This is a genomic window from Maricaulis sp., from assembly GCF_048270095.1.
Lineage (GTDB): Bacteria > Pseudomonadota > Alphaproteobacteria > Caulobacterales > Maricaulaceae > Maricaulis.
Genome location: NZ_JBLWTL010000017.1, coordinates 1 through 55715, shown reverse-complemented (window position 1 = coordinate 55715; position 55715 = coordinate 1). Strand labels below are relative to the sequence as shown.

Genomic DNA, 55715 nt, shown 5'->3' with positions numbered 1-55715 from the left:
GTAATAGAGCCGGTATTACGGACGTATCACGGTGAACGCTGTTCAATTGTAGTGTGGCAATGCCTATATGGCTGCGACAAGAGTGGTGCTGGTCTCTGACGCGCGGCGCGTTATGATGGCGGCACCGAGGTGATATTGGCTTGTTGCCGGTAAAAGGATTTGCAGATGACGCGTTTGAAATTGTGGGCGATGGCGGCGACGGGTTGTGTATCGCTTCTGGCGATGGGCGCAGCGGCGCAGGCGCAGAGTCTCGAAGAGAGCCTGGCGCTGGCCTATAACTCCAATCCGACCTTGCAGGCCGAGCGCGCCCGATTGCGTGCCACCGATGAGGGGCGCATCCAGGCCCGGGCCGGCTATTTGCCCCAGGTCTCGGCGTCAGCTTCGATCAGCGCCCAGCACAGCGAGTCGGAAAGCGGTGCCGGGGCGCCTTTCCCCAGCAGTTCCGAGAGCGATTCGACCCCGAAGAATTATTCGCTGACGGCCAATCAATCGATTTATCGCGGTGGTTATAATGGCGGCGCGGTCGACCAGGCGACGGCGCTGGTCTATGCGGGCCGCGAATCCCTGCGCTCGGTGGAGCAAACTGTCCTGGTCGATGCGATTACCGCGTTCATGGATGTCCGTCGCGACGCCGAAGTGGTGAATATTCGCCGCAGCAATGCTGATGTTCTGGCGCAGCACCTTCAAGCCGCCCGGGATCGTTTCGAAGTCGGTGAGATCACGCGTACGGATGTCGCCCAGGCCGAGGCCCGGCTGTCGGGCGCCCAGGCTCAATTGTCCTCTGCCCAGTCCCAGCTGGCGACCAGCCGCGCGGCCTATGAGCGTGTGACAGGTCAGCCCCCGGCAACCCTGCAGGACCCGCCGGCACTGCCGGAATTGCCTGACAATCTCGCCGATGCCGCCGAGACCGCCTACCGCTTCAGCCCGCAATTGCTGGCCGCCCAGTATGGCGAGCAGGCCGCCAGTCATTCGATCCGGATGGCCCGTAGCTCGCTGCGGCCACAGGTGACGCTTTCGGCGTCGGCATCGGGCTCGCGGGATGCCTCCTATGCAGGCGATGAACGTGATTCGACCTCGATCGTCGGTCAGGTTTCGGTGCCGCTTTTCACCGGTGGGTTGAATCGGTCACGCGTACGTGCAGCCATCGCCCAGGAAGATCAGACCCGCCAGCAGACCTTGCTGGCGCGCCGTCAGGTCACCGAAGGTGTGACGAATACCTGGAATGCCTACATCACCTCCCAGGCCGTGATCGAGTCGAGCCGGCAGGCTGTCCGGGCCAATGAGATTGCTCTGGATGGTGTCGAGCAGGAAGCTTATGTCGGCTTGAGAACAACGCTTGATGTGCTTGATGCGGAACAGGAATTGCTGGCTTCGCGGCTGCTTCTGGTGACCGCGGAACGGGATTCCGACGTGGCCGGCTATCGCCTGCTCCAGGCCATGGGACTGCTGTCCGCCGACCGGATGGGCCTGAATGTTGAAATCTATGATGTGGCAGGCGAGCCGGTGGGGTCTGGCTTCCCTAACTTTGATTTAACACCCTGGAATTAGCCTGATTAGAGATTCTGGGGCTGGACAGGCAGGGCTGCGCCCGGTTTATTCGCCTGATACGAGAAACGACCGGTTAGGGACGTGCGCGACCATGGCAGAACAAGCCACCGACAACGAGCCATCAATGGAGGAGATCCTCTCCTCAATTCGACGGATCATCAATGAAGACGACGCCCCGGCCGAGGCCGAGGCCGAACCGGCTGCTGCGGCGCCGGAGCCCGAGTCAGACGGTAATGATCAGGGCGCGATCGACGATATCTTCGGCGATGCGGGCGATGATGATGCCGGTGATGTCCTCGAGCTGACCGACCGGATTGATGAGCCGGAGGGCGGCACCGATCCGATTGTCGGCGATGATGATCTGATGATTGTCGACCGCGAGGATGATTTTGAAATCGTCGCGGAGGAAATTGCGCCCGAGCCGGAGCCTGAACCCGAGCCGGCGATGGATTTCGATTCGGTCGAGACCGAAATCGAGGATGCGCTGATGAGCGAGCCTGCAGCCTCTGCTGCGATGGGCTCATTCCATTCCCTGGCCGATACAATCCGCATCTCGGACGAGGAAGGCCGTACGCTGGAAGGCGTGGTTCGCGCACTTCTGCGTCCGATGCTGAAGGAATGGCTCGACACCAACCTGCCGGGTATCGTCGATGAAAAGGTCCAGGCCGAGATCGACCGGGTCGCGCGCCGCCGCCGCTAACTGCTGCAATCAGCACTGAATTCATTAAAGGGCATCGACGGCATCGTCGGTGCCCTTTATTCATGCGCCCCATGATGGAAAAGACATTCGACCCCCGCGAAGCCGAAACCCGCCTCTACCAGGCCTGGGAATCATCCGGTGCCTTCAAACCGAAGGAGGATCCCGACGCGGATCCCTTCTGCATTGTCATTCCGCCACCGAATGTGACCGGCCGTCTGCATATCGGCCATGCGCTCAATAATACGCTGCAGGATGTGCTGATCCGCTATAAGCGCATGCTCGGCGACAGCGTGTTGTGGCAGCCGGGCACCGACCATGCCGGCATCGCGACGCAGATGGTGGTCGAGCGTCAGCTGGCCGCTGAAGGCAATCAATCGCGCCGTGATATGGGCCGCGACGCCTTCATCGAACGTGTCTGGGAATGGAAAGAGGAAAGCGGCGGCGAGATCATGGGGCAATTGCGCCGTCTCGGGGCGTCGTGTGACTGGAGCCGTGAGCGCTTCACCCTTGATGACGGGCTGTCCGCTGCCGTGCAGAAAGTCTTCGTCGAGCTGCATGAGCAGGGCCTGATCTATCGCGATAAGCGTCTGGTGAATTGGGATCCGCATTTCCAGACCGCGATTTCTGATCTCGAAGTCGAAAATCGCGAAGTCCAGGGCCATTTCTGGCATTTCGCCTATCCGCTGGCCGATGGCTCCGGCGAGCTCGTCGTCGCGACCACGCGCCCGGAAACCGTGCTCGGCGATGCCGCTGTCGCTGTGCACCCCGATGATGAGCGCTACCGGCATTTGATCGGCAAGATGATCCGTCTGCCGATCGCCGATGTCGAGATTCCGATCGTCGCCGACGAACATGCCGATCCGGAGCAGGGCACAGGCTGCGTCAAGATCACGCCGGCCCATGACTTCAACGATTTCGAAGTCGGCAAACGCCACGATTTGCCCAAGATCAACCTGCTCGACCGCGAAGCGCGCTTCCTGACCGAGGATGACGGTAGCGGCGGTCTGGATCGCATCCCCGCCGAATGGCGCGGTCTCGACCGGTTCGAAGTGCGCAAGCTGCTGGTCGCCCGCATGGACGAGCTCGGCCTGCTGCGCGAAGTCGAGGACAAGCTGGTGATGCAGCCCTTCGGCGACCGCTCCAATGTGGTGATCGAGCCCTGGCTGACCGACCAATGGTATGTCGATGCCGCGACCCTGGCGAAGGACGCCATCACGGCCGTCGAGGACGGTCGCACCACTTTCCATCCGAAGAATTGGGAAAAGACCTATTTCGAATGGATGCGCAATATCCAGCCCTGGTGCGTCTCGCGCCAGCTCTGGTGGGGCCACCGGATCCCGGCCTGGTATGATGCGGATGGCGGCGTCTATGTCGCGCAGGACGAAGCGTCAGCCTTGGCACAGGCGCGGGACAAGCATGGACGCGATGTCGCTCTGACCCAGGACGAAGACGTCCTCGACACCTGGTTCTCCTCTGCCCTGTGGCCGTTCTCGACCCTGGGCTGGCCTGAGAAGACGGCTGAAGTGGCGCGCTTCTACCCGACCTCGGTTTTGATCACCGCCTTCGACATCATCTTCTTCTGGGTTGCCCGCATGATGATGCAGGGATTGCATTTCATGGGCGAGGTGCCGTTCAAGGACATCTATATCCATGCGCTCGTGCGCGATGAGCACGGCCAGAAAATGTCGAAATCCAAGGGCAATGTCATCGATCCGCTTGAGTTGATCGAGGAATACGGCGCCGATGCCGTGCGCTTCACCCTGGCCGCCCAGGCCGGGCAGGGCCGCGATATCCGCATGTCCAAGGATCGCGTCGAAGGCTATCGCAATTTCACCACCAAGCTGTGGAATGCGGCGCGTTTTTGCGAAATGAATGAGTGCAAGCCGGATGCGGGCTTTGATCCGAAATCGGTTCAGCAGACCGTCAACCGCTGGATCCTGTCCGAGTGCGAGCAGACGGTGAAAGCCGTCAATGCCGGGCTGGATAATTTCCGCTTCAACGAGGCCGCCGCTGCGGCCTATCGCTTCGTGTGGAATGTGTTCTGCGACTGGCATCTGGAACTCGCCAAACCGCTCTTCATGGGTGATGACGAGACCGCCAAGGCCGAGACGCGGGCGACGACCGCCTTTGTGCTCGACCAGGCGCTCAAGATTCTCCACCCCTTCATGCCCTTCGTCACCGAAGAGCTGTGGGCCCAGACCGGCACGCGCGACACGCAATTGATTACTGCCGCCTGGCCCGAGCTGGACGGGTTGGTCGATAGCGACGCGCAGGCCGAGATGGACTGGCTGATCGGTCTGGTCACGGATGTCCGCCGTCTGCGCGCCGAGATGAATATCCCGCCGGGTGCCCAGCTCGATGTCGCCGTGGTCGGCGCGTCCGGCGACACCCTGGCACGACTGCAGCGCCAGGATGCTCTCATCAAGCGCATGGCGCGTCTGGCCAGTGTGACGCCGTCGGACACTGTACCCGAGGCCTCGGCCCAGACCGTAGTCGGCGAGGCGACCTATGCCCTGCTGCTCGCGGGGGTGATCGATTTTGACGCCGAGCGCGCCCGTATCGGCAAGGAGGTCGCCAAGCTCGATGGCGAGATCAAGCGGCTCGAGGGCAAGCTTGGCAATGAACGTTTCATCGCCAATGCGCCCGAAGCCCTTGTCGCCGAACAGCGTGAGAAGCTGGCTGACTACGCGACGCAACGTGTCAAAATGGTCGAGGCATTGGAGCGGCTGGCCGGGATGTAGCCTGGCCATGAATTTACCTGGGGGGGACGACATGAACGAGGCATTTCAGGGGCTTTGGCGCGAAACGCTGGAGCCGTGGCTGGCGTCACTGGAAGCGGAACGCAAGACCAGCGTCTCGCGATTCATCGCCTGGGCGGCGGGCATGGCCCTGCTCGGTCTCGCTATTGGCGGCTATTTTTTCAGCCGGCAAGGCGAATTCATGTTCCTGTTCGTCGCGGCCTTTTTCGGCCTTGTCGCGGGCATGATGATTGGCGGCCGGCGCATGGAGCGTCTGCGCAAATCGATCAAGGCCGAGCTCAACACCAAGATCGCCGAGGTCTGCCAGCTCGACTACGCCCTCGCGCCGGCCGAGCCGGCACGCTTCGCAACCTTTCGTGCCTATGGCCTGTTGCCCTCCTATACGCGCTGCCGTTTCGAGGATCATTTCTCGGGCGAGCGGCAGGGCTGCGATTTCGAACTCTATGAAGCCCATCTCGAGGAGCGCCGCCGTTCCGGCAAATCGACCCACTGGGTCACGGTTTTCCGCGGCGTCCTGATCCGGATCAATTTCCCGCGCAAGGTCGAGGGCGTCACTGTGATCACGCGCGACAAGGGCATCTTCAACGGGCTCGCGGCGCTGGGTCACTCCTTCGGCTCGAAAAAGCTGGAGCGCGTCGCCCTGGTCGATCCGGAATTTGAAAAGGCCTTCGAGGTCTATGGCACCGACCAGGTGCTGGCGCGCTACATGCTCGACCCGGCCTTCATGGAGCGGCTGGTCCGGCTTGAAAAGGCGCTGAAGGGCAAGAATGTCCGGGCCGCCTTTGACGAGCATAGCGGCGAAGGCGAATTGCTGATCGCGGCCGAGACCGGCAATCAGTTCGAGGCCGGCTCAATGTTCAAACCGCTCGCCGACGAGGCCCGTATCAGGACGATTATCGACGACCTGACACGCGTCATCGACATCATCGAAAACCTGGTCAAACCGCCCGAGCTGGGCGAGGGCGGCTGAGGGGCGGTGCGGCTTTCGGAGTGAGCGATGGATGCGCAGTTCGACGAGCTCTGGCGTGAAAGGCTGGAGCCTTGGCTGGCCTCACTCGAAGCCGAGCGCCAGCGGGGGGTAAAAGAGTTCTGGGCCTGGATGGCAGCAGCCTGTGTCGTCGGGCTTGTGACCGGTGCGATCCTTGCAGCCCGCAACGGCGACCTGTTATTCCTGCCGGCCTGCGTGTTTCTTGGTGTCCTGGTCAGCTGGTTCGCCGCGGGTGGGCGTCTCGACGCACTGCGGACCCGGGTCAAGTTCGGGCTCAATAGCTGCATCGCCGAGGCCTGCGGCCTGCACTACGCGTTCAAGCCCGCGGCGCCAGCGCGCTTCGAAGTGCTCAAGGAACTGGGCCTGTTGCCCGCCCATTCCCAGCGTCGCTTCGAGGACCATTTTTCCGGTGAGCGGCAGGGCTGCGGTTTCGATCTCTATGAAGCGCACCTAGAAAAGCGTCATGGTTCCGGCGCGTCGACACACTTCGCAACGGTGTTTCGTGGCGTGCTGATCCGGATCAGTTTTCCGCGCAGGGTCGAGGGTGTCACGGTCATCACCCGCGATATCGGCGTTCTGAACGATTGGGAAGCAATGGGCCGCGCCTTCGCGTCGCGGGAGCTGCAACGCATCCGCCTGGTCGATCCACAATTCGAGAGCATATTTGAAGTCTATGGCACCGATCAGGTGCTGGCACGCTACATGCTCGACCCGGCCTTCATGGAGCGCCTCCTCCGGCTGGAAGTGGCGTTGATGGGTCAGAATGTCCGGGCGGTGTTCGACGAGCATAGTGGCGAAGGCGAATTGCTGATCGCGGCCGAGACCGGCAATCAGTTCGAGGTTGGTTCCATGTTCGAGCCTCTGGCCGACCCGGAGCGCGTGAGGACCGTGGTCCATGAGCTGACACGGGTGACCGAGATCATCGAAGGCCTGGTCAAACCGCCGCAGCTGGGCGAGGGCGGCTGAGGGGCGGGCTGCCCCCGTCAGGCGGCCCGGACGGCCTGGACTTCATTCCGGATCGCGTCCCATCGCGCTTTTCCGATCGAGGCGAGGTCGTAATTATTCTGAAGGTTCATCCAGAATCCGACCGTGGTGCCGAAGGCGCAGGACAGACGCGATGCCATTTCCGGTGAAATGGCCTGCTTGCCGTTGATAATGCGCGACACATTGGCCGGTGCGGTGTTCAGGGCCAGGGCCAGTGCACTGGCTGACAGGCCGAGCGGCTTCATGAAGTCCTCGACCAGTATCTCGCCAGGATGGACCCGAAGTCCGAACATTGGTGGTTTTGGTGAGTGGGGCATCTCTATGCTCTTCATACTGTTCGTCCGTCCGCCTAAAGCGAAAACGTCCCCACGATCGGAATATGATCCGAGGCCTTCGGCTCGCCGCGGGTCTTCTTGTGGATCTCGATGCTTTCCAGATGGTCCGCCGCCTGCGGTGAGCACAGCAAATGGTCGATGCGGATGCCATGGCCCTTGTTCCAGCGGCCGGCCTGGTAATCATAGAATGTGTATTGGTGGGCGCGGCCGTCGAGCTGTTCGAAGGCTTCCGTCAGGCCGAGCCATTTGAGGCGCTCAAAGGCGGCGCGGCTCTGCGGCAGGGCCAGCGCGTCCATCTCCCACACTTCCGCATCCCAGCAATCGCTGTCGCGCGGGATGACATTGTAATCGCCGGCCAGGATGAGTGGCTCTTCCAGCTTCAACAGGCTCTCGGCATGGCGCGCCAGACGATCCATCCAGGCCAGCTTGTAATCATATTTCGGGCCGGGCGCCGGATTGCCATTGGGCAGATAGATCGAGGCGACGCGGACCGGGCCATCGGGCGCCGAGATCACCGCCTCGAGATAGCGCGCCTGCTCGTCTTCATCGTCGCCAGGCAGGCCGGGCAAGGATTCTTCGATCGGAAACTTAGACAGGATGGCGACGCCGTTATAGCTCTTCTGGCCATGGGTGATGACATTATAGCCCAGCCCTTCGATCTCCTGGCGCGGAAAGCCCTCATCGACCGTCTTGATCTCCTGCAGGCAGACAATGTCCGGCTTGGCCTCACGCAGCCAGTCGAGCGCATTGGGCAGGCGAGCCTTGATGGAATTGACGTTCCAGGATGCGAGGGTCAAGGTCATGTTGGATTGCTTCGCTGTGTCGGCAGAGGAAGCACCTTAGGCGATTTGCGGTCTGAGTGAAGCGGTCAGACCGCAGTATGAACAGGGAAGGGCAGGCAGGTGCAGGAAGAAAGCGGCGAATCCGGCACGGGCCCGGCGGCCGGACCGGGCCGGGCCTGGCTGATTTCCGCCAGCGTGGTGATTATCGCCTTCGGCTTTGCCTCTGCGGTGATGTGGGAGTCGGCCTGGCTGGTGTTTGCGGGCGGCGATGAACTGCCGCTGCCGGCTGCTGTCTTTGCGGCTTATTCGTCCTGCGGGCCGTTGGCAGCCTTGCTGGCGCTGGTGATCGGCTGGCTGCGTTTCAACGGCGGCCAGCGCGGCTCGGCGCTGAAATGGATGATCGCGATCCCGGTGGTCTGGCTGATCGGCCTGCTGGGATGGCTGGCGGCCTTGCAGGCCTTTTGCGGCGGCGCGCTGGTCTGCGCGGCCTAAAACCCCGCGAAGCTCGCAAATTCATCGACATCCGCCCGCTCGGTGCGAGTCTTGTTCACTGGCGCGTCCGGGTCGGCATGGCCCAGGGCGATGCCGCAAAACAGGGTGAAGTCGTCGGCAATGCCGGCCGCGGTCTTCACCGTCTTGGGATAGATCGACCAGGCCTCCTGGGCGCAGCTGCCAAGGCCCGCCTCGGTCGCGGCGAGCAGGAAGGACTGGATGAACATGCCCAGATCCGACCACTGGCCCGGCTGCATGTCCTTGTGGATCGAGACGAACAGCCCGACCGGCGCGCCGAAAAATTCGAAATTGCGCGCGACATGGGTGAGCCGCGCCATCTTGTCTTCGCGCGGAATATCCATCGAGGCATAAACGGCCTCGCCGCAGGCGAAACGCCGGGCGCGCCAGGGATCGATGATCGGCTTGGGGTAGATCTGGTATTCCAGCTCCGGCTCGCCGAACGGGTGTTCCGTCTGGACCATCTTGACCGCATCGATCACGCGCTGGCGCGCGGTGCCGGTGACGACATTGACCTGCCAGGGCTGCAAATTGCCGCCGGACGGCGCGCGGGCGGCGAGGTTGAGCAGCTCGCGCAGCTGTGCCTCGCTGACCGGGGTGTCGAGATAGGCGCGCGTCGAGATGCGCGCGGCCAGCGCCTCACGCACAGTCATCAGACCGAAAAACTCGTGCCGCAGCCACAGGCAGCGGTGGCATTGGGATTGCGGATCTGGAATGAGGCGCCGATCAGCTCATCGACATAATCAATCTCAGAGCCTTCCAGGAAGGGCAGGGAGGCTTCGTCGATCACGACTTTGGCCCCATCGCGCTCGAGCAGGAGATCGTCCGGCTGGACCTGGGTGTCGAGGTCGAATGTGTAGGAAAACCCGGAACAGCCGCCACCGACCACGCCGATGCGCAGCAGGTTTGCTGCCGCCTGGCTGGCGATGATGGTGTTGATCTGCCGGGCCGCATTGGCGGAGAGCGTCACAGGTGTCGTCATGATTGGGCCATATCCGGCGTTCAGTTTAAGGGTTTCATGCTCTATATGGACCCGCACTGGCGTTGATGAAAGAGCCGAACAGTATGAAGAAAGATCGGGCGACATGATGATAGCGGCCAATGATCGGTTTCGCGCGCCTTACGCCTGCCATCCGTCGCAATCGCGTGGACGGCTGTTTGCCCAGCCCGACAGTGCGATGCGCAATGCCTTCCAGCGCGATCGCGACCGCATTATCCATTCCGGCGCCTTCCGGCGCTTGAAGGAAAAGACCCAGGTCTTCGTCGCCCATGAAGGCGATCAGTACCGCACCCGGCTGACGCATTCGCTGGAAGTCTCGCAAATCGCGCGCACCCTGGCGCGGGCGCTGGGCGGCGATGAGGATCTCGCCGAGGCGCTGGCGCTGGCCCATGATCTGGGCCATCCGCCCTTCGGGCATTCCGGTGAGCGGGTGCTGGCCGAGAAGATGAAGGCGTTTGGCGGGTTTGATCACAACGCCCAGACCCTGCGCGTCGTCACCAAGCTGGAAGTGCGCTATCCGGAATTCGACGGGCTCAATCTGACCTGGGAAACCCTCGAGGGCGTGGTCAAGCATAATGGTCCGCTGATGCCGGCCGGCGGTGATGGTTCCGGCCTTGCCTGGGCCTTCACTGACTATGAGGACTGGCGTTCGCTCGAGCTGCACACCCATGCCGGGCTCGAGGCGCAGATCGCGGCCCTGTCGGATGATATCGCCTATAACAATCACGATCTTGATGATGGTTTGCGTTCCGGTCTGCTGGAGCTTGAACCGCTGCTTGAACTGCCGCTGCTGGGCGATATCTTCCGCCGGGTCGAGGCGCGCTGGCCCGATATCAAGCGCAATGTCATGATCCACGAAGCGGTGCGCGAACTGATCGGGCTGATGGTCGGCGATGTGCTTGAGGAGACCAAGCGGCGTCTGGCCGAAGCCCAGCCGGCCAGTGCCGATGCCCTGCGCCAGCTGGACCAGCCCATGGTGGCTTTCTCCGAGGACATGCTGGCGATCCTGGCGGCGCTGCGGCGGCATTTGTTCGCCAATATGTATCGCCATTACAAGGTCAATCGGATGATGAGCCAGGGCCAGCGGGTGATGGGCGATCTGTTCGATCTCTATCTCGCCGATCCCGGCGTGCTGCCGCCTGATGTGCAAAGGGATATGGGCGAGGCCGGTTCGGCGCAGACAGCACGGGCCGTTTGCGATTATATCGCCGGGATGACCGACCGCTTCGCGGTTGAGGAACATCGCCGGCTGTTTACCGTGCAGGGATATTTCTGATGCGCCTTGCCTCCCGGCCTGCCAGACCGGTAAGTGCATGGTACAGACAATGTTATTGTGATGGGGTGCCGTGCGATTCGCGCGGCGCAGGATCATTGCCAGACGCCGGGATAAGATGACGGATCACGACGACGACGCTCGCCTCGGGGCTTATGCACCACCGACTGACGAGTTCGCGACATTTGACGCGCGCGATGAAGATTCGCGGCGCGGCCCGCTTCTGCTGGCTGCCGCCTTTGCCGTCTTCGTGCTGTTTCTCGCCGTCGTCTGGAGCGCCTATAATCAGGGACTGCGCGAAAGCGGCCGCGATGGCGCGCCGCGGCTTCTCGCCAATACCGAACCCTATCGCGAACGTCCGCTCGATCCCGGCGGTGTGCAGACGCCCGATACCGATATGGAAGTCTATGACCGGCTGAGTGGGGAAGATCATACTGATGCGGCCGTCACGACGCGGCCCGGGCCGGAAGAGCCGCTCGAAGAGAGCCGCCCGGCCCTGCGGATCGAGACTGTGACAGCCGATCAGACGGGGGCTCAGCCAGAGCCTGACGCCGCGACCTCGACCCATGTGACACCGCGTCAGGCTCCGGACCGCCCCGAACCGGCCCGCCAGGAGCCCGAGCGCCCGGAACCTGCACAGCCGCAGCGCGTTGAGCCCGAACCGGCGGCCAATCCGCCGGCGCGTGAGCCTGAACCAGCCCCTGCGCCATCCGGCATTGCTGTCGATACCAGCGGCGACTGGGTGGTCCAGATCGCGTCCTTCCGCTCTCAAGCTGATGCCGAGGCCGCCTGGCTCGCCTTCCGCACCCGTTTCTCAAGCATTGCTGCCGGTGTGGCTCCCGATGTGGTCGAAGTCGATATTCCCAATCGCGGCGTTTATCACCGTCTGCGCATCGCCGCTTTCACCAGCCGCGATGCGGCCGTCGCCTATTGTGCGCGGCTGCAACAGGGTGGGCAGGACTGCCTGGTGGCGCGTCGATGAGCATCAGTGCTGCGATCTACGGACTGTCGGGGCCAAAGCTCACGACAGTCGAGACGGCGTTTTTCCGTGATGCCGATCCCTGGGGTTTCATCCTGTTCGCACGCAATATTGACGGTCCCAAACAGCTCTCCCGTCTGACGGGTAGCCTGCGCGATGCACTCGGCCGTGATGTGCCGATCCTGATTGATCAGGAGGGCGGACGCGTCGCCCGCCTCAAGCCACCGACCTGGCGCAAGGCGCCGCCGGCGCAGGTGTTTGGCGATCTGTTCGAGCGTGAGCCGGAAGCGGCGATCGCGGCGGTCCGGCTCAATCATCGTCTGCTCGCGCATGAACTGCGCGGCGTTGGCGTCGATGTTGATTGCGCGCCCGTGCTCGATCTGCGCATTCCCGGCGCTGACGACATTATCGGTGATCGCTCCTTCGGCGAGACGCCGGATATTGTCGCCCTGCTGGGCCAGGCGGCGATGGACGGGTTGATGGCGGGCGGCGTGGCCCCCGTGATCAAGCATATTCCCGGCCATGGCCGCGCCGATGCCGACAGCCATCTGGCGCTGCCGCGCGTCACCGAGGAGCACGGCCTGCTCTCGGAAACGGATTTTGCCGCTTTCCGCAAGCTCAACACCGCCGTGATGGCGATGACGGCGCATATTGTCTATGCCGATATCGATCCGGAAAACCCGGCAACCACGTCGCCGGATGTTGTCGGTAATGTGATCCGCGGCGAAATTGGTTTTGACGGTTTCCTGATGACCGACGACCTTTCCATGAAGGCGTTGTCGGGCACATTCCGCCAGCGCGGTGAGGCCTCGATCCGCGCGGGCTGCGATATTCTCCTGCACTGCAATGGTGATCGCGAGGAAATGCGCCAGGTCGCCGAGGCCGCGCCAAGGTTGGACGGCAAGGCGCTCGAACGGGCGCATCTGGCCGAACAGTCGCGCGAGGGAATCGAGGATTTCGACCCGGAAACCGGCGAATCAGAGCTCAATGAGCTGCTGGAGTTGGCCAGACGGTGAGGGCGGCGTGAACACTGAGTTCGAAGAAGAGCTGAAATTCGAGGCGGCCGAGGAGGCCGAGACGGATGCGCTCGTCGTCGATCTGGATGGTTTTGAAGGCCCGCTTCACCTCCTGCTCGCCCTGGCGCGCAAGAAAAAAATTGATCTCGCCCGTATCTCCATTCTGGAACTGGCCGAGCAATATCTGGGCTTCATGGCCGCCGCCAGCCGTAAGCGGCTTGATCTGGCGGCCGATTATCTGGTGATGGCGGCCTGGCTGGCCTTCCTCAAATCCAAGCTTCTCCTGCCCAAACCGCCCAAGGATGATGATGAACCGGTCGAGGTGCTGGCCCAGGCGCTGGCTTTCCGGCTGCGCCGGCTCGATGCGATGCGCGCTGCCGGTGAAGCCCTGCATGCCCGGCCGCTGGAGAACCGCGATGTCTTCACGCGCGGCGCACCCGAGGGTGTGCGCTCGACCCGTTCGGTGATTTATGAAGCTGATCTGCATGATCTCCTCTCGGCCTATGGCACGCGCCGTTCGGCCCGGATCCGCTCGGTCTACCGGCCACAGACGCCGCGCGTTTACGGTCTGGAAACTGCGCGTGAGCGGTTGGAAGCCGTGTTGCCACAGGTGAAAGACTGGCGCGAGTTTGATAGCTTGCTGCCGGGCGAAGCGGAGCTGGGCGCGAATCCGCCGCCGCGCATCTCTGTGCGGGCAAGCTCGGTACTGGCGGCGCTGGAAATCACCCGGGACGGGCATGCGCAGCTGCGGCAGCGCGAGCCCTATGCTCCGCTTTATGTGCGCACCTGCGACAGGGATGAGACGGTCAATGAGTGATGATGAGGAAACCCGGATTGCCGACCCGATCAGCGACGCGATTGCGAGCCTGCGCGCGCGCGCCGAGCATCAGGGGCCGAGCGGTGACCGCGAGGCTTCCGAGGCGCTCGGCCTGAGGCTGGCGGTGGATACCGAGCGGGAAAATCTTCGTCTGCTTGAAGCCCTGCTCTTCGCCGCTGCCGAACCGCTGGACGAGGAAACCCTGATTGGTCGCCTGCCGCTGGAAGCCAATATCCAGGCCCTGCTCGCCACCCTGGCCGGGGAATATGCCTCGCGCGGTGTGCGCCTGGTGGAAGTGGGTGGGCGCTGGCGTTTCGAGACCGCGCCGGATCTGGCCGAGGCCCTCAATGAAGTGCGCCAGGAGCCGCGCAAGCTCTCCCAGGCGGCGCTCGAAACCCTGTCGATCATCGGCTATCACCAGCCGGTGACGCGGGCCGAGATTGAGGAAATTCGCGGCGTCGCGGTGTCCAAGGGCACGCTGGACCTTCTGTTCGAGCTGCGCTGGATCCGTCCGCGTGGCCGTCGCCGCACGCCGGGCCGGCCTTTGACCTATGGCACCACGCCGCGCTTCCTGGAGTATTTCGGTCTGGCTTCGATCGGCGATCTGCCCGGTCAGGCTGACCTCAAGGCGGCCGGCCTGCTCGACGCGCGCATCCCGGCTGATTTCTTCATGCCCGATCCAGGCCGCACCGAGGGCGATGTCGATGGTGAGGATCCGCTCGATGAAGAGGATCAGCGCACATTCCACATCGACTTCATGGATGATGACGGCGATGCTGGCGGCGATGATATCTGAACCCCGCATTGGACGGGGCCGGGTAACTGGATTAGACCTTGTGATAATTGGTTAGACGGAGGGGCAAATGGCTCCCGGAATGTGGCAAATCCTTCTCGTCGTATTGCTCGCGGTGCTGCTGTTTGGCGGCCGCGGCAAGATTGCAGCCGTGATGGGCGATTTCGCCAAGGGCATCACCAGCTTCCGCAAGGGGCTGAAGGATGAGGAAGAGGATGGCGAAGGCGATGATGCCGCCGCGCCTGCTCCCGGCCTCGATGCCGCGGCGCGCGAAGACGAAAAAACCGGAGTTTAGCCGCTATGGCGCCCGGCATCGGAATGCCGGAAATGCTGGTGGTGCTGGTGCTGGCGCTGGTGGTGGTCGGGCCGCAGCAATTGCCGGTGCTGATGCGCCGTATCGGTCGCATGCTGGCCCAGGCGCGTGGCATGGCGCGGGAATTTCAGGCCAGTTTCGATGAGCTCGGCCGCGAATCGGAACTATCCGATTTGCGCAAGGAAATCGAAGCCTTGAAGCGCGGCAACCCGATCGAGGAAATCTCCGGTGAGCTCGACAAGGCAGCGCTTGAAGCCCAGAATGACAAAATCCGGCAATTGAAAATGGCGAGCGCCAACCGTATCGGCGATAGCGGGTTCGGCGCGCCGCAACCGCCTCGGCCGGTAGCCGAAAAGCCTGCGCCGTCGAAATCTGTGCCTGAAAAACCCGAGTCTTCCAGTCCTGAGCCGTCACGGCCAGACGCGTCCAGGGACACTGAATAGCCCCATGGCCGAAATCGAACATGACGAGGTCGAGTCGAGCCGCGCGCCGCTGATGGATCATCTGATCGAGCTGCGTCAGCGCCTGCTTGTGGTGATCGGATTTCTGACGGTTGGTTTTATCGGCTGTTTCCTGATTTCGGGCCTTCTGTATGAATGGCTGCTGGCGCCTTATAGCGATGCTGCCTCGCTGGTTCGCGGTGTGCCGGTCGAGGAACTCGACCTGACGGCGAATTTCTTTGCGCCGCTCGAATTCTTCTTCGTGAAACTCAAACTGGCCCTGGTCGGCGCCATCATGGTCGTCTTCCCGGTTATCGCCTGGCAGGTTTACGGCTTCGTCCAGCCGGGCCTGTACAAGAATGAGCGCGGGGCTTTTGCGCCCTTCCTGGCACTGTCGCCCGTCCTGTTCGCGGCCGGGGTGAGCTTTGTTTATTTCCTCGTCTTGCCAATGGTGATGCGCTTCTCGCTCGGCCAGGAACAGGCCAGCGCGGGGCCGGGGATCTCGATCGAGCTTCTGCTCAATGTCTCCGATTACATGAATTTGATCACGACGCTGATGCTGGTGTTCGGGATATCCTTCCAGATGCCGATCCTGATGATGCTGTTGGCCAAGGCCGGCATCATCAATTCGAAGCAGATGCTGGGCAGCTGGCGCTTCGCCGTGGTCGGGATTGCGCTATTCGCCGCCTTCGTGACGCCGCCCGACCCGATCAGTCAGCTGATGCTGGGCTCGGCCCTTCTCCTTCTGTATTTCATCTCCATCGTCCTGATGCGCTGGATGGAGCCGAAGACGACCGAGGTCGACGAGGCCTGATCGGCTTGCGCCGGCCCTGTTTACGCAAACGGCGGCTGGGGCTATAGCCCGCTGACAGATTGTTGAACCGGGATCACCGCCATGCACGATATCAAGCTCATTCGCGACGATGCCGCCGCTTTCGACGCCGGCCTCGCACGGCGTGGCCTGGAGCCGCAATCGCCAGCCCTGCTCAAGCTCGACACCCAGCGCCGCGAAGCGCTCGGCCGTCAGCAAGAGGCCGAAACCGAGCGCAATGCCCTGTCCAAACTGGTCGGGCGCGCCAAGGCGAGCGGCGATGAGGCCGAGTTCAATCGTCTGCGCGGCGAAGTCGACCGGCTCAAGACCGTGCTCGAGGAAAGCAGCGAGCAGGCGAAGCACTTTGACGAAGCGCTGAACCAGCATCTCGCAGCTCTGCCCAATCTGCCCGAAGCCGATGTGCCGATGGGCAAGGATGAGAGCGACAACCAGGAAATCCGCCGCTGGGGTGAGCCCAAGCCGCTGGGTTTCAAGGCGAAAGACCATGTCGATCTCGGCGAGGGCCTCGGCCAGATGGATTTCGAGGCGGCTGCCGCCCTGTCCGGCGCGCGCTTTGTGGCGCTCAAGGGCGGTCTGGCGCGGCTGGAGCGCGCCCTGGCGCAATTCATGCTCGATCTGCACACCGGCGAGCATGGCTATACCGAAGTCAGCCCGCCTTATCTGGTGCGCGATGAGGCCATGTTCGGCACCGGCCAATTGCCCAAATTCGCTGATGATCTCTTCCGCACGACCGATGGCCGCTGGCTGATCCCGACAGCGGAAGTGCCGCTGACCAATCTCGCCCGCGATGCCATCCATGGCGAAGACGCGCTGCCGATGCGGATGACGGCGTATACGCCCTGTTTCCGGGCCGAGGCCGGGTCGGCCGGGCGCGATACGCGCGGCATGATCCGCATGCACCAGTTCCAGAAAGTGGAGATGGTCTCGCTGGTAAAGCCCGAAGACAGCGCCGCCGAGCTCGACCGCATGACCGGATGTGCCGAAAAAGTCCTGCAATTGCTGGAGCTTCCCTATCGGGTCATGCTGCTCTGCAATGGCGATATGGGCTTCTCCGCCAAGCGTACTTACGACCTCGAAGTCTGGCTGCCGAGCCAGGACAATTATCGCGAGATTTCTTCCTGCTCGAATTGCGGTGAGTTCCAGGCCCGCCGGATGAATGCGCGTTTCCGCAAGGAGGGCGAGAAGAAACCGGCCTTCCTGCACACGCTCAACGGTTCGGGCGTCGCGGTCGGACGGGCCATGCTCGCCGTGATGGAAAACCACCAGAATGAGGATGGTTCCATCACCATCCCGGCCGTGCTGCGCCCCTATATGGGCGGGCTGGAGCGGTTGGTGGCGTAAGCTTGCCGTTCGTCTGCCGCTGATCATCGGCTGGTCTGCCACTGGCTGTGGGTGGGGTATCCGTTCGTGAGCCGTTGGTTTTGCCCGGCTTTGCTGATAAGTGCAATAAAAACAGATATATGTCTTATTGTTGCGCCGGTTTCGGGCTCATTCCCCCGATTTCCCGCCTGCCGCGCCACGTTTCGTCCCGGTCAGTATAGGGGCGCTGCGCGGCAGGCGGATAAGCGGGGGCGGGCGCATCGCACGGCTCCCGCCTTAAACCTCATGCCAGCACTTCGCCACCGGGGCTCAACGCCGTCAAGGCGCTTGCTCGCTTCGCGGCGCCGAAGGCGGCCTTGACGGCGTTGAGCCCCGGTGGGCCACTCGCAGGCAAGAGATCTATGGGGTGGTGTAGGCGGGATGCTTCCCTGATTGGGCCTCATAAGACGCGGGAGATGGGACAGGTATGAAACGGTTATTCTATCTGATCGTTGAAGCCGCACGATCACTCGCCTTGTTCTATGGTCTCGCATTTCTTGTGGCGCTTGTGCTCGGTGTCCTTTTTGGCAATCCGATCTCGATCATTGTCCTTGCTGGTGAAGCGCTTGTTGCGACAGTTATTTTTTGCGTTCTGACGCTCTACCTTCCACTCCAGTTCACTCTGCGGACTCTCGGCGTAACGTCGCGGGCTGTCTTGCTAATTCTGCCGCTCGGCTTGGTGGTCAGTCTTGTGGTGGGGCTCATTGGCTACGCTTGGATCACGCAGGTCCCAATCAACGCAGAAGCTTGGCATGCATATTTGCGTTGGACGACGACGGTGATCCTGTTTCTCCCTCTCAACTACCGGATTGTCCTGAACCGGACGGCTCGCGTCACGCCGAGCGACCGTCTGGACTAGGCGATTACCCCTGCACCTTCGCATTGGCCCGTAGCCAAGGCTCCAGCATCTCGAAATCAAACCGCCCTTCATCATAACGCGGCAGCACGAACGCCATCAGCGCGTCCGCTGAGGCAGTCAACTCCACCCCGTTGAGCTGGAGGAAGACGTGCATCGCGTCCAGGGCGGTGCGCTTGTTTCCGTCGATGAAGGGGTGGTTCTGCGACAGGCTTTCCCACAGGGCCGCGGCTTCCTCGATCACATCGCGGTAGTAGCCTGATTGCGGGCGATGGAGCGCCGAGTCGAGCTGGCCGGGGTCGCGCAGGCCGTGGGCACCGCCGAAGCGCTCGATCTGGGCGGCGTGCAGGGCCAGCACATCGGCGGCGTCGAGGTATTCGCGTTTCACTCCGCGAGCTTCTTGTAGACGGCTTCGTATTTGGCGACCGAAGCCTCATGCAATTCCATGATCTGGGCGCGCCGGTCACCAGACTTGCGCGCCGCGAGGAGGGCCGAGACGGCTTCTTCGATCAGCGACTGGATCTGGCGGCCCTCGGTCTTTGCCTGAAGGCGCAATTCCGCGAGGATGGCGGCGTCCATCTGGGTCGCGAATTTTTCGCGCGGCTGGTCCATCCGATGTTCCTTTGGGTTCATTGCTCCATCAAGATGTATCATGATAGGTCTGATTTGTGGAGGGCCTCCCAAGGAGGCGCATCGGTTGCGCTCCCCCCACCGCACTCCAGGGCTGGCACGCCGCAACAATTGGGCTAGAAGCGTGCGACCTGACCGCCGCCATGAAAGCCTTGCCCCATGATCCCCAAAACCAATCCGCGTATCCTGCTGACCAATGATGATGGCGTGCATGCGCGCGGGCTGAAGGTTCTCGAGGCGATTGCGCGGGAATTGTCGGATGATGTCTGGATCGTGGCGCCGGCGCTGGAACAGTCGGGGGCCGGGCGCTCGCTCTCCCTGCACGCGCCGCTGCGCATTCGCCAGTTTGACGAGACGCGTTTCTCCGTCTCCGGCACGCCAACCGATGCGGTGCTGATCGGGGTGCAGGACCTGGTCAAGGGCAAGAAGCCTGATCTGATCCTGTCGGGTGTCAATCGCGGCCAGAATATCGCCGAGGACGTCACGTTTTCCGGCACCGTTGCCGGTGCCATGCAGGGCATGCAGCTGGGCATTCCTTCGGTGGCCCTGTCGCAGGCCTATGGCTTCAAGAAGGATGACCCGATCGAGTGGGACACCGCGCAGACCTTCGGCGCGCCGATCCTGCGGCGGCTGTTTGATCTGAAATGGCCGGACGATGTGCTGATCAATATCAATTTCCCGGACTGCAAGGTCGAGGACGTCAAGGAAGTCGAGGTCACCCGCCAGGGCCGGCGCGACCAGCATATCCTGCACGGCGAACGCCGTGTCGATCCGCGCGGCGAGGATTATTACTGGCTGGCCTTCAAGGGCCTGCTCTCCAATCCGCCCGAAGGCGTTGATCTGCGTGCCATTTATGAGGGCAAGATCTCGGTCACGCCGCTGCATATGGACCTCACCCATGGTGAAACCCTGGGCAAGCTCAAGCGCATGCTGGGCGGCGTCCCGCCGCGGAGCTGACACCCATGGCCGACGCGATGAAAATGCCCGATCCGCGCATGATCCAGCTGGTGATGTCGCTGCGCGGCGGCGGCGTCACCGATGCGCGTGTGATGGCGGCGATCGAGCGGACGCCGCGCGATATCTTCGTGCCGGAACGCTTCAGCGACCAGGCCTTTGATGACAGGGCCTTGCCGATCGATTGCGGCCAGACGATTTCCCAGCCGCTGATCGTGGCCCTGATGACCCAGGCGCTCAAACTCGATGATCGCTGCAAAGTGCTCGAGATCGGCACCGGTTCCGGCTATCAGGCCGCGGTCCTGTCGCGGCTGGCGCGCCGGGTCTATTCGGTCGAGCGCTACCGCACCCTGTCGAGGGAAGCCGAGGCGCGTTTCGAACGGATGCGGCTGACCAATATCACCACCCGCGTCGGCGATGGCACGCTGGGCTGGCCGGAACAGGCGCCGTTCGACCGCATCATCCTGACCGCTTCGGCGCCGGTGCGCCCCGACGCGATCCTGGCTCAGCTCAAGGATGGCGGCATCGCCATCGCCCCGGTCGACCGCGGCACCAAACAGGTGCTGGTGCGATATCAGCGCGAGGGCGATGAGTTGACGACCAGCGATATCATGGATGTCCGCTTTGTGCCGCTGGTGAAGGGCGAAGCGAAATCGCTTTGACGCCGGCCCCTGGCCCGTTCGACAACTTTCGCATTTTCCCGTGCATGGCTAACTGCTGGTTAAGTCTTCTCTGGCTTGATATCGCCGGAATGAATAGCCGGAGGTCCGTGTCGGGACGATGCGCTGGAGTGTTTTGATCTGCGTGATGGCGGCCCTGGGAGCAGGGCTGGCGGGGTGTTCATCGACGCCGCGGGAGCCTGCGCGCGTCGATTATCGTTCCGGTTCAGCCTATTCCGGCCCATCAGGCCCGGCGAGCGTTGCCTCCTCGGGGAGTTGCGGTTCGGGCGGTTATACAGTGCGCTCCGGCGACACGCTCTCGGAGATCGCCGAGCGCTGCAATGTCGCGATGGCCTCGCTGGCCAGCGCCAATAATCTGAGCCGTCCCTACACGCTGCGTCCGGGGCAGACCCTGTCGATGCCGCACCCGCCTGTACATGTGGTGCAGCGCGGCGAGAATCTCTACCGGATCGGGCTCCGTTACGACATTCCATTCCCGCAACTGGCCAGCCATAACGGCATTCCCGCGCCTTATGAGCTGGAAGTCGGACAATCCATCCAGTTGCCCTCGGGCGCAACTGTCGCCACCGCAGCGACCCGCGCACCGGCGCGAACAACCCGGCCGCCGGCGCGGACCCAGACTCCGCCGCCGCAATCGACCCTGCCGGCCACGCAGCAAGTCGCCAATTCTGCCGTGAGCTTTGACTGGCCGATCCGCGGCTCAATCCTGTCGGAGTTTGGCCGCAAACCGGATGGCAGCCGCAATGACGGGATCAATATCGAGGCCCGCGCGGGGGCCGAGGTGCGTGCTGCAGCGCCCGGCCAGGTCGTCTATGCCGGCTCGGAACTGGCCGGTTATGGCCAGCTCATCCTGCTGCGCCATGAGGGCGGCTTCGTGACCGCCTATGCCCATAACAGCCGGTTGATGGTGCGCGAAGGCGACCAGGTAACGCGCGGTCAGGTGATCGCGGCGGCCGGATCAAGCGGCACGGTCGAGATCGCCCAGGTGCATTTCGAGATCCGCCGCGGCGTCAATCCGGAAGACCCGATGCGCTATCTACGCTGAGTGCAGCAAGATTTCCTGCAGTCAGTCTTGTTGCAACGCGCCGTCGCCCCGATATAGTCCGCCCAAACTGAATTATACCTGCCCTCTATCCGGCGGCAGGTTGCCGGCAAGCGGAGCCCAGCATGAATCTCCAGACCATTCTCGAATCGCCGATCCCGATGCTCGTCCTGATGGGGCTTGTCTTCTACTTCCTGCTGTTCCGGCCGCAACAACAGCGGGCCAAGGCACATCGTGAGATGATTGAAGCCCTGAAGCGCGGCGATGTTGTCGTCACCCAGGGCGGCCTGGTCGGCAAGGTGGTCAAGGTCGAGGAGACTGAAGCGGTCATCGAGCTGTCCAAGGGTGTCGACGTTCGCCTGATCAAGCACACCATCGCCGATGTCCGTAACCGGACCGAGCCGAAGCCGGCCAATGATGCGGCCAATACCTGAACGCTCCTGCTGAACAAGGTTCGCCGTCATGCTGCAATTCGGGCGCTGGAAGCTCATTTCCATCTTTGCCATTATTATCCTGGGCGTGTTGTACACGCTTCCGAACCTGGTTCCGGAAGCCGATCGATACAGCATTAACGAGATCGACAATTCACGCGAACCGCGTGGAATCTGGCGCTATATTCCCAGCAGTACGGTGAATCTCGGCCTCGACTTGCAGGGCGGTTCGCACATCGTCTTCGAAGTGAATATGGCTGAGGTGCGCGCCGGACAGCTGGAAACGCTGGCCGCAGATGCGCGTCAGACGCTGCGCGGCGAGACTCCGCCTCTGCTGGCGCGCAGTGTTGCCGTGATCGGCGAAGAAGTTGTGGTTCTGATGGCGCGCCCGGATGACCGCGATGCCGCGTTCGAGCGCCTCTCCGAGCTGTCGCAGCCCGTCACGACCGCGCTGGGCCAGCCGGGCCTGGCCCAGACGCTGACCGTTCGCCGTGATCCTGGCGACGCCAATGCAATCCGCATCGCCGTGACGCCGGAGCAGTTGCTGGCGATCCGCAACCGGACCGTCACCCAGTCGATCGAAGTGATCCGGCGCCGGCTCGACGGGCTCGGTACCACAGATCCGACGATTGCCCGCCAGGGCGATACGCGGGTCCTGGTCCAGGTTCCCGGCGCCAGCGATCCTGATGCCATTATCGCCATTGTCGGGGCCCAGGCGAGCATGAGCTTCCATCTGGTCGATGAAACGATCGATCCGGGCCCCAATGGCCAGGCGCGCGTGCCGCCCGGCCGCACCATCTATCCGATGACCGACACCAATCCGGTGCAGTATCTCGCCGTCGAGACCGCCTCGCGGCTGACCGGTGAAAACCTCACCCAGGCCAATGTCACGACGCACCCCAATTATGTGGGTCCGGTGGTCGGCTTCCGTTTTGACACCCAGGGCGCGCTCGTGTTCGGGGACATGACGCGGTCCAATCGCGGCAAGCGTTTTGCTATTCTGCTCGATGGCGAGATCATCACCGCCCCGACCATTAATGAGCCGATCCTGTCGGGTTCCGGCGTAATTGGTGGCAGCTATAATTACGAGACCGCGCAACAACTGGTCGTCCTGCTCAATGCCGGCGCCCTGCCGGCCTCGCTGACTCCGGTTGAACAGCGCACCGTGCTTGCCAGCCTTGGTCAGGACCAGATCCAGAGCGGCCAGACGGCCGTGATGATCGGTTTCCTCGCCGTGATTATCTTCATGATCGCCGCCTACGGCGTGTTCGGCGTGTTCGCGACACTGGCGCTGCTGGTCAATGTCATCCTGATCATGGGCGGACTGTCGGGCATTGGCGCGACTCTGACCTTGCCGGGCATTGCCGGTATCATCCTGACAATCGGTATGGCGGTCGATGCCAATGTGCTGATCTATGAGCGTATCCGCGAGGAGAGCAAGCTTGGACGAACGCCGGCCAATGCGCTGCAAGCGGGCTATGAACGCGCTTTCTCGGCGATCTTTGACGCCAATATCACCACCTTTATCGCTGCTGCGGTGCTCTATCTGCTCGGCGCCGGTCCGGTGCGCGGCTTCGCGATTACCCTGGGCATTGGTATCATCACCTCGGTGTTCACCGCCTTTGTCTTCTCCCGCCTGCTGGCGGTTATCTGGTTGCGGGCCCTAAAGCCCAAGACCATGCCGTTGTAGGAGAGGTATTTCCATGTCACTCGCACTGATCAGATTTCTGCCCACCACAGGCAATGTCCCCTTCATCCAGATCCGGACCTGGGCGATCGCGTTTTCCGCCTTTCTGGTACTCGGTTCGCTGTTCGAATTTGCCAATGTCGGGATTAATTTCGGCATTGATTTCCGCGGCGGCATCCAGACCGAGGTTCGCACCGAAGGTCCGGCTGATGTCGAGGCGATGCGGACCGTCGTTGGCGATCTCGATCTGGGCGAACCTCGCATCCAGCAAACCGGCGATCCGCGTGAAGTGCTGATCTCCCTGCCATTGCAGCCGGGTGAAGGCCTGGAGGGCGAGGAAGCCCAGCAGGACGCGCGGCGGGCCCTGGAAGCGGCCCTTGAGACGAATTTCCCCGGTATCGAGCTGCGCGGCACGGATGTGATCGGCGGCGCGGTCTCCGGCGAGCTGGTCGTGAAGGGCGTCATGGCGATCACACTCGCCCTCTTCCTGATGCTGATCTATATCTGGTTCCAGTTCGAGTGGCAGTTCTCGGTCGGCGCCATCCTGGCCCTGACCCATGATGTTATCGCCACGGTGGGGATGTTCTCGGTCACCCAGATGACCTTCGATCTCGCGACGGTCGCGGCGATCCTGACGATTGTCGGTTATTCGATGAATGACACCGTGATCGTGTATGACCGAATCCGGGAGAATCTTCGCAAGTACAAGAAGATGCCTCTTGGCGAACTGCTGAATATGTCGATCAATGAGACCCTGTCCCGTACGATCCTGACCTCGTCGACCACGCTGGTGGCGCTGGTTTCGCTGTACATGATCGGTGGCGAAGCCCTGAAGAGCTTCTCCTTCGCGATGATCTGGGGCGTGGTGATCGGGACCTATTCCTCGATCTTCGTGGCGGCACCGCTGCTGCTCCTCGTCGGCGTCAAGCGTGAGAGCAGCGAAGACTGAGCCATACCCGAGCCGATTAACCGGGCTATCGCCAGACGCGAATTGCTGTAAATTCCCCAACAGAGACAATCTGTCCTGTCCTGGGGAGGAACATCATGCCTGCAATTCTGAGCAATCTGCGAACGACCGTCCATGTGTCGTTGCTGCTGACGATCATCTATATCGGCGCCTATATTTTCAGCGGCGCTATCCCGGTGAATGACGCGCTCTGGATGGGCGTCGCGCGGTGGACCCATGTCGTGTCCGGCATCATGTGGATCGGGCTGTTGTGGTATTTCAACTTCGTCCAGATCCCGAACATGCCGAATATTCCCGATGAGCAGAAACCGGCGATCGGCAAGGTCATCGCACCGGCGGCGCTGTTCTGGTTCCGATGGGGCGCGCTGGCGACGGTCGTGACCGGTCTCGCGGTGGCGGGTCTGAGAGGCTATACCGTTGAGGTGTTGAGCTTCGGCTTGGCGGCGGAAAACTACACGCCGCAGTACAGCTTCATCGGGATCGGCATGTGGATGGCGATCATCATGGCCTATAATGTCTGGTTCATTATCTGGCCAAACCAGAAGATCGCGCTGGGCCTTGTCGAGGCCGATGCCGAAGCCAAGCCGAAGGCAGCGCGCACGGCGATGCTGTTCTCGCGCACCAATACATTGCTCTCATTTCCAATGCTGGTCGCGATGGCAATGGCCCAGACCGTGTTTGGCTAGCGCCAGGCGCGTATGCAGTCATGGAGAAGGCCCGCCGGTTGTTCCGGCGGGCCTTTTTCATGGCGGGAATGACCGTCCGGCTCAGTCGAAGGCGAAGCTGGCATAGACGAGTGGCCGGAACATCGTCGAACTGCGCGGTTCAGGCCGGTTGGGGCCGGGCTGGATCTGGGTCATCAGGACGGCGGCGACGCCGGTATTCGGGCTGATGAAGAAGTCCGTGTCGAACAGACCGCTCCAGGAATAATCCCCGGTCACGCCGACCGCACTCTGGTCCCCGGTCGGGGACAGGGCCACGGCACCGCCCAGGGCAAAGCCGCGTGCGCCCCATTCGCCGCCGAGCTGCTCGGCGGGGACTTGCGGCGCGGTCATTTCATGCACGCTTTCAGGCGACAGGATACGCACTTCGCCGAGGGCGCCGTCATTGGCGAGCATCATCGCAAAACGGATATAGTCTGACGCTGTCGAGACCAGCCCGCCGCCGCCGGAGGGCCAGTCCGGATTGGCCTGGTCGAAGGGCACCATCGCGCCGGTCTCGTCATGGACATAAAGCGGCGACATGTCGGCCTCGTCGAAATCGACATCCTCATAGAAAAACCCGGTCGAACTCATGCCGAGTGGTTCGAACAGGCGGGTCTCCATGAAGTCCTCGAACGGCATGTCCGAGACAATTTCCACGACACGGCCGAGCACATCGATCGAATAGGAATAGATCCAGCGCGTGCCCGGATCGGTGTAGAGCGGCAGGGCGGCAAGCTGCTGCATCCGCGCCTCCAGATCGCCGCTGCCCGAATAGAGCGAGTTTTCCAGATAGAGGCGTCCAAGGTCGGTTTCGCTCTCAAAGATATAGCCCAGCCCGGCCGTATGGGTGAGCAGGTGACGGATCGTGATCGGACGGAGCGGGGCGCGGGTCTCGATGACACCGTCGGCATTGGCCATCGGGCTGACAGCGACCCGGACATCGCCAAACTCGGGAATATAGTCGGAGACGGGATCGTCCAGCCCGAGCTGGCCGGCCTCGACCAGCATCATCACCGCCACCGCCGTTACCGGCTTGGACATGGAGGCGATGCGGACCGGGCTGTCGATGGTGAAGGCTTCGCCGGTTTCCAGGTTGATCTCGCCAGCTTGCGAGACGAAGGCGACCTGGCTGCCGCGGGCAATGATGGCGGCATAGCCGGGGCGGGCGCCGGCGGCCGCCAGCGCGTCGAGCTGTTGGTCCAGCGCGGCCAGACCGGCCGGGTCAAAGCCCAGCGCGGCCGGGTTGTCTACCGGGGTAAAATCCGGCGGGGTAAAATCCGGGGCCGCGATGGCCGCCGTTTCAAGCGCAACCGGCGCGTCACTGACGGGCTGTGCCGCTGGACCCGGACTGCAGGCCGCCAGGCCCGCCAGGGCGAGCCCGGCCAGGAAGTCACGCAATGCCATGGTATTCCCCTCGGTAATTTTATCGATCAACCGAGGGGAAGCCTAAGGCGGGAAAGTCCGCTTGGCGAGATGCCGTGCAGACTATTTCGCGGCGGCCAGATTGGCGGCGGCAAACTCCCAGTTCACCAGATCGCTGAGGAAGGTCGCGATATAGTCCGGACGACGATTGCGGAAATCGACATAATAGGCGTGTTCCCAGACATCCATCGTCAGGAGCGGCGTCACGCCGGCCTCGCTGACCGGGGTTTCCGCATTGCCGGTCTTGCGGATTTCCAGCTTGCCGTCTTTCAGCACAAGCCAGGCCCAGCCGGAGCCGAACTGGGTTGCGCCGGCATTGGCGAAGGCGGTCTTGAAAGCGTCGAACGAGCCGAAATCACGGTCGATCATCGTGGCCAGTTCGCCGGTCGGGGCGCCGCCGCCCTTGGGCGTCATCGACTGCCAGTAGAAGGTGTGGTTCCAGACCTGGGCGGCATTGTTGAAAATGCCGGCCTTGTCGGCCTGGCCAGCGGTCGCCTTGACGACGTCTTCCAGCGACTTTCCGGCCAGTTCATGGCCGTCGAGAAGCTTGTTGAGATTGGTGACATAGGCGGCGTGGTGTTTGCCATGGTGGATGTCGAGGGTTTCGGAGGAGATATGCGGTGCGAGGGCGTCCTTGGCATAGGGCAGGTCGGGAAGGGTGAAGCTCATGGGTCTATCTCCGTATAATCGAGTGTGACAAAACAGGTGCGGGCGGCGCAGGCGAATGCGCTGCTCAATGATATGAGTGCATATGGGCCTCTGGCCACCAATGTCCACCGGAGGAGCGCATGAGCGCTGAGGATTTATCGGAGCTTTTGCAGCGTGCCGGCCCGGACCGGCGCCTGGCAGCGCTGTTCGCGCCGGCCGAGGCGCGCGCGCGCCTGTTGGCGCTCTATGCGTTCAATCACGAGATCGCGCGCATTGCGGATGCCACCAGCGAGAGCCTGATTGGCGAGATGAAACTGACCTGGTGGCATGATGCGGTCAGCGACCTCTATGGCGCGACGCCCAAGGTTCGACGGCATGATGTTACCGAGGCGCTGGCACCGCTGACGGGCCTGCTGCCACAGGCCGAATTGCTCGATCTGATCGATGCCCGTTTCGATGACGTCACCGCCGCGCCGCATGCCGATCTCGACGCATTGCTCGATTATGTCGACCGCACCTCCGCGCGGCTGATCCGCCTGGGGCTGACCCTGACGGGCGGCGAATTGCCCGAGCCGCAAATCCGTGACGCCGGCCGGGCCTGGGGGCTGACCGGTCTGCTGCGCGCCTTTGCCTGGCGTGCCCGTATCGGCCGCGCCCCGGTGGCCGGCGATTATCTCACCGAACTGGGCGGCAGCCCCGCCATGCTCGCGCAGGGCCTCGGCTCCGACAAGGCGAAAGCCGCGATCCAGCCGGTGCGCGCGATTGCGGAAGACGCCGCGCGCGGTTTCCGCGCTGCCGGCCCGCTGCCGGTCGAGGCTGTGCCCGTGGTTGGCTATGTCGCGCTGGCGCAATCCTATCTCAAACGTCTGCCAGACAATCCGTTCGAGGCGCCGGCCGAGCGCTCCCTGCTGGCACGGCAGGCGAGGCTCAGCTGGTTGTCTTTGACGGGCCGCTAGTTCGCGCCGTCGCCGATATGCTCGCCCAGGAAGCGTTCCAGCTCGGTGAGGACCTGTGTCCGCATCTCGACATTGGTCAGCCAGTGATCGCCATCTCGCATTTCGATGTAGTCGAGATCGGCCCGGTTGCGACGCAAGGCATCCCGCATGTCCCGGCTCTGCTCGATCGGTACGACGCTGTCATCGCGGCCGTGCATCAGGAGGATTGGGATCTGGATCTGTTGCGCATGGTGGACGGGCGAGACCGCCCGCAGACGGGCGGCGCGACGCCCCTCATCGACGCCGTGCATGACCTCATCCCAATAGGCGACGGTCCAGTGCAGATTGCCGTGGCGGTCGCGATCATAGCGGATCAGGCCCTGGAGGTCGGTGACGGGGGCGATGGCCACCGCGCAGCGATAGAGGTCCGGTGTGAAGCTCGCGCCGGCCAGGGCCGCATAGCCGCCATAGCTTGAGCCAACAATGCAGATCCGGTCCGGATCGGCGATATCGGCCTGGATCAGGGCGAGGGCACCGTCGCTGACATCATGCTGCATCAGGCCGGTGCCCCACTCGCCATAGCCCGCCACTTCCCACTCCCGGCCATAGCCGTCCGAGCCGCGGAATTCCGGCTGCAGCACGGCATAGCCACGCGAGGCGAGAAAATGCGCCTGATAGTCGAACCCGCCCGTGTCGCGGCTGGCCGGACCGCCATGGGGCAGTATGACCGTCGGGAAGGGGCCGTCGCCGTCCGGTGTCGTCAAATAGCCCGGTATCTGCGTGCCGTCGCGCGCCGGATAGTGGATGTGCTGGCGCGGGCGCAAACCGCCCAGTGCCAGATTGCCATAGGCACTGCCGATCGCTGTGACATTGCGGCTGGCGACATCATAGAGGTAATAGACACGCGGCTGATCCGCAGCCTCGGCGGAGACCACGTAGCGGGCGCGGTTGCGCGACCAGCTCTCGATCCGCACTGATTTGCCGCCAAAGCCGGCGTCGAGCATGGCCTGCTGGGCCGCGAGTTCCTCATCGAACCAGACATGCTCGTCAAACACGTCGCTATAGGCGATGCCGACGACCAGATTGGTGTAAGGGTCGGTGAGGACGGCGCCGATATCGTAATTATCATCGCGAAACAGCTGCCGCGTGATCTCGCCGGTTTCGAGCGAGACGGCATAGAGCCCGCTCGTGGTCGCCTGGTCCTGGCGGTTATAGGTCACCCGGATCGCCAGCGAGCCGTCCTCGACGAGGCCCCAGGCGGAATAGACCGGACGATCGGCATCATCCTCTTCGAGGATGGCCGTCCAGCCGCTCTCACCGCGCACCATGATGCGCTGGGTGTTACGGGCATTGGAATACTCGACCCGTGCCACGGCTGCACCATTGCGGTCGATGATCCAGTCGCGGGTAATATTGCTGCCGCCGGCCTCGACCCGTGAGCCCCGCCGGGAGGGGTCTGCGGCCAGCAGGTCATAATTCCCGCCTTCATCCCAGGCGGGGATCAGCACATAGCCATCCTCGGCGCTAATGCCGAGCATGCGGCCGAGCCGGAAATTGACCCCGGTCCGGCGTGAGCCGCGCAGCAATTGGCGAAATTCAAGCCCGTCATCAATGTCGAAGGCGAGCACGGCGGAAACATCGACAACGCCGCGAACCCGCTGGGTATTGGTCGCTTCGCTGGCCGAGACCAGCAGGGTGTTGTCATTGGCCCAGAGCATGGATTCCGGCCGGATTTCGCTGACATTGGCGAGCAGGTCCTCGCCGCCCGCCAACGGACGCACGACGAGGATGCGGCGTCCCTCAAAATTGCCCAGAAAGGCGATCCGCTGGCCATCCGGTGACAGGGTCACCATGTCCATATTCGGCATTTGCGCGAACAGTTCGAGCGCGGGTGGCGTCCCGGCCTGGGCCGCGCTATCGCCACAGGCGAAGAGGGCGGCCGCAAGGCCAGCCAAAGCTGATCTGAACATGTGTCTCCCCCGATCTTGCCGGGAGTTCACACGCTTTGATCGGCTATTTCAAGTTGAAATGAGGGCGGTTATCCCAGCCACGCCGCCAGGTCATCCAGCGCCCGTGCCGACATCGCGGTCTTGCGCGCCGGCGTCTTGGCCTTGCCGCGAATGCGATTGCCGTCTGCGTCTTGTGTGGGCTGGGTGATGGGCGGGAAGAGGCCGAAATTGACATTCATCGGCTGGAAACTGCCCTTGCCGGCATCGAGATGGCCGCCGGTGATGTGGCGGATCAGCGCGCCCATGGCGGTGGTTTCAGGGGGCGGTGCCAGTGTCGTGCCGAGACGTTCGGCCGCCGCATAGCGCCCGGCGAGCAAGCCCATCGAGGCGCTTTCAACATAGCCTTCGACGCCGATCAATTGCCCGGCAAAGCGCAGGCGCGGCTGGGATTTCAGGCGTAGCTGATCATCGAGCAGGCGTGGCGAGTTGAGGAATGTATTGCGATGAATGCCGCCGAGACGGGCAAATTGCGCGTCCTCCAGGCCGGGAATGAGTCGGAAGATCTCGGTCTGGACGCCGTATTTCAGCTTGGTCTGGAAACCGACCATGTTGAACAAGGTGCCCAGCGCATTGTCCTGGCGCAATTGCACGATGGCATAGGCCTTGACGGTGGGATTGTGCGGATTGGTCAACCCGACCGGTTTCATCGGTCCATGACGCAAGGTCTCGCGGCCACGTTCGGCCATCACCTCGATCGGCAGGCAGCCTTCGAAATAGGGCGTGCCTTCCCATTCCTTGAATTCGGTCTTCTCGCCGGCGATCAGCGCGTCGATGAAGGCGTCATACTGGTCCTTGTCCATCGGACAATTGAGATAGGCGGTCTGGTCGGCCAGCGTCTCGCCCTTGTCATAGCGCGACTGGAACCAGGCCTTGTCCATATTGACGCTGTCACGATGGATCACCGGCGCGATGGCGTCGAAGAAGGCGAGCTCGTCTTCGCCGGTCTCTTTCAGGATGGCCTCGGACAGGCTTTGCGAGGTCAAGGGCCCGGTCGCGATGATGACGCTGTCCCAATCGGCCGGCGGCAGACCGGTGATCTCCTCGCGCGAAATCGTCACCAGCGGATGCTCGCTCAGGCGTTTGGTGACGGCAGCAGAAAAGGCGTCGCGGTCAACGGCGAGGGCGCCGCCGGCCGGCAGGCGATGATTATCGCCCTCGGCCAGGATGATGGAATTGCAGCGCCGCATCTCTTCGTGCAACAGGCCGACCGCATTGGTCTTGGCATCATCGGAGCGGAAGGAGTTGGAACACACCAGCTCGGCCAGCCCGTCCGTCTTGTGAGCCTCGGTCTCTTTGACGCCGCGCATCTCGTGGAGGATCACCGGCACGCCTTGCGAGACAAGTTGCCAGGCCGCTTCGGAGCCGGCCATGCCGCCGCCGATGATGTGAACAGGTTTGAGAGCGCTTTGAGTCATGCGCGGCATATCGAGCCGGGCGCGGGGCAAGTCAAGCGGTAGGGGGCAGTCTAACGCCAATCTCCGGACGCCTCGCTGCAGCGCAGAACTTGCCTTCACGCCCTGTCGCGTCCAGATCGGGGGCCTTGAACGCAAACCCCGTCTGCGGAGACCGGCATGAGCAATCCATCCAGCCCGACACCTTCTGCGGCGCCTGTCCCGATCCTGCGCAGCGTCATGGCCGCCTATGCCTTCCTGATCTCGCATTGGCAGCGTGCCCTTCTGGCGGCGGCGCCCTATACGCTGGCCTATGCGGCACAGCTCGTGCTGATGCAGTCGCTCGGCGGCCCGACAGGCAATCCGGTGCTGGCGATGGGGATGTTCCTGCTCTCCCTGGTGACGGTGGTCGCCAGCCTGGCGCTGTCGGCGGCCTGTCTGCGCATGGCGGTGCTGGGCGATTATAGCGGCTGGCATTCACTCAAGGCCGGCGCCGATGAGGGGCGAATTTTCATCGTCAGCCTTCTGGTCGCGGCCTTGACCCTGCTGGTCTTCATCATGGCCTTCATGTTCTGGGCCGTTGTGCTCGGTTCGATCGCCGCCGGGGCGATGAGCCGCGCCGGGATTGATCCGGAAGCGGAGGGGCTCGAGCTGGCCGATGCCATGGCTTATCTCGGTACCGCTGACTGGGTTGTCGCCGGCGTGGTCGGACTGGCGGCCGCAGCGCTGTTGATCTGGCTGTCGGCGCGCCTGGCGCTGGCGCTTCCGGCGACGATCGCGAATCGCAAGATCATGGTTTTGAGCGCCTGGTCGTTGAGCAATGGCAATGCCGCGCGGATCGCTGCGGCCCTGCTTTTGACCGGTCTGCCGCTTCTGGTGCTGGAATTGGGCCTGTATGAGCTGATCTGCGCCATTCTCGGTTCGCGGCCACTCTATCTGGCCGTGCCGGTCGGTGCCGAGCAGATCAATGCGCCCGCCCTGGCCGCCGCCGAGGAATATTTGCGCTGGAACGGCTTGATGGCCTTCATCAATGTGCCTGTTTTCTCAGGGCTTTACGCCTATATCTACCGTAATCGAACCGCCGCTGCCGCGACAGGGGACCGCTCCGGCTAGCATCCCTCTGGCATTCGGTCGCCAATCCGTCATGATGAACGGATAAAGCAGCACAGGCTGTAAAAAAGGGGATCGATATGACTGGCAAGGCTTTCGATATCGGGGACGGTATCTTCTTCTTCTTCAAGCGCTTTGGCGCAAATCCGCTGGGCGTGATCTGGATTGCGGTCTGTCAGGCCCTGGTGGTCGGCGCGCTTGCCGCATTGGCGATCATGCTGCTCGGCCCCTTCTATCTAGGCCTGTTCGACCTGGTGGCGCAGGAGGCCGGCGGCACTCTGTCGGAATCGCAGATGGAGCGCGAAGTGCTGACCCTGATCGGTCCCTTCCTCGCTTCCATGCCCCTGATTGCGCTGCTGGGCATTGTCTCGGCGCTGATGTTCCAGGCGGCCTGGCTGCGCTTTTTGACCCGCGGCGAGATCGCGGCGGTCATTCCGTTCCGCTTCGGCGGCGATGAATTGCGCCTGCTGGGCGTCAATCTCCTCTATTTCGTCGTCGGTATTGCGGCCTATCTCGGCATCGCCCTGGCCGCCGGCGTGGTTGCGCTTCTGGCCGCCGGCGTCTTCGCCGGCAGTGACGGCTCGATGGCGGGCGGGCTGGCGACCGGTCTGATCGTCTTCCTCGGCGTGCTGGTGATTGCCATCATGGTCATTGTCTTCTGTATCCGTCTGGCTTCGGCTCCAGCGCTGACCCTGGTCGATCGCCGTGTCCGCTTCTTCGAAAGCTGGACCGCCAGCAAGGGTGTGTTCTGGCCGATGGCGCTGAGCTATCTGGTGGTGGTCGGGCTGATCCTCGTGCTCTCGACCATTCTGGGCGGCTTGATCCAGCTGGTCTTTTTCGGCGCCCTCCTGCCGGTTTTCATGGAGTTCGCGATGATGGCCGAGGGCAATGGGGATGTCTCACCAGACGAGGTGATCGCTATGCTGCAGGGCATGCTGGGTAATCCGGCGGTCATGACGGGGCTCATCACCGGAGCGGTGCTGGGCTATGCGATGCAGATCACCTTTGAGGGCATGTGGCACGGTGTCGGCGCCTATAATGCCGTGCGCTACCGCGCCGATGGCGGAGCGGAGGAGACCGACTCGCCGGTCCTCACCGCCGATCATCCGGCCGGTGCCTCGCCCAGCGAAGGCTGACCCCGGACGGCAGGTGCAACAGGCAGGCGGCCCGTCGGATTTCCGGCGGGCCGCTTTGCTTTGTCGCGCCCGGGCGGCAACGGGCAGTCGCTGGCGCCTGGGCGGCGCGTATGGGGCCAGCATCCAGCCCGGTCTGAACAGCGGTGGAGGTGATCGTCGGCCGGGTGGTTATGCTGTTGACGCAGTTGATGGTGCTGAGTCCCGCCGCCTATACCGCGCGGCGGCATGCCGGGCTGAGCCAGCCCATCGACTGGCGACTAAACCGCCGCCGCCTTGCGCCGCGCTTTTTCCTTCTCCAGCATCGGCGCCAGATAGCGGCCGGTCCAGCTGGCCTCGACTTTCGCTACCGTTTCAGGCGTGCCGACCGCGACGATCTCGCCGCCGCCATCGCCGCCTTCGGGGCCAAGGTCAATCAGCCAGTCGGCGGTCTTGATGACGTCGAGATTATGCTCGATCACCACGACCGTATTGCCGGTCTCGACCAGCTCGTGCAGCACTTCGAGCAGTTTGCGGATATCCTCGAAATGCAGGCCGGTGGTCGGCTCGTCGAGGATGTAGAGCGTCTTGCCGGTGGCGCGCTTGGCCAGCTCCTTGGAGAGCTTGACGCGCTGGGCTTCGCCGCCGGAGAGCTGGGTCGCCGGCTGGCCGATCTTGATATAGCCGAGGCCGACGCGCTTGAGCGTTTCCATCTTGTCGCGCACGGCGGGCACGGCCTTGAAGAAATCGGCACCTTCCTCGACCGTCATGTCGAGCACGTCGGCGATGGATTTGCCCTTGAACTTGACCTCCAGCGTCTCGCGATTGAAGCGGGCGCCATGGCAGACATCGCAGGGCACATAGACGTCGGGCAGGAAGTGCATCTCGATCTTCACCACACCATCGCCCTGGCAGGCCTCGCAGCGCCCGCCCTTGACGTTGAAGGAGAAACGGCCGGGCTTGTAGCCGCGGGTTTTCGAGTCCGGGAGCTGGGCAAACCATTCGCGGATCGGGGTGAAGGCGCCGGTATAGGTGGCCGGATTGGAGCGCGGCGTGCGCCCGATCGGCGACTGGTCGATATCGATAATCTTGTCGAGCTGATCCAGCCCCTCAACGCGCTCATGCGGGCCCGGCACGGTCTGGGCCTTGTTGAGCTTGCGGGCGGCGGCCTTGTAGAGCGTCTCGATGGTCAGGGTCGACTTGCCGCCGCCGGACACGCCGGTGATGCAGGTCATCACGCCGAGCGGGAAATCGGCGGTGACTTTCTTGAGATTATTGCCGGTGGCGTCGACGACGCGGATGGTGCGTTTCCTGTCGATCTTGCGTCGCTTGACCGGGATCTCGATCCGGCGCGTACCGCGTAGATACTGGCCGGTCAGGCTGGCCTCGCTGGCGAGAATATCGGCGGGTGTGCCCTCGGCGATGATCTCGCCGCCATGAACGCCGGCCGCCGGCCCTAGATCGACGACGTGATCGGCGGTCAGGATGGCTTCCTCGTCATGCTCGACGATGATCACCGTATTGCCCAGATCACGCAGGCCGCGCAGGCTTTCCAACAGGCGGGTATTGTCGCGCTGGTGCAGGCCGATGGAGGGCTCGTCGAGCACATAGAGCACGCCGGTCAGGCCGGAGCCGATCTGGCTGGCCAGGCGGATACGCTGGCTCTCGCCGCCGGACAAAGTGCCGGAGGCGCGGTCGAGGGTGAGATAATCGAGCCCGACATCGACGAGGAATTTCAGCCGCTCGCGGATCTCTTTCAGGATACGCTCCGCGATCTGCTGGTCCTTGGCCGACAGGGTTTTCTCGATGGCACCAAACCAGTCACGCGCGACGCGGATCGGCATGGTGCCGGTCTGGGCGATGTCATGGTCGGCGATCTTGACGCACAGCGCTTCCGGCTTCAGGCGGCGGCCATGGCAGGTCTCGCAGGGCTGGGAGGACTGGAAGCGCCCGAGATCCTCGCGCACCCAGCTTGAATCGGTCTCGCGCCAGCGCCGCTCCAGATTGGGGATGACGCCCTCGAAGGGCTTCTTTGTCTCGAACTTCCTGAGACCATCCTCATAGACGAATGCGATATCGTCCCTGGTGCCGTAGAGGATGACCTTGCGGAAATCCTCCGGCAGTTCGCGCCAGGGTTTGAACATGTCGCCGCCGAAATGTGTCGCCAACGCCTGCAGGGTCTGCTGGTAAAGCTTTGAGGTGGCACGGCTCCAGGGCGCGATGGCGCCGTCAGTCAGAGACTTGTCACGGTCAGGGGCGACGAGATCCTCGTCAAATTTGAGCGACTGGCCCAGCCCGTCACAGGCCGGGCAGGCCCCGAAGGGATTATTGAAGGAAAACAGGCGCGGCTCGATCTCGGCAATGGTGAAGCCGGAAACGGGGCAGGCGAATTTTTGCGAGAAGATCAGCCGTTCCGCTTCGCCTGTCTCTTCATTGATATCGGCAAATTCGGCAATCGCCAGACCGTCGGCCAGGCGCAGCGCCGTTTCCAGACTGTCGGCGAGGCGGTCTTGCAAGCCCGGCTTGATCACCAGACGGTCGACCACGACATCGATATCGTGCTTGAACTTCTTGTCGAGGGTTGGCGCTTCTTCCAGCGTATAGAACTCGCCATTCACCTTGACGCGCTGGAAACCGGCCTTCAGCCATTCGGCGAATTCCTTGCGGTATTCACCCTTGCGTCCGCGCACAACGGGCGCCAGCAGATAGAGCCGCGCGCCATCCTCCAGCGCCATCAGCTTGTCGACCATCTGGCTGACCGTCTGACTGCGGATCGGCAGGCCGGTGGCCGGCGAATAGGGCACGCCGACGCGGGCCCAGAGCAGCCGCATATAATCATAGATTTCGGTGACGGTGCCGACCGTGGAACGCGGATTTTTCGAGGTCGTCTTCTGCTCGATCGAAATCGCCGGTGACAGGCCCTCGATCGAATCCATGTCCGGCTTCGACATCAGCTCGAGGAATTGGCGCGCATAGGCTGACAGGCTCTCGACATAGCGCCGCTGGCCCTCGGCATAGATGGTGTCAAACGCCAAAGACGACTTGCCCGAGCCTGACAGGCCGGTGAAGACGATCAGCTTGTCGCGCGGCAGATCCACCGAGACATTCTTGAGATTATGTTCGCGCGCACCGCGCACGCGGATCGTATCGAGGGCCATGAAATGTCTTTCGTCTGCCAAATCGCGGGTAGAACTGGTCGCCGGCGGGACCGGTCAAGGCTGGAATCGTGCTGAACATTTAGAGAACAAGCCGCGCGGCGTCCAGCAGCGCGATGCAAGTCTGCTGACACCATGTAGGCAGGAAGTCGGTGTGGGCAAGCGCTGCCGGTCCTGGAACGCAGCGTCGGTCCGCTGTCAGGCCGGGCCGGGGTGGCGCGTCATTGGCGGCTGACTCAGACGGGTTCGGCTTCGCGACTGGTGCAGGTACCGAGATGAGCGATGTAGTCGGCGATGGCAAGCTGGATGGCATAGGTCGAGGCGAAGCGGATTGCCGCCTGTTCGCCATGGGGGGCAACGCCTTCGCCGCGCGCGAGGCCGAGATCGGCATTGATCGCAGCATTGTTCTGGCTGGCATTGACGAATTGATCGACCATGAAAATCGAGGCGTCGACACCGACAAAAGCGAGGCCGATGCCGGCGATGATGCCAACCGCGCGTTGGCCGCCGCCCGAATGGACAGGGGTCAGCGCGTGGAATTGCGCATTGGATGTGTGGGCGGCGCATTGCAGCGCCGGGTCAGCCTCGATGGGCCGGAAACCGAGCGAGACATGCGCCGTAATCGCTTCGTCCGATTGATGGATCTCGATCTCTGACAGCCGGACTTCCAGGTTGACCCCTTCATCCGCCTCGCTGCCGGCATAGCCGTAATTCTCGAGTGACTTGCCGATCGCTGTACTGATGGTCTGGTCGAACGCGATCACCTCATAATCGAAGGCCGCCAAACCGTGCGACAATTCGATATCGGACACCCGCATCCGTCCGGCGAAGGGCGCGGCATTGGCGTGGGGCAGGGCGTAACGGCCACTGACCGTGAAGGAATCCGGATTGAGTGGCGCCGACGGTGTCGCAGCGCAAGCCGCGACACCCGCCAGTGCCAAGCCGAGAGCGAGACGTTTCACGCGTCTAGTCCCGGTCAAACCGACGCCGCAAATCCGCGACGAAAGAATTGCTCATAATGCCGACAATGTCGGGCTGGGTCGCGGCCTGGGCGATCGCGCCGATAATGCCCGCGCCGCTGGCGTGATAACCGGTGACATCCTCATAGACCCCCAGGACGTTGCCATCCTCATCGATCACGGACACGTCGGCGACGACCATATTGCTGCCGCCGATGATATTGCCAGTCAGCGCGTTGACGCGATTATAGCGCTCGATATTGATCGAGAAGCTGACGGGCTGTGAGCCGGCAGGCGAATGGGCAAATTCGGTTTCGACAGCGGCTTCCAGCCGGACCAGCAAGTCGTCACGCCCGGCGGCGTAATTGCCATTGTCATCCTGCTCGTCGGCATCGTCGACGGACCAGACCAGGTCGGCGCCGGTGACATAGGTGCCGGACCGGGTTTCGGCGGCAATTGGATTGGGTGTCGACGCGCAGGCCGCCATTCCCGCAGCGCAGAGCGCCACGATCATGAATTTGTACATGGTGATTCCCCTCTATAAAACGCCGCAAGCTAGACCGCTGGTATTGGGGACTACAAGTTGTTTTTACCCTTCAGCCGGGCAGGGGCATCCGGGGGAGGATATAGCGGTCTGTGTTCCGTCCACACCCCGCCGCGCGGCTCACTGGACTCTGTGCCGCCACTCCGTTCAAATCCCTGCGACTCGCGGGCGCGATTGACCCGTGGAACAGAATGTGAACAAATTGGCGCGGCGCACAAGCCGTGCAACACAAGAACATGGAGAATGGGCGATGGCGGGATCTGTAAACAAGGTCATTCTGGTGGGCAATCTGGGCAAGGATCCGGAGACCCGGCGTCTGCCGAATGGCGATCCGGTGTGCAATCTGCGCATCGCGACCTCGGAAAGCTGGCGCGACAAGACCTCCGGCGAGCGCCGCGAGAAGACCGAATGGCACAGCGTTGTGATCTTCAATGACCAGCTCGCCAAGGTCGCCGACAACTATCTCAAGAAGGGCGCCAAGGTGTATATCGAAGGCGCGCTGCAGACCCGCAAATGGACCGACCAGAACGGCGTCGACAAATACAATACCGAGATCGTGCTGCAGAAATACCGCGGCGAGTTGCAAATGCTCGACAGCAAGGGCGAGGGCGGCGGCTCATATGGCGGCGGTGGCGGCGGAAGTTTCGAGTCCAGCGAGCGCTCGCCACAGCGCGCGGTTGACGGGCCGAAGGAAGATTTCCGTAGCGCCGACATGGATGATGAAATCCCGTTCTAGTCCACACGGGACTGAATGGGGGGCGAGGAGCCGGAATGCGTAGAACGATCTTGATTTTGGCCTGCCTCATGCTGGCCGCGCCCGCTTGGTCCCAGACCGCCGATGCCAATCTGCGCCGACCGGGGATCATGTCGATCGGTGGCGAGGGGGCTGAATCCCAGTTCGTCGTCGGCGATGCAGCCTGGGGCGATGTCCTCGTGACCCTGTCGGCCCTGCGCAATACGGACGCGGCGCAATCCCCGGCTATTGCCCGCCAGTTATGGGAGCGGCGCGATATCAATCCGCCAATCTTCCTGTTCGAGGTCGCCCGGCTGACGGTCGCCACTGACCCTGACCGGGCCCTGCAGGCCTATTTTCTCGGCCGCGCCCGCACGATTTACGACGCCTCGCGCTGTATCGACTCGTCAGCCTTGAACGTCGTCGGCGGGGCATCGGAATATGCCGGGCCCGCGGTCACCGAATTGATGAATTCCGATCCCGCGCGGCTCGAGGCGGCACTCGCCGCCACCATCGCATCGGGTGAGGTCTTTACCAGTCAGGCCTCACCCTGGTGGGCCTGTTCTTACGGGACAACGGCTTACTTCGCTGCCGTGAACCAGGTCGAGATGCCCGGTTCCGAATGGCTCAAGGTCGAAGCCGTCTGGCCCGCGCTGCGCACGGCGATCAGCAATAATCTGGATGCCAATCTGGCCATGATGCGCGAAGGCCAGGCGGCGTCTGCGCCATAGCTGGCGCGATCGGGTCCAGACCAGACCGAATAGCGAGTGCCGGGGGGCGAGCGGTCATGAATATCCTTATCGCCGGGGCGTCCGGTTTCATCGGATCGCATCTCGCGGCCCATCTGCACAGCCAGGGCCATCGCGTCATCGCCGCCGGCCGGCAGATCAACGCGGCGCGGCGCCTTGCCCCCGATCTCGACTGGATCGCCTGCGACTTCCGGCATGACAACGCCGCCGACTGGCGGCCACGGCTGGCCGGGGTCGATGCGGTGATCAATTGCGTCGGCGTACTGCAGGACGGGCTCGGCGATCATAGCCGTGCGGCCCATGTCGATGGCGCCACCGCGCTGTTTGCCGCTTGCGCCGAGGCGGGTGTGCGCCGGGTGATCCATATTTCCGCCGTCGGCGCCGATGCGGCCTCCGGCTCGGCCTATGCGCGCGACAAGCTCGATGGTGAGGCGGCGCTCAAGGCGCTCGATCTCGACTGGGCCATCCTGCGCCCCTCACTGGTGATTGCCCGCAATGTCTATGGCGGCACCGCCCTGGTGCGGGCCCTGTGCGGCATGCCCTGGATCACGCCGCTGGTCGGCGGCGAGCAGGTTTTCCGTCCGATCAGTGCGGAAGATCTGAGCGCGGCGGTGGGCGATCTGCTGGAACCCGGTGCGCCATCGCATTTCAGCTGGGACATTGCCGGCCCGCAGGCGGTCTCGATGGACCAATTGCTGCGCGGTTATCGCCGCTGGCTCGGCTTTGGCCGGACGCGGATCTGGCACGTCCCGCGCTGGCTTGCGGCGCCGGCCTTTCGCATCGGCGATCTGCTCGGCTGGGTCGGCGTGCGCACCTCAATGCGCACCACGGCGCTGAAACAGCTCGACTTCGATGTCGAGGGCGATCCGGCTGAATGGCTCGCCGCGACCGGCGCGGCGCCGCGCGGCTTTGACGCCTACCTCGCCAGCGCTCCGGCCGGTGTGCAGGACCGCTGGCATGCCCGGCTCGGCTTTGCCCGCCCGGTCGCGCGCTGGGTGCTGGGACTTTACTGGCTGGCGACCGGCATCATTTCGCTGACGATCGCGCGCGGTGATGCCTATGACGTGCTGCAGGCGGCCGGATATACGCCGGCGATGCAGACTTTTCTGCTCTGGTTCGGGTCCGCCTTCGATCTCGCCCTGGGCGCGGCGATGCTGGCGAAATGGCGGGTGCGGCTGGTCAGCGCGATCATGATCGCCGGCACATTCGCCTATATCCTCGCGCTCAGCCTGACGCTGCCCGGCCTGTGGGCCGACGCGCTGGGACCAATCCTGAAAGTCTTCCCGATGATGGCGCTGGCGCTGATGATTGCCGCGACAGAGGATGAGCGCTGATGGAGCTGTATTGGACCGTCAAGACGCTGCATATCATGTCGGCATCTGTGCTGTTCGGGTCCGGCGCGGCGATTGCCTTTTTCATGCTGATGGCCTGGCGCTCCGGCGATGCCCCCGGCTTCGCGCTGGCGGCCAAGCATGTCGTGCTCGCCGACTGGGTCTTCACCACCACCGCCGTCATCGCCCAGCCTTTGACCGGCGTCGCCCTGGCGTATCTGGCGGGCTGGCCACTCACCGCGCCCTGGCTGCTGGTGAGCTATGGGCTCTATATTTTCATCGGCGCCTGCTGGCTGCCCGTGGTGTGGATCCAGCTTGAGGTGCGGCGTTTGATGGCCGAGGCCGTCGCGGCCGGGGAGGCTGTCCCCGACCGCGTTCACCGTCTGATGCGGATCTGGTTTGCGCTCGGCTGGCCGGCCTTTGCTGCGCTGATCGCGATCTTTGGGCTGATGGTGGCGCGACCGGCCCTGGCCTAGCCGATCATCAGGCCCGTCACCTGGCCATCGGCATCGTATTCAATCATCACCGGGATCGTCTCGCCCGAATGCGGATCGCGCACCGAGAGGGTAATCGTGGTTTCGTTCTCGAAGACGGCGACGACATCGCTTTGGCCGACATCACGGTGCAGCTGCCGCATCATCCTCAAATGTCCGTCCATCGGCGCGACCGCGCGCATCTCATCGCTCATCCGGGTCAGGACATAATCCCGCCAGACGGCCTCATCATCGCTGGCGATCATGGCGAGGAATTCAGCCGCGGTGCGTCCCCCGGCCGTATCGGGCAGGGCCACCGGGTCGACACTGGCCTGGCGCGGATGCTGCACCTCGAATTCCTGGCCCATCAAGGCCGCGACCAGGGCCTCAATGGCCGTGTCGGCCGAGATGCCGCGCTGATTGGTGGTTGCGAACAGCTCATAGCCCTGATCCGCCAGAACCCGCCAGTGTGAGTTGAAGGAGGGATTGCCGCCATTATGCCAATAGATGCGGCCAAGCTCGGCATCATCCTCGACCACCAGGCCATAGCCATAGAAGGAGGGTGCCCCGTCACCCTCGCGCACCAGCGGTGCATGCGCCAGGTCGCGGGCCTGCGGGGAGACAATCGTGCCGTTCCGGTAGGCCGCCTGCCAGGCGAGCATGTCGCGCGGTGTCGAGACCAGCCCGCCATTGCCCATCAGATTCCAGTTCGGCGCATGACCGCCCCAGGACGCGTCGATCACGGCTTCGCCGTGGCGGTTGCGCGCCGCGAGGGCGTCGTCATAGACGGCCATATAGCCGGTATGCTCAATCCCGGCGGGCACGAGGATCTCCTCGACCAGATAGTCTTCATAGGTTTGACCGGTCACTATTTCGATGATCGCGGCCAGGACGGTGAAGCCGACATTGGAATAGCGATAGGCCGATCCGGGCGCGTGGTGAAGCTCTGCGGCGAAGGCCTTGTCGCGGACGCTGGCCCAACCCTCGTCGGAGAAATCATCGCCGACGGCATCGGGCAGGCCGGCCGTGTGGGTGAGCAATTGATGCACAGTGATGGTCGCCTTGTCGGCGGGCACGTCCGGGAAGAAATCGGCCAGGGTCGCATCGGGCGCGAGGCGTCCGGCATCGACCAGCGCGGCGATGGCCATGCCGGTGAAACTCTTGGTGATCGAACCGATATCGAACTGGGTATCGAGGGTGAAGGGGCGCCCGGTGGCCGGGTCGGCGAGGCCGGCGCCACGGGCAAGGATGATCTCGCCATCATGGGCAATCGCGGCAAAGCCGGTGAAACCCGCCTCGGCGAGTTCGTCGAAGCGGGCCTCGATCCGTGCCTGCTGGGCGGGGTCGGTCTGGGCGCCCGCGAACGGTGCGATCAGTGGCGAGGCGAGGGTCACCGCCAGGGCGAGCCGCGCAATCGCGAGGGGAGATGAAAAAGCTTTCATGGGCAGGGCCTTCCTGTTCTGTGTTAGGAGGGGAGGCGTAGGAAAATGCCACCACACTGTCCTGACGAAAACATTTCCGAAAGATGATGATGAATATTGCCAGCCCTGTCTCTACCCGTCGCTCTCCCTCGGCCTCGATTGTGCAGATCGGCGATGCGGTCTGCGATCTGCGCAATTGTGTGCTGGAAATCGGCGGCCGCAGCCACCGGCTCGAACCGCGCCTGGCCGGCGTGCTCGACCTGTTGGTGCGGCGCGGTGGGGCGCCGGTGACGCGCGATGAATTTCTCGAGAGCGTCTGGGATGAAGACGGTTCGGACGAAGCGCTGAACCAGGCGATTTCGCGCCTGCGCCGTCTGCTGGGCCGCTCGGATTTGATTCTGACCCTGCCGCGCGTCGGCTATCGGCTGGCGATTGATGCGCCGCCGGCGGCGCTGGCCGGACTGCCGGCGCGCGACCGGCCCCGCGTCTCGATCGGAGACCTCATCGCCAGCCTCGACCGCAGCAGTTTCATCGCCGGCTTCCTCGTGGCGGCGTTGATGGCCGCTATCCTCTATACGGCCTTCGGCACGCGGATCGTCGAGCGTGAATTCGAGATTCGGAACCTCGACTCTCCGGCCTCGCGCGAGGGCGCGGGCCTGGTGCCCCTTGGGGCGGACGGCGCTTGAGGGCCGAAACCCGCATCGTCGAAATTGTCATCGAGGCGGACATTCCAGCTTTGTGATGGCGCTTCAGAGCAATGGCCAACCCGGGCGTCCCACTCGGTCGGGAAGCCGGGTTGCAGGTAGGTGATGTCTACGCGGCCTCGTTCAGGGCGTCGTGATCACCGCACAGGCAATGCGCGCGCCGGCACCGCCGATCGGCTGGCTGGTCTGGTCATCGCTGCCGGCATGGATCACCAGGGCTGAACCGTCGGCGTCGAGCAGGGCGGGCAGGGTGTCAGAGCCCTCCAGGCTGACGCGGGTTGTGTAGACCTCGGCGCGGATCGCGCCATCGCCGTCGACCCAGAGATTGGGCAGATCGGCATTGTCGGGGCCTTCTGGGTTGAGCAGGCCGTGCTGGCGCCCTGACGGGTTGATATGGCCGGCCGAGGAGGTGAAGTCCTCTGACGAGCAATCGCCAATGCTATGCAGATGGACGCCATGCCATTGATTGCGCGCATCCGCTGGCAGGCCGTCAGCCTCGATCCGGATGACCACGCCTTCGGGGCCCTGGTGCAGGCTCACCGAGCCGGCGGGGCTACGGTCACGGATGATCAGCTCGCCGCTGGCGGTTGTGGTCGTGTGCGGCGGGACGGCCGCTTCATCCTGGGCGCAGGCTGCGACGGGTAGCAGAAAGGCTGTGGTGACGAGAAGGGTGCGGGACAACATCGGGCATTCTCCTGTTCGGTTTCCAGCCTGTCTACGCGCTTGGGTCGGCGGGGGCCAGCGCCCTGGGTCAATCGGCCGCCGGGCACCGCCCGCCGGTAATGCGCGCCACCTCGGCCGGATCGCCATCAGTCTGCACCGGTTCCAGTCCGAGCGCGCAGGCGATCATCAGATAGACATTGACGTTCTCGAACGCTTCCGGCCGCGTGCCCGGCGGGAAAATCGGACCGGCCCCGATGAAGGTCGCGCCCATGGTCTCGTCGCGACTATCATAGCCGTGCGTGCCATGCATGCCCGCTGGCCACGGGCCGGAGAGGTCGGCATCGCTGCGCGTCAGCAGCCAGCCCGGCTCGGCCAGAATGAAGAGGTCAGGGCCGCGGTCGGGATGGTCGAAATGCCAGGTGCCGGGCATCGCGCCGCGGCGATAGACGGAGACATGTGGGTCGGCACCATCGAGCGCGGCATAGGCGCGGTCGACCGCTTCGCTGTCGCCATAGGCCATCACATAGGGTTCGAGCCCGGGACCATAGCGGCCGGAGAATTCCGGGATGAAGAGCCCGTCCAGATCCGCCAGCGTGTCGATGGCGACGGAGCGTTCCATCTCAACCGGCACCATGCCGTGATCGGACACGATGATGATATTGGTGCGATCAATGAGGCCGCGCGCGGTGAGGCCCTCGACCAGCTCGCCGACCAGGGCATCGACGCGGGCGACCGCTTCGCCCTCTTCGGGCGTAAAGGGGCCGGTGCCATGGGTGATGGTGTCGACATGGTCGAAATACACGGCGGCCAGGCGCGGCTGTTCGGCGGCCGGTGCATCAAACCATGACAACACTTCGGCAACACGGTCTTCATAGGGCATTTCATGGACATAGGGATGCCAGACCGTGGGACGCACGCCGTCATGCTCTACTTCCGAGCCGAGCCAGAACATGATGCCCGAGCGGACGTCCTGTCTTTCGGCCGTGATCCAGATCGGCTCTCCCGCCCACCAGCGCGGATCCTGCGGTCCGCCGCCCCTGTTGGAGAAGATTTCATCGAACACCCGGTCATAGGGCGCATTGGAGATCATGCCATGATGCTCGGGATAAAGCCCGGTCGCCAGGGAATAGAAATTGGTGAAGGTTTTCGACGGCATCACCGGATACATGCTTTGCGGGCGCACACCGCGCGCCGCCAGCGCGCTCAGATTGGGCGCATCCCAGCGGTCGATCGCGTCATAGCGCAGTCCGTCGAGACCGATCATCAGCACGATGGGCTCTTCATTGGCAGCGGGCGGTGCCGGCGTGTGGCCGCAGGCGGTGAGGGCGAGCAGCGCGAAGCCGGTGATTGCCCGAAGCAGAAGGCGAGGCTTGGTCATGGTCATCATCCCGTCTGGCCTGGCGAATTCCGCCGGCTGATGCGTTTGAGCGGCAGGTTTCGACACAGCGCCGGTTTTGGCAAGCGCCCCCCGATTAGCACCCTTGAGAGACAGTTTCTTGTCAGCCTCAGGAGCGGTCCCCCTCGGGCGACTCTACCGCCGAGCGCATTTGCCCTACGGGCCTGTGATTGTTAAGTGTTGGTGACAGGAAAGCCGCCTGATTCACGCACCGATTCTGTGCGCTCGATACAAGGCGGCATTTTGCTTTGCGCAGCGGGGTTTTGGGCCCGGCAGCGACGCGAATGAGAGAGGGCCGCCTTGAGCGATCACGATGATGTTCTGACCCCGCCGCCCGGTCTTCCGGAAGGCGTTGGCAATATTGCCATCGAAGACGAGATGCGCACCTCCTATCTCGATTACGCGATGAGCGTGATCGTGAGCCGTGCCATTCCGGATTCGCGTGACGGTCTCAAGCCGGTGCACCGCCGGATTCTGTGGTCGATGCATGAAAACGGCTATACGCCGGACAAGCCCTACCGCAAGTCGGCCCGGGTCGTCGGTGATGTGATCGGTAAATACCACCCGCATGGCGATCAGGCCGTTTATGACTCGCTGGTCCGCATGGCCCAGCCCTGGTCGATGCGTCTGCCCCTGCTCGACGGGCAGGGCAATTTCGGCTCGGTCGATGGCGATCCGCCGGCTGCCATGCGTTATACCGAAGTGCGCATGGACAAGCCCGCCAGCGCGCTACTGGCCGATATCGACAAGTCGACCGTCGATTTCCGCGAAAACTATGACGGCCAGGAAAGCGAACCGACGGTTCTTCCCGCGCGCTTCCCCAATCTTCTCGTCAATGGTGCGGGCGGTATCGCCGTCGGCATGGCGACCAATATCCCGCCGCATAATCTGGCCGAAGTGATCAATGGCACCCTGGCCCTGCTCGACAATCCGCTGATGGGCGAAGAGGAATTGCTGGAGCATATTCCCGGTCCCGATTTCCCGACCGGCGCCCAGATCCTGGGCCGCTCCGGTGCGCGCAGCTCGGTGGCGACCGGGCGTGGCTCGATCATCATGCGCTCGCTGACCACGGTCGAGGAAGTGCGCAAGGATCGCATGGCGATCATCGTTCACGAGATCCCCTTCCAGGTGAACAAGGCGACGATGATCGAGAAGATCGCGGACCTTGTGCGCGACAAGAAGATCGAAGGCATTGCCGATTTGCGCGACGAATCCGATCGCACCGGCATGCGCGTCGTGATCGAACTCAAGCGCGATGCCAATGCCGATGTCATCCTCAATCAGCTCTATCGCTGGTCGCCGATGCAGACGAGCTTTGGCGCCAATATGTTGTCGCTGGTCCGTGGCCGTCCGCAATTGCTCGGCGTTATGGATATCCTCAAGGAATTCCTGCGCTTCCGCGAAGAAGTTGTCGCGCGCCGGGCCAAGCATGATCTCGCCAAGGCGCGTGATCGTGCGCATGTGATCGTGGGTCTGGCGCTGGCCGTGGCCAATATCGACGAAGTCATCGCGCTGATCCGCGCTGCGCCCAATCCGGCGGCTGCCCGCGAAGGTCTGATGGCCCGCGCCTGGCCGGCCCATGATGTGGCACCGCTGGTTTCCCTGGTCGCGGATCCGCGCTCGGTGCTGCAGGCCGATGGCACGCTGAAACTGACCGAGGAACAGGCCCGCGCCATTCTCGAACTCCGCCTCAACCGCCTGACCGGTCTGGGCCGTGACGAGCTCGGCAATGAGGCCGCAACGCTGGCCGAACAGATCGCTGATCTGCTCGATATCCTGCGTTCGCGGGAGCGGGTGATCGAGATCATCCGCGACGAACTCACCGATGTGCGGGAAAACTTCGGAACCCCGCGCCGCTCCATCTTCATCGATGGCGAGTTCGATTTCGAGGACGAGGATCTCATCCCGCGCGAAGAAATGGTCGTTACCGTCACCCATGGCGGCTATGCCAAGCGCACGGCGCTGTCCGACTACCGGGCCCAGCGCCGCGGCGGCAAGGGCCGTTCGGGCATGGCGACCAAGGACGAGGATTTCATCACCACCCTGTTCGTGGCCTCGACCCATGCGCCGCTGCTCTTCTTCTCCAATCGCGGCATGGTCTACAAGACCAAGGCCTGGCGCCTGCCACTGGGTGCGCCGAACACGCGCGGCAAGGCGATGATCAATCTCCTGCCGCTCGACCAGGGTGAGACCATCACCTCGATCATGGCGCTGCCGGAGGACGAGGACAGCTGGAGCGAATTGAATGTGATGTTTGCGACGGGGCGCGGCACGGTTCGCCGCAACCGCCTGTCCGACTTCGTCCAGGTCAATCGCAATGGCAAGATCGCGATGAAGCTGGAAGAGGATGACAGCATCGTCGCCGTGCGCCTGTGCACCGAGGCCAATGATGTCTTCCTGGTCTCCGACAAAGGCCGTGCCATCCGCTTCCCGGTCGGTGATGTCCGCATCTTTGCCGGCCGGTCCTCGGTCGGTGTGCGCGGTATCCGCATGGCGGCGGGCGACAGCCTGATCTCTATGGCGATCCTCAACCATGTTGATGTCACCTCGCCGGAAGCCCGCGCCTATCTCAAACACGCCACCGCCATGCGCCTGGCGCTCGGCGATGAGAGCGATGACCAGGCGTCGGCCGACGCCGCGGGAACGGATTCTGGCGATGGCGATGATGAGGGCGAGATTGCCGCCCTGTCGCCGGACCGGATTGCCGAGCTTGGCGCCGCAGAGGAATTTCTCCTCACCGTCGGTGTCGATGGCATGGGCAAGCGCTCCAGCGCCTATGATTACCGTGTCATGGGACGCGGCAATCAGGGCGTCGCGGCGACCGATCTCAAGCGCGGGGTCGAACTGGCGGCCAGCTTCGCCGTCGACGATAGCGATCAGATCATGGCCGTCACCGATGGTGGTCAATTGATCCGCTTCCCGGTCGACACTGTTCGCATTGCGGGCCGTTCAACCCGCGGCGTGCGCCTGATCCGCCTCAATGAGAAAGAGAATGTCGTCGCCGTCGTGCGCATCCAGGATGCGGGCGATGAGGACGATGCGGAGCATGACGGCATAGATGGCGGGCCTGATGGCAACCCAGCCGCCAGCGCCTCCGATGCCGGCGAAGCGTCCGAAGACTAGTCAATGCGAGGGTGAGCCTGCCGGATTTGGCGGGCTCACCGATCGCCCTGATAGGCGGCCCGGAAAACCTCCATCTGCTGGCGATAATGCCGGGCGCTGCCGATGGAACCGGCGTGCAGGGCTTGCCGGACCTGTGCCCGCGACGCTGTCGTCACGGCCCGCCGGGTGTGATGAAACGCCTCGAGACCGGGATGCGGATCGAGTTTGCAATGGGCGAGCATGCGCGCGATCTGGGCGGCGGGCTCGGCGACCAGGACCTCATATTCCACCGTCAAAATGGCCTCGCGATGCAGGTCCGCCCAGTGATGATAAAGTCGGTCCTCGGCGCGAAACTTCGCCGCGATATCAGTCAGTGACCAGGTCCACTCCATGCCCTGGCTGAACCAGGTCCGAAAGCAGGAAAGGGCCGCGTCCTCCGGCGTGCGCCGGATCCAGATGATCGGCGCATCGGGCAGGACGTGGCGAATCAATCCCGTCATCGGTGCCGTGTTCAGGCTCTTGTCGACAATCCGCCCTTCAGGGCCAAAGCGTGCGGTGAGCATGTCCAGATAGGTCTTGCCGATCCCGGTCCAGCCGCCCCGGTCCGCCACTTCGAAGCGGCGCGCTGCGGCCATCGAGAGCTGGCCAACTGGCGCGAGTGCGGCCGAAAGCAGGTTGAGCTCTCCGCCACCGCTGATGGCGGGATGTGATGTCAGGATCTGTTCGACCAGTGTGGTCCCCGAGCGCGGCAAGCCGGTGACGAGGATCGGGCGAGCGGACCGGCATTGACTCGGCCTCAGCCCCGGTTCGGCGCGGTCAAACTCATGCATCACCTGACGCGCGAGCGCCGATGCCGCCCCGCTCCGGCAGGGCCGCAAGGTCCGCATGATCGCTGCACCCGCTTCATAATCGCGAAATGCGTCGCCATGGGCGCCGATATCATGCTGGCATTTGGCGAGCGCGAAGAGCAGGCTGGCGTGAGCCTCCGGCGGCTGGCCGGCGAAGTCTGGACGCAGCGCTTCCAGTCGCTGGTAGTCGGCATCATCGGAGGTGACGGGTTTTGCCGAGACCAGGATGATCCAGCTGGCACCGCTCAGCGGCGCCCGCTCGAGCGCCGCCCGCAGCGCCTCGATCGCGGCATCACTATCGCCCATCTGTGCCGCCAGGACCCCGATGAGGTGGTTGAGCGATGGCTGGTCGCCATGCGCCGGCCGGAGCGCCCTTGCGCGGGCGAGGGCGGGCTCGACCTGGCCGCATTTCGCCATCAGGGCGAGATGGCCAAGGTGGTCGGTGAGTTGCCCCGGGCCCTGCGCCAGCGCCCGGGCGGACAGCGTCTGGGCGAGGTCGCAGGCATTGAGCGCATCGGCCATCCGCGCCAGCCCCTGCCAGGGCAGGGCGGTATCCGCTTCCTGCGCGCTCAACCGGGTGAGCGCCGCGAGACAGGCCGGCCGGTCGCGGGCCTTCAGGGCGGCGATGGCCTGGTTGCGTAATTCACCCGGCGTGGCCATCGGATCCTCCGGACTGACAAGGCAGACGGCACCATGTTGACCCGCGCCTATCGCGGTTTCAATCCATGTCGGGCCGCTTGTGCGACGAAGGCGGTGCGCGCCGGCGCCGGTCGCATCCAGCTGTCATTCGTCGCGCCGATCCGACCCGCCTGCCCGGACACGGGCTGGATTTTTCGACAGACGCAGGCGCGCTTTGTGGCTGGCTTGCAGTTTCAGGCGTTTAAAACCCGGGCCAAACACGCTAATAGGCGATGAGTTGGTGAATGCTGCGGGCAGATTGCCGTTGCCGGGAGAGTTGATTTTCATGACCCGAACCGCGCTGTATCCAGGCACGTTCGATCCGCTCACCAATGGCCATCTCGATATTATCGGGCGGGCGGTGAAGCTGGTCGATCGCCTGATCATCGGCGTCGCGATCAATGCCGCCAAACAGCCTCTCTTTACGCTCGACGAGCGGGTTGAAATGGTGCGCTCCCAAGCGGCGCAGTTCTCGGATCATGCCGTGATCGAGGTCATGCCCTTTGAGGGCCTGTTGATGCATTTCGCCGAACAGGTCGGGGCACAGTCGATTGTGCGCGGCCTGCGCGCCGTGTCCGATTTCGAATATGAATTCCAGATGGTGGCGATGAATCAGCAGCTCAATGATGATATCGAGACCGTCTTCCTGATGGCGGACCCGCGCCACCAGGCCATTTCATCCCGCCTCGTGAAGGAAATTGCTTCGCTGGGCGGGGAAGTCTCGGCTTTTGTGCCTGCGGCCATCAAGGCCAGTTTGAAGGAGCGTCTCGCGTGATCAAACATCTCTCACTCTCCCTTGTTCTGGCTGCGGGGCTGACAACCGCTGCCTGCGCGCGTGAAGCCGATACACCGCAGACATCCGATCCGGACATCACCACACTGGTCCAGGACGTGACCATGGGTGCGGGCGCGACGGCCTATGACTTCCCCGATGACGCCTGGCGTGATCTCGACCCCGAAGACACGCTCTATATCGAGACGCCGCACGGCCGCATTGTCGTTGAGCTGGCGCCGGAATTCGCGCCGACCCATGTCGAGCGCATGAAGACGCTGGCGCGGGCGCAATTCTATGATTTCCTCGTCTGGCACCGCGTGCTCGAGGGTTTCATGGCCCAGGGTGGCGGCTCGCGCGGCAATCCCAATCACCGCACTGAATTGCCCTCGATGAGTTCGGAATTCACGGTCCGCCGCGGCGCAGAATTGCCGGTCAGCGAGTTGCAGGACCGGGTGATCAATCCGTCCGACAATCCGCGATCGGCGCGGGCCGGATTCTGGAACGGCTTCCCGGCCGGCACCCAGACGCTCGCAGTCGCGGCCCTGACCGGTGACGGACAGGTTGAAAGCTGGCTGCTGCATTGCACCGGTGCCGCCGCCATGGCGCGCACCAATGATCCAAACAGCGCCGGCAGCCAGTTCTACATCACGCGCGGCAATGCCGAGCACCTCAATGCGATCTACACCGTCTGGGGCCGCGTGCGCGCGGGTCAGGACGCGGTCAACGCCCTGCGCCTCGGTACGCTGGGCCAGGATCCGCGCTTCGTGCCCGACACGATTGATTCCATGCGCGTCGCCGCCGATCTGCCCGAGGCCGAGCGCACCCGTATTCAGGTGGTCGACACCGAGAGTGCCGCCTTCACCGCCTATCTCGATTCACTGCGCAATGCCGCCGGCGCCCTGCCGGATGTTTGCGAAATTCCCGTGCCGACACGAATTCTGGAGTAAATTCAATGGCTGAAGAACAACTCGTATTCACCCTTGAGGGTGGCGATGTGACGATCAAACTGCGTCCGGACCTGGCGCCCAAACATGTTGCCCGCATCACCGAACTGGTGAAGTCCGGCTTTTATGATGGTCTCAACTTCCACCGCGTGATCGACGGTTTCGTCGCCCAGGGCGGTTGCCCCGACGGCAATGGCATGGGCGGATCGGGCACCAAGATCCCGGCCGAATTCAATGCCGAGAAACATGTCCGCGGCACGATGTCGATGGCGCGCTCGTCTGATCCAAACAGCGGCGACAGCCAGTTCTTCATCTGCCTGGACGCTGTGCCCTATCTCGACAATCAGTACACAGTCTGGGGCGAAGTGATTGACGGCATGGACCATGTCGACGCCATCCCCAAGGGCGAGCCACCGGCAAAGCCCGGCAAGATCATCAAGGCGAGCATCGTCGAGGTTTAAGGCCCGGCGTATGCGCTAAACTGAAGAGCCGCGATGCCCTGAGGGTGTCGCGGCTTTTTTTGTGTCAGCGCGCTGCGTCTTGCAGGCTGAGTGTGATCTGGACCGGCCGGTGATCCGATCCTGTATCGGCCAGAACGCTCACGCTCTGCGTCTGCCACGCGGTGCCGGCATAGACATGGTCGATCCCGGCCAGCATTGACGGGACGGGCAGGCGGGGCAGGCCGAAGGCGCGGGTAAAGCTCTGGCTCGGCCAGCTCGGCAGCCCGTGCGTGCGGCGTTCGAGCCCCCAGTCGCGGGCCATGCGCTCATGAATCACGGCCGGTGGGGCGGCGTTGAAATCGCCCAGCACGATCAGCCGGTCGGCCTCGAAGCCCTCGAACAAAATTGTCAGCGCCTCGATTACTGCGGCCTGTGCGTTGAGCGGTTCCGGCCAGGGCAGATGGACCGCCACGATCACGACTCTTTCCCCGTCCGGCATCGCGATCTCGCCCCAGGCGGCGGGCATCACCCGGAGCCCGGGCAGGCGATAAGCCGGTTTCCATCCGTCCAGACAACCGGAGCGCACGAAGGGGTGGCGCGAGAGCAGCCGGGTCGGGCCGTCGCCGCAATCGGCGGCAAAGGGGTAGTCGGCCGCAAGTGCTGCCGCCACAGCGAGGCCGTCGCTGCGGACTTCCTGCAGGGCGATCAGATCAGGTGCGTCCTCGGTGAGGATGGCCGCGACTGCGCCGGCACGCTCGCCGCCCTTGCCCCACAGATTATGGGTGACGAGGGTGAGGCTGGCCCTGCCTGATGTCGCGGACGGCTGGCGCAGGGAGGCGGTAAACTCGCCGCGCGCCGGAAGCAGGATCAGGACCAGCAGGATTCCGGCCAGGCCGGCCTCACGCCAATGCCCGGTCCAGACAGCCGCTCCGATGACGACCAGTGCTACGATCACCCAGAGCGGCCAGGCATGGCGGAACAGATCGAACACCGGGGCCAGAGAGGCCAGCCAGAGGCAGGCTGCGACAAGGCCAAGCGCGGCCAGGGCGATGTTGAGCAACACCGTCGAATTCAAGTCAATCACACCGACACTCCCTGTCCCTGAAGCCGGGCAGTTTTTCGCGGCCCTGCGGCAAAACTGCGGCGCTGGCGTGCTGGTTTTCTGTCGAAATAGTCCAGATAAACGCCTCAGTTCCGGTTATCGATGAGGTGCCCTTTCCCTCTCCGTGAGGAGAGGGTGCCCGAAGGGCGGGTGAGGCGGGCGATGTGGACGCTGCAGAACTGGCACCGCTGCTGCCTTTCACCAACAGGCGGTGTTTGCCCCCTCATCCGGCCTCCGGCCACCTTCTCCCCATGGGAGAAGGAAGCGGCGTGGTGATTTTCCCTCCCCCAACCCGAAATTTCAACTACACTCATCGTCCCATGCCACTGCCGAAAGCCCTGACATGTCACGCCATACGCTCGCCTCTCTCATCCTCGCCGCCGCGCTTTGCCATCCTGCCGCAGCGCTTGCCCAGTCGGGCGATGATGGCCGCGAGACCGTCGACGCCGTCTGCGCGGCCTGTCACAGCACCAGCCTGATTGAGCGCAGCTCCGGCTATACTCGTGATGACTGGCAATTCCTGACCTCGACCATGGTCGATCTGTCGGGCGCACCCGAGATGCAGGCCGAGATCCTCGACTATCTGGCCGCACACTTCCCGCCGGGAGACAATCGCGCCGCGACGCCGGTCGACGGGCCGCTCACCATCCGCTTCGAGGAATGGCAAGTGCCGACCCTGGGGCAGCGTTCGCGCGACCCGGTCGAAGCCCCTGATGGCTCGATCTGGTGGGTGGGGCAATGGCTGGATATTCTCGGCCGGCTCGATCCCGAGACCGGTGCGATGGAGGAATTCGATCTGCCGGCCGGCGCGGGGCCGCATTCGGTGACGATCGGGCCGGATGGCGATGCCTGGTATACAGGCAATCGCAACGCCACCATGGGCCGCTTCGATCTGGCCAGCGGCGAGATCACCGAGTATCCGATGCCTGACGAGGCCGCGCGCGACCCGCACACGGCCGAGTTCGATGCGAGCGGCATTTTGTGGTTCTCGCTTCAGGGCAGCAATATGATCGGCCGTCTCGACCCGGCGACTGGCGAGGTCCGCCTGGTCACCAGTCCGCGCGAGCGCTCGCGGCCCTATGGCGTCAAGATTGGGGCCGATGGCACGGTCTGGGTCGCCTGCAATGGTGCCAACTGCCTGCTGCGTGTCGATCCGCAGACGATGGCTGTTGAAGAAATCACACTGCCGGATGAGGGCACGACGGTGCGCCGTCTCGATATTGATGCCGACGGGATCATCTGGTGGGTCAATTCCGGCCTGGGACGGCTGGGCCGGTACGACCCGGAAAGCGGCGAGATCCGCGAATGGGATTCGCCCAGTGGCTCAAGCTCGCACCCCTATGCCATCGCCGTCTTCGATGGCGCGATCTGGTATAATGAAAGCGGTGTGCGCCCCGACATGCTGGTGCGCTTCGACCCCGACACGGAAAGCTTCCAGAGCTGGCCCATCCCCTCCGGCCCGGTCCATGCCGGCATCTTGCGCCACATGCGCACCACACTCGATGGCGAGGCCCTGCTGATCCATCAGAGCGGGACTAATCATATTGCGCGGGTGACAATCGAGGAGCGTTGAGGGACGCGCGCCGCCGGGACATGGTCCCGCTTCTGTGAAGCGGGTGCGTGTTGTCTAATCGCGGCCCTTTCTGTCAAGCTCCGAGTTACTCCGTTTTGTCTGTCACCGCCGGTATCACG

Annotated in this window: 55 protein-coding genes; 36 read left to right on the top strand and 19 right to left on the bottom strand. The window is 63.4% G+C overall.

Annotated features, from left to right (window positions below):
* Positions 1-165: 165 nt before the first annotated feature.
* From ACN0YJ_RS10490 to ACN0YJ_RS10470, 5 genes are all read left to right on the top strand, one after another.
* Entirely contained in the window at positions 166-1548 is a 1383-nt protein-coding gene (locus ACN0YJ_RS10490) for a TolC family outer membrane protein (protein WP_417477777.1), read from the top strand.
* Positions 1549-1639: 91 nt separating this feature from the next.
* Positions 1640-2248 (top strand): DUF2497 domain-containing protein, encoded by a 609-nt coding sequence (locus ACN0YJ_RS10485; RefSeq protein WP_417496161.1) that lies wholly within the window; start codon positions 1640-1642, stop codon positions 2246-2248.
* A 71-nt stretch (positions 2249-2319) separates the two neighbouring features.
* Positions 2320-4989: a valine--tRNA ligase gene (locus tag ACN0YJ_RS10480; RefSeq protein WP_417496160.1), complete on the top strand. Its 2670-nt coding sequence runs from the start codon at positions 2320-2322 to the stop codon at positions 4987-4989.
* 31 nt (positions 4990-5020) lie between these two features.
* Positions 5021-5977, top strand: a complete 957-nt coding sequence (locus ACN0YJ_RS10475) for a DUF3137 domain-containing protein (protein WP_417496159.1) — start codon at positions 5021-5023, stop codon at positions 5975-5977.
* A gap of 27 nt (positions 5978-6004) precedes the next feature.
* Positions 6005-6961, top strand: coding sequence for a DUF3137 domain-containing protein (locus ACN0YJ_RS10470; RefSeq protein WP_417496158.1), 957 nt, complete (start codon positions 6005-6007; stop codon positions 6959-6961).
* A gap of 17 nt (positions 6962-6978) precedes the next feature.
* On the opposite strand, the gene ACN0YJ_RS10465 is transcribed toward ACN0YJ_RS10470, so the two are convergent.
* Together ACN0YJ_RS10465 and ACN0YJ_RS10460 are read right to left on the bottom strand one after the other, a co-directional pair.
* A complete protein-coding gene (locus tag ACN0YJ_RS10465; protein ID WP_417488883.1) occupies positions 6979-7296 on the bottom strand; it encodes a HigA family addiction module antitoxin in 318 nt (105 codons plus the stop codon).
* A 32-nt stretch (positions 7297-7328) separates the two neighbouring features.
* A complete protein-coding gene (locus ACN0YJ_RS10460; protein ID WP_417496157.1) occupies positions 7329-8117 on the bottom strand; it encodes an exodeoxyribonuclease III in 789 nt (262 codons plus the stop codon).
* 99 nt (positions 8118-8216) lie between these two features.
* On the opposite strand from ACN0YJ_RS10460, the gene ACN0YJ_RS10455 reads away from it, so the two are divergent.
* Complete coding sequence (locus ACN0YJ_RS10455) at positions 8217-8588, top strand: hypothetical protein (protein ID WP_417488881.1); 372 nt, start codon at positions 8217-8219, stop codon at positions 8586-8588.
* On the opposite strand, the gene ACN0YJ_RS10450 is transcribed toward ACN0YJ_RS10455, so the two are convergent.
* A complete protein-coding gene (locus tag ACN0YJ_RS10450; protein ID WP_417496156.1) occupies positions 8585-9259 on the bottom strand; it encodes a nitroreductase in 675 nt (224 codons plus the stop codon). The genes ACN0YJ_RS10455 and ACN0YJ_RS10450 overlap by 4 nt on opposite strands.
* Positions 9259-9588, bottom strand: coding sequence for an iron-sulfur cluster insertion protein ErpA (gene erpA, locus ACN0YJ_RS10445; protein WP_417477787.1), 330 nt, complete (start codon positions 9586-9588; stop codon positions 9259-9261). The genes ACN0YJ_RS10450 and erpA overlap by 1 nt, the downstream gene beginning before the upstream one ends.
* Positions 9589-9694: 106 nt before the next feature.
* On the opposite strand from erpA, the gene ACN0YJ_RS10440 reads away from it, so the two are divergent.
* The 10 genes from ACN0YJ_RS10440 to ACN0YJ_RS10395 all read left to right on the top strand — a co-directional run bounded on the left by ACN0YJ_RS10440 (position 9695) and on the right by ACN0YJ_RS10395 (position 18287).
* The gene (locus ACN0YJ_RS10440; RefSeq protein WP_417488918.1) at positions 9695-10882 is read left to right on the top strand and encodes a deoxyguanosinetriphosphate triphosphohydrolase; all 1188 of its coding nucleotides are present in this window, start codon (positions 9695-9697) and stop codon (positions 10880-10882) included.
* 115 nt (positions 10883-10997) lie between these two features.
* Positions 10998-11861: an SPOR domain-containing protein gene (locus tag ACN0YJ_RS10435; RefSeq protein ID WP_417496155.1), complete on the top strand. Its 864-nt coding sequence runs from the start codon at positions 10998-11000 to the stop codon at positions 11859-11861.
* Entirely contained in the window at positions 11858-12874 is a 1017-nt protein-coding gene (gene nagZ / locus ACN0YJ_RS10430) for a beta-N-acetylhexosaminidase (protein ID WP_417496154.1), read from the top strand. Before ACN0YJ_RS10435 ends, nagZ begins: the two co-directional genes overlap by 4 nt.
* 7 nt (positions 12875-12881) lie before the next feature.
* Positions 12882-13691: a segregation and condensation protein A gene (locus tag ACN0YJ_RS10425; protein WP_417477790.1), complete on the top strand. Its 810-nt coding sequence runs from the start codon at positions 12882-12884 to the stop codon at positions 13689-13691.
* The gene (gene scpB, locus ACN0YJ_RS10420; RefSeq protein ID WP_417496153.1) at positions 13684-14487 is read left to right on the top strand and encodes an SMC-Scp complex subunit ScpB; all 804 of its coding nucleotides are present in this window, start codon (positions 13684-13686) and stop codon (positions 14485-14487) included. The genes ACN0YJ_RS10425 and scpB overlap by 8 nt, the downstream gene beginning before the upstream one ends.
* 67 nt (positions 14488-14554) lie before the next feature.
* Entirely contained in the window at positions 14555-14779 is a 225-nt protein-coding gene (locus tag ACN0YJ_RS10415) for a twin-arginine translocase TatA/TatE family subunit (RefSeq protein WP_091767711.1), read from the top strand.
* 5 nt (positions 14780-14784) lie between these two features.
* Entirely contained in the window at positions 14785-15240 is a 456-nt protein-coding gene (gene tatB, locus ACN0YJ_RS10410; RefSeq protein ID WP_417496152.1) for a Sec-independent protein translocase protein TatB, read from the top strand.
* 4 nt (positions 15241-15244) lie between these two features.
* Positions 15245-16051, top strand: a complete 807-nt coding sequence (tatC, locus tag ACN0YJ_RS10405; RefSeq protein ID WP_417477793.1) for a twin-arginine translocase subunit TatC — start codon at positions 15245-15247, stop codon at positions 16049-16051.
* Between the two features lie 81 nt (positions 16052-16132).
* Positions 16133-17410 carry a serine--tRNA ligase gene (serS, locus tag ACN0YJ_RS10400; protein ID WP_417496151.1) on the top strand — a complete coding sequence of 426 codons (1278 nt, stop codon included), beginning with the start codon at positions 16133-16135 and terminating at the stop codon, positions 17408-17410.
* Between the two features lie 445 nt (positions 17411-17855).
* Complete coding sequence (locus ACN0YJ_RS10395) at positions 17856-18287, top strand: hypothetical protein (RefSeq protein ID WP_417496150.1); 432 nt, start codon at positions 17856-17858, stop codon at positions 18285-18287.
* Positions 18288-18291: 4 nt separating this feature from the next.
* Here the strand turns inward: ACN0YJ_RS10395 and ACN0YJ_RS10390 are convergent, their stop codons facing one another.
* Both ACN0YJ_RS10390 and ACN0YJ_RS10385 read right to left on the bottom strand, forming a co-directional pair.
* On the bottom strand, positions 18292-18672 hold the full coding sequence (locus ACN0YJ_RS10390) for a type II toxin-antitoxin system death-on-curing family toxin (RefSeq protein ID WP_417496149.1): 381 nt from the start codon (positions 18670-18672) through the stop codon (positions 18292-18294).
* The gene (locus ACN0YJ_RS10385; protein ID WP_417496148.1) at positions 18669-18896 is read right to left on the bottom strand and encodes a hypothetical protein; all 228 of its coding nucleotides are present in this window, start codon (positions 18894-18896) and stop codon (positions 18669-18671) included. Before ACN0YJ_RS10385 ends, ACN0YJ_RS10390 begins: the two co-directional genes overlap by 4 nt.
* Positions 18897-19073: 177 nt before the next feature.
* Here ACN0YJ_RS10385 and surE point away from each other — a divergent pair, with 177 nt between their 5' ends.
* The 7 genes from surE (at position 19074) to ACN0YJ_RS10350 (ending at position 25361) form a co-directional block, all read left to right on the top strand.
* Complete coding sequence (gene surE / locus ACN0YJ_RS10380) at positions 19074-19871, top strand: 5'/3'-nucleotidase SurE (RefSeq protein ID WP_417496147.1); 798 nt, start codon at positions 19074-19076, stop codon at positions 19869-19871.
* 17 nt (positions 19872-19888) lie between these two features.
* Complete coding sequence (locus tag ACN0YJ_RS10375; protein WP_417496171.1) at positions 19889-20530, top strand: protein-L-isoaspartate(D-aspartate) O-methyltransferase; 642 nt, start codon at positions 19889-19891, stop codon at positions 20528-20530.
* 145 nt (positions 20531-20675) lie between these two features.
* Positions 20676-21593, top strand: a complete 918-nt coding sequence (locus ACN0YJ_RS10370) for a LysM peptidoglycan-binding domain-containing protein (RefSeq protein WP_417477798.1) — start codon at positions 20676-20678, stop codon at positions 21591-21593.
* 122 nt (positions 21594-21715) lie between these two features.
* The gene (gene yajC, locus ACN0YJ_RS10365) at positions 21716-22024 is read left to right on the top strand and encodes a preprotein translocase subunit YajC (protein ID WP_417496146.1); all 309 of its coding nucleotides are present in this window, start codon (positions 21716-21718) and stop codon (positions 22022-22024) included.
* A 28-nt stretch (positions 22025-22052) separates the two neighbouring features.
* Positions 22053-23711, top strand: a complete 1659-nt coding sequence (gene secD / locus ACN0YJ_RS10360; protein ID WP_417496145.1) for a protein translocase subunit SecD — start codon at positions 22053-22055, stop codon at positions 23709-23711.
* Positions 23712-23724: 13 nt separating this feature from the next.
* The gene (secF, locus tag ACN0YJ_RS10355) at positions 23725-24657 is read left to right on the top strand and encodes a protein translocase subunit SecF (RefSeq protein ID WP_417496144.1); all 933 of its coding nucleotides are present in this window, start codon (positions 23725-23727) and stop codon (positions 24655-24657) included.
* A gap of 95 nt (positions 24658-24752) precedes the next feature.
* Entirely contained in the window at positions 24753-25361 is a 609-nt protein-coding gene (locus ACN0YJ_RS10350; RefSeq protein ID WP_417477801.1) for a urate hydroxylase PuuD, read from the top strand.
* Between the two features lie 81 nt (positions 25362-25442).
* On the opposite strand, the gene ACN0YJ_RS10345 is transcribed toward ACN0YJ_RS10350, so the two are convergent.
* Positions 25443-26783 carry a serine hydrolase domain-containing protein gene (locus ACN0YJ_RS10345; protein ID WP_417496143.1) on the bottom strand — a complete coding sequence of 447 codons (1341 nt, stop codon included), beginning with the start codon at positions 26781-26783 and terminating at the stop codon, positions 25443-25445.
* Between the two features lie 81 nt (positions 26784-26864).
* Positions 26865-27470 carry a superoxide dismutase gene (locus tag ACN0YJ_RS10340; RefSeq protein WP_417496142.1) on the bottom strand — a complete coding sequence of 202 codons (606 nt, stop codon included), beginning with the start codon at positions 27468-27470 and terminating at the stop codon, positions 26865-26867.
* Positions 27471-27589: 119 nt separating this feature from the next.
* On the opposite strand from ACN0YJ_RS10340, the gene ACN0YJ_RS10335 reads away from it, so the two are divergent.
* Positions 27590-28405: a squalene/phytoene synthase family protein gene (locus ACN0YJ_RS10335; protein WP_417496141.1), complete on the top strand. Its 816-nt coding sequence runs from the start codon at positions 27590-27592 to the stop codon at positions 28403-28405.
* On the opposite strand, the gene ACN0YJ_RS10330 is transcribed toward ACN0YJ_RS10335, so the two are convergent.
* On the bottom strand, positions 28402-30354 hold the full coding sequence (locus tag ACN0YJ_RS10330) for an alpha/beta fold hydrolase (RefSeq protein WP_417477805.1): 1953 nt from the start codon (positions 30352-30354) through the stop codon (positions 28402-28404). The genes ACN0YJ_RS10335 and ACN0YJ_RS10330 overlap by 4 nt on opposite strands.
* 68 nt (positions 30355-30422) lie before the next feature.
* Positions 30423-31817: a methylenetetrahydrofolate--tRNA-(uracil(54)-C(5))-methyltransferase (FADH(2)-oxidizing) TrmFO gene (gene trmFO, locus ACN0YJ_RS10325; protein ID WP_417496140.1), complete on the bottom strand. Its 1395-nt coding sequence runs from the start codon at positions 31815-31817 to the stop codon at positions 30423-30425.
* Between the two features lie 147 nt (positions 31818-31964).
* On the opposite strand from trmFO, the gene ACN0YJ_RS10320 reads away from it, so the two are divergent.
* Together ACN0YJ_RS10320 and ACN0YJ_RS10315 are read left to right on the top strand one after the other, a co-directional pair.
* Positions 31965-32897, top strand: a complete 933-nt coding sequence (locus ACN0YJ_RS10320; protein ID WP_417496139.1) for a hypothetical protein — start codon at positions 31965-31967, stop codon at positions 32895-32897.
* Positions 32898-32974: 77 nt separating this feature from the next.
* Positions 32975-34030, top strand: a complete 1056-nt coding sequence (locus ACN0YJ_RS10315; protein WP_417496138.1) for a hypothetical protein — start codon at positions 32975-32977, stop codon at positions 34028-34030.
* A 257-nt stretch (positions 34031-34287) separates the two neighbouring features.
* Here the strand turns inward: ACN0YJ_RS10315 and uvrA are convergent, their stop codons facing one another.
* From uvrA to ACN0YJ_RS10300, 3 genes are all read right to left on the bottom strand, one after another.
* Entirely contained in the window at positions 34288-37164 is a 2877-nt protein-coding gene (gene uvrA / locus ACN0YJ_RS10310) for an excinuclease ABC subunit UvrA (RefSeq protein ID WP_417477809.1), read from the bottom strand.
* Between the two features lie 233 nt (positions 37165-37397).
* Entirely contained in the window at positions 37398-38123 is a 726-nt protein-coding gene (locus tag ACN0YJ_RS10305; protein WP_417496137.1) for a hypothetical protein, read from the bottom strand.
* A 4-nt stretch (positions 38124-38127) separates the two neighbouring features.
* Positions 38128-38646 (bottom strand): hypothetical protein, encoded by a 519-nt coding sequence (locus ACN0YJ_RS10300; RefSeq protein WP_417496136.1) that lies wholly within the window; start codon positions 38644-38646, stop codon positions 38128-38130.
* Positions 38647-38914: 268 nt separating this feature from the next.
* Here ACN0YJ_RS10300 and ssb point away from each other — a divergent pair, with 268 nt between their 5' ends.
* The 4 genes from ssb to ACN0YJ_RS10280 are packed head-to-tail and all read left to right on the top strand — an operon-like array spanning position 38915 to position 41953.
* Positions 38915-39400: a single-stranded DNA-binding protein gene (ssb, locus tag ACN0YJ_RS10295; protein ID WP_417477812.1), complete on the top strand. Its 486-nt coding sequence runs from the start codon at positions 38915-38917 to the stop codon at positions 39398-39400.
* A 35-nt stretch (positions 39401-39435) separates the two neighbouring features.
* Entirely contained in the window at positions 39436-40128 is a 693-nt protein-coding gene (locus ACN0YJ_RS10290; protein ID WP_417477813.1) for a hypothetical protein, read from the top strand.
* A 56-nt stretch (positions 40129-40184) separates the two neighbouring features.
* Complete coding sequence (locus ACN0YJ_RS10285) at positions 40185-41480, top strand: NAD(P)H-binding protein (RefSeq protein ID WP_417496135.1); 1296 nt, start codon at positions 40185-40187, stop codon at positions 41478-41480.
* Positions 41480-41953 carry a DUF2269 family protein gene (locus ACN0YJ_RS10280; RefSeq protein ID WP_417496134.1) on the top strand — a complete coding sequence of 158 codons (474 nt, stop codon included), beginning with the start codon at positions 41480-41482 and terminating at the stop codon, positions 41951-41953. Before ACN0YJ_RS10285 ends, ACN0YJ_RS10280 begins: the two co-directional genes overlap by 1 nt.
* Here ACN0YJ_RS10280 and ACN0YJ_RS10275 read toward each other — a convergent pair.
* Positions 41950-43392, bottom strand: a complete 1443-nt coding sequence (locus ACN0YJ_RS10275; RefSeq protein ID WP_417496133.1) for a serine hydrolase domain-containing protein — start codon at positions 43390-43392, stop codon at positions 41950-41952. The genes ACN0YJ_RS10280 and ACN0YJ_RS10275 overlap by 4 nt on opposite strands.
* A gap of 83 nt (positions 43393-43475) precedes the next feature.
* On the opposite strand from ACN0YJ_RS10275, the gene ACN0YJ_RS10270 reads away from it, so the two are divergent.
* Entirely contained in the window at positions 43476-44057 is a 582-nt protein-coding gene (locus tag ACN0YJ_RS10270; protein ID WP_417477817.1) for a winged helix-turn-helix domain-containing protein, read from the top strand.
* Positions 44058-44198: 141 nt separating this feature from the next.
* Here ACN0YJ_RS10270 and ACN0YJ_RS10265 read toward each other — a convergent pair whose 3' ends face one another.
* Both ACN0YJ_RS10265 and ACN0YJ_RS10260 read right to left on the bottom strand, forming a co-directional pair.
* Positions 44199-44759, bottom strand: a complete 561-nt coding sequence (locus tag ACN0YJ_RS10265) for a superoxide dismutase family protein (RefSeq protein ID WP_417477818.1) — start codon at positions 44757-44759, stop codon at positions 44199-44201.
* A gap of 67 nt (positions 44760-44826) precedes the next feature.
* Positions 44827-46116 carry an alkaline phosphatase family protein gene (locus tag ACN0YJ_RS10260; protein WP_417477819.1) on the bottom strand — a complete coding sequence of 430 codons (1290 nt, stop codon included), beginning with the start codon at positions 46114-46116 and terminating at the stop codon, positions 44827-44829.
* A gap of 318 nt (positions 46117-46434) precedes the next feature.
* Here ACN0YJ_RS10260 and gyrA point away from each other — a divergent pair, with 318 nt between their 5' ends.
* On the top strand, positions 46435-49257 hold the full coding sequence (gyrA, locus tag ACN0YJ_RS10255; protein WP_417477820.1) for a DNA gyrase subunit A: 2823 nt from the start codon (positions 46435-46437) through the stop codon (positions 49255-49257).
* A 35-nt stretch (positions 49258-49292) separates the two neighbouring features.
* Here the strand turns inward: gyrA and ACN0YJ_RS10250 are convergent, their stop codons facing one another.
* Both ACN0YJ_RS10250 and ACN0YJ_RS10245 read right to left on the bottom strand, forming a co-directional pair.
* Entirely contained in the window at positions 49293-50744 is a 1452-nt protein-coding gene (locus ACN0YJ_RS10250; protein WP_417477821.1) for a sulfotransferase, read from the bottom strand.
* A 123-nt stretch (positions 50745-50867) separates the two neighbouring features.
* A complete protein-coding gene (locus ACN0YJ_RS10245; RefSeq protein ID WP_417477822.1) occupies positions 50868-51050 on the bottom strand; it encodes a hypothetical protein in 183 nt (60 codons plus the stop codon).
* Between ACN0YJ_RS10245 and coaD the strand changes: the two genes are divergently transcribed.
* The 3 genes from coaD to ACN0YJ_RS10230 are packed head-to-tail and all read left to right on the top strand — an operon-like array spanning position 51049 to position 52942.
* On the top strand, positions 51049-51537 hold the full coding sequence (gene coaD, locus ACN0YJ_RS10240) for a pantetheine-phosphate adenylyltransferase (RefSeq protein WP_417477823.1): 489 nt from the start codon (positions 51049-51051) through the stop codon (positions 51535-51537). The two genes, ACN0YJ_RS10245 and coaD, sit on opposite strands and share 2 nt — an antisense overlap.
* Positions 51534-52484 (top strand): peptidylprolyl isomerase, encoded by a 951-nt coding sequence (locus ACN0YJ_RS10235; RefSeq protein ID WP_417496132.1) that lies wholly within the window; start codon positions 51534-51536, stop codon positions 52482-52484. The genes coaD and ACN0YJ_RS10235 overlap by 4 nt, the downstream gene beginning before the upstream one ends.
* 5 nt (positions 52485-52489) lie before the next feature.
* Positions 52490-52942, top strand: coding sequence for a peptidylprolyl isomerase (locus ACN0YJ_RS10230; RefSeq protein WP_417496131.1), 453 nt, complete (start codon positions 52490-52492; stop codon positions 52940-52942).
* A 64-nt stretch (positions 52943-53006) separates the two neighbouring features.
* Here the strand turns inward: ACN0YJ_RS10230 and ACN0YJ_RS10225 are convergent, their stop codons facing one another.
* Positions 53007-54005, bottom strand: coding sequence for an endonuclease/exonuclease/phosphatase family protein (locus ACN0YJ_RS10225; RefSeq protein WP_417477826.1), 999 nt, complete (start codon positions 54003-54005; stop codon positions 53007-53009).
* A 361-nt stretch (positions 54006-54366) separates the two neighbouring features.
* Between ACN0YJ_RS10225 and ACN0YJ_RS10220 the strand changes: the two genes are divergently transcribed.
* On the top strand, positions 54367-55596 hold the full coding sequence (locus tag ACN0YJ_RS10220; protein ID WP_417496130.1) for a cytochrome C: 1230 nt from the start codon (positions 54367-54369) through the stop codon (positions 55594-55596).
* Positions 55597-55715: the final 119 nt, after the last annotated feature.

Coding starts and splice junctions, on each gene's coding strand:
- ACN0YJ_RS10490 (WP_417477777.1), top strand. CDS start 166: ATGACGCGTTTGAAATTGTGGGCGATGGCGGCGACGGGTTGTGTATCG.
- ACN0YJ_RS10485 (WP_417496161.1), top strand. CDS start 1,640: ATGGCAGAACAAGCCACCGACAACGAGCCATCAATGGAGGAGATCCTC.
- ACN0YJ_RS10480 (WP_417496160.1), top strand. CDS start 2,320: ATGATGGAAAAGACATTCGACCCCCGCGAAGCCGAAACCCGCCTCTAC.
- ACN0YJ_RS10475 (WP_417496159.1), top strand. CDS start 5,021: ATGAACGAGGCATTTCAGGGGCTTTGGCGCGAAACGCTGGAGCCGTGG.
- ACN0YJ_RS10470 (WP_417496158.1), top strand. CDS start 6,005: ATGGATGCGCAGTTCGACGAGCTCTGGCGTGAAAGGCTGGAGCCTTGG.
- ACN0YJ_RS10465 (WP_417488883.1), bottom strand. CDS start 7,296: ATGCCCCACTCACCAAAACCACCAATGTTCGGACTTCGGGTCCATCCT.
- ACN0YJ_RS10460 (WP_417496157.1), bottom strand. CDS start 8,117: ATGACCTTGACCCTCGCATCCTGGAACGTCAATTCCATCAAGGCTCGC.
- ACN0YJ_RS10450 (WP_417496156.1), bottom strand. CDS start 9,259: ATGACTGTGCGTGAGGCGCTGGCCGCGCGCATCTCGACGCGCGCCTAT.
- erpA (WP_417477787.1), bottom strand. CDS start 9,588: ATGACGACACCTGTGACGCTCTCCGCCAATGCGGCCCGGCAGATCAAC.
- ACN0YJ_RS10440 (WP_417488918.1), top strand. CDS start 9,695: ATGATAGCGGCCAATGATCGGTTTCGCGCGCCTTACGCCTGCCATCCG.
- ACN0YJ_RS10435 (WP_417496155.1), top strand. CDS start 10,998: ATGACGGATCACGACGACGACGCTCGCCTCGGGGCTTATGCACCACCG.
- nagZ (WP_417496154.1), top strand. CDS start 11,858: ATGAGCATCAGTGCTGCGATCTACGGACTGTCGGGGCCAAAGCTCACG.
- scpB (WP_417496153.1), top strand. CDS start 13,684: ATGAGTGATGATGAGGAAACCCGGATTGCCGACCCGATCAGCGACGCG.
- ACN0YJ_RS10415 (WP_091767711.1), top strand. CDS start 14,555: ATGGCTCCCGGAATGTGGCAAATCCTTCTCGTCGTATTGCTCGCGGTG.
- tatB (WP_417496152.1), top strand. CDS start 14,785: ATGGCGCCCGGCATCGGAATGCCGGAAATGCTGGTGGTGCTGGTGCTG.
- tatC (WP_417477793.1), top strand. CDS start 15,245: ATGGCCGAAATCGAACATGACGAGGTCGAGTCGAGCCGCGCGCCGCTG.
- serS (WP_417496151.1), top strand. CDS start 16,133: ATGCACGATATCAAGCTCATTCGCGACGATGCCGCCGCTTTCGACGCC.
- ACN0YJ_RS10395 (WP_417496150.1), top strand. CDS start 17,856: ATGAAACGGTTATTCTATCTGATCGTTGAAGCCGCACGATCACTCGCC.
- ACN0YJ_RS10385 (WP_417496148.1), bottom strand. CDS start 18,896: ATGGACCAGCCGCGCGAAAAATTCGCGACCCAGATGGACGCCGCCATC.
- surE (WP_417496147.1), top strand. CDS start 19,074: ATGATCCCCAAAACCAATCCGCGTATCCTGCTGACCAATGATGATGGC.
- ACN0YJ_RS10375 (WP_417496171.1), top strand. CDS start 19,889: ATGAAAATGCCCGATCCGCGCATGATCCAGCTGGTGATGTCGCTGCGC.
- ACN0YJ_RS10370 (WP_417477798.1), top strand. CDS start 20,676: ATGGCGGCCCTGGGAGCAGGGCTGGCGGGGTGTTCATCGACGCCGCGG.
- yajC (WP_417496146.1), top strand. CDS start 21,716: ATGAATCTCCAGACCATTCTCGAATCGCCGATCCCGATGCTCGTCCTG.
- secD (WP_417496145.1), top strand. CDS start 22,053: ATGCTGCAATTCGGGCGCTGGAAGCTCATTTCCATCTTTGCCATTATT.
- secF (WP_417496144.1), top strand. CDS start 23,725: ATGTCACTCGCACTGATCAGATTTCTGCCCACCACAGGCAATGTCCCC.
- ACN0YJ_RS10350 (WP_417477801.1), top strand. CDS start 24,753: ATGCCTGCAATTCTGAGCAATCTGCGAACGACCGTCCATGTGTCGTTG.
- ACN0YJ_RS10345 (WP_417496143.1), bottom strand. CDS start 26,783: ATGGCATTGCGTGACTTCCTGGCCGGGCTCGCCCTGGCGGGCCTGGCG.
- ACN0YJ_RS10340 (WP_417496142.1), bottom strand. CDS start 27,470: ATGAGCTTCACCCTTCCCGACCTGCCCTATGCCAAGGACGCCCTCGCA.
- ACN0YJ_RS10335 (WP_417496141.1), top strand. CDS start 27,590: ATGAGCGCTGAGGATTTATCGGAGCTTTTGCAGCGTGCCGGCCCGGAC.
- ACN0YJ_RS10330 (WP_417477805.1), bottom strand. CDS start 30,354: ATGTTCAGATCAGCTTTGGCTGGCCTTGCGGCCGCCCTCTTCGCCTGT.
- trmFO (WP_417496140.1), bottom strand. CDS start 31,817: ATGCCGCGCATGACTCAAAGCGCTCTCAAACCTGTTCACATCATCGGC.
- ACN0YJ_RS10320 (WP_417496139.1), top strand. CDS start 31,965: ATGAGCAATCCATCCAGCCCGACACCTTCTGCGGCGCCTGTCCCGATC.
- ACN0YJ_RS10315 (WP_417496138.1), top strand. CDS start 32,975: ATGACTGGCAAGGCTTTCGATATCGGGGACGGTATCTTCTTCTTCTTC.
- uvrA (WP_417477809.1), bottom strand. CDS start 37,164: ATGGCCCTCGATACGATCCGCGTGCGCGGTGCGCGCGAACATAATCTC.
- ACN0YJ_RS10300 (WP_417496136.1), bottom strand. CDS start 38,646: ATGTACAAATTCATGATCGTGGCGCTCTGCGCTGCGGGAATGGCGGCC.
- ssb (WP_417477812.1), top strand. CDS start 38,915: ATGGCGGGATCTGTAAACAAGGTCATTCTGGTGGGCAATCTGGGCAAG.
- ACN0YJ_RS10290 (WP_417477813.1), top strand. CDS start 39,436: ATGCGTAGAACGATCTTGATTTTGGCCTGCCTCATGCTGGCCGCGCCC.
- ACN0YJ_RS10285 (WP_417496135.1), top strand. CDS start 40,185: ATGAATATCCTTATCGCCGGGGCGTCCGGTTTCATCGGATCGCATCTC.
- ACN0YJ_RS10280 (WP_417496134.1), top strand. CDS start 41,480: ATGGAGCTGTATTGGACCGTCAAGACGCTGCATATCATGTCGGCATCT.
- ACN0YJ_RS10275 (WP_417496133.1), bottom strand. CDS start 43,392: ATGAAAGCTTTTTCATCTCCCCTCGCGATTGCGCGGCTCGCCCTGGCG.
- ACN0YJ_RS10270 (WP_417477817.1), top strand. CDS start 43,476: ATGATGATGAATATTGCCAGCCCTGTCTCTACCCGTCGCTCTCCCTCG.
- ACN0YJ_RS10265 (WP_417477818.1), bottom strand. CDS start 44,759: ATGTTGTCCCGCACCCTTCTCGTCACCACAGCCTTTCTGCTACCCGTC.
- ACN0YJ_RS10260 (WP_417477819.1), bottom strand. CDS start 46,116: ATGACCAAGCCTCGCCTTCTGCTTCGGGCAATCACCGGCTTCGCGCTG.
- ACN0YJ_RS10250 (WP_417477821.1), bottom strand. CDS start 50,744: ATGGCCACGCCGGGTGAATTACGCAACCAGGCCATCGCCGCCCTGAAG.
- coaD (WP_417477823.1), top strand. CDS start 51,049: ATGACCCGAACCGCGCTGTATCCAGGCACGTTCGATCCGCTCACCAAT.
- ACN0YJ_RS10245 (WP_417477822.1), bottom strand. CDS start 51,050: ATGAAAATCAACTCTCCCGGCAACGGCAATCTGCCCGCAGCATTCACC.
- ACN0YJ_RS10230 (WP_417496131.1), top strand. CDS start 52,490: ATGGCTGAAGAACAACTCGTATTCACCCTTGAGGGTGGCGATGTGACG.
- ACN0YJ_RS10220 (WP_417496130.1), top strand. CDS start 54,367: ATGTCACGCCATACGCTCGCCTCTCTCATCCTCGCCGCCGCGCTTTGC.